Source organism: Asanoa iriomotensis (assembly GCF_016862515.1).
Classification (GTDB): Bacteria; Actinomycetota; Actinomycetes; order Mycobacteriales; family Micromonosporaceae; genus Asanoa; species Asanoa iriomotensis.
The window spans coordinates 1-40,841 of the sequence record NZ_BONC01000070.1; the positions used below are offsets into that span (position 1 = coordinate 1).

Consider the following 40,841-nt stretch of genomic DNA (forward strand, 5'->3'; position numbering starts at 1 on the left):
GGGCGGGCGCCGAAGCGCCCGCCCGCCACTACCTCACCACTGTGCCGGTGGTGGGGGCACGACGACCGGCGGGCGGTCGTCGCAGGTGATGGTGTTCGGCAGCTCCCACGCAGCCATCCACGGGCCGGTCGTACCGCCGCCGTCGTTGCCGCCGAGGTCCGTGACCGTGAACTCGGAGCCGGTGGGCGGGAAGTTGAACGAACCGCAGTTGTTGATGCCCACGGCGCCCACGTTGCGGGCGTCGACGTTCTCGAACGACGCGCCGCCCTTGACCCGGGCGCTGAGCACCGAGGTGCCGGTGCCGTCGACGCGTACGTCCTTGAAGTGCACGTTGGTGATGGAGTAGAGGTCCTTCACCGTCCACTCGCTGACCAGCATGATCGCGTTGTACGTGCTGTCCAGGTAGTGGTCGCCGGTGACCCGGATGTCCGCGTCGATGTTCTTCTCGAGCGCGTAGATCCAGATCGCGCCGAGCCCGATGTTCCAGTTGAGCTCGTACGTGCCGGCCCGCGCGACGGTGTTGTCGGTGATCGACAGCTTGCCGGCGAACGGTTCCGCGCCGAACCGGGAACCCACCTGGATGCCGCTGCCTTCGCGGATCGGGTCGGCGATCAGGTTGCGGGACACGGTGTTGTCGGTGCCGCCGTAGATGGCGATGCCGTTGGCCAGCGTCGGCGTCTGCACCGTGTTGCGGTCGAACGTGTTGCCGGCGTTGGCCTGCTTCTCCGACCACATCGCGAGCCCGTCGTCACCGGTGTTGCGGATGAAGTTGTTCCGCACGACCGAGTTGGTCACTCCGATGTGGAAGTTGAGCGCGTCGGCGATCTGGTCGACGACGATGTTGTCGGTGACCCGCATGTTGGTCATCGGGCCGTCGAACCAGAGCCCGACCTTGGTGTGCCGGATGTGCAACCCGGAGATGCTGGAGTCGCTCATCGCGCCACCGATGCCGTTGACCTGGTCGGTGTCGATCCGCTCGCGCACGTCGCCCTCGATGGCGAAGCCGGACAGGTGCACGTTGCGGCTGCCGCCGTCGGCCGCGTCCTTGCCGTAGAAACCGACTCCGGTGTGGACGGACCCGTCCGGCGCCGGCGGGTCGAGCGCGACCTCCTTACCCTTGATCTTCGTGTACCAGTTGCCCGCGCCCTCGATCGTCACGTTGTCGACGATGACGTGGCGGTTGACCTGGTAGGTGCCCGGCGGGACGTACACCTTGATCCGGGCGAGCCGAGCCAGCGCGATCGCCTTGTCGAAGGCGGCGGCCGAGTCCCGGCGCCCGGTCGGGTCGGCACCGAACAGCAGCACGTTGCTGGCGAGCAGGTTGACCTTCGGCGGGCCGACCAACTCGGAGTCGAGCAGGTCGATCACGGTCCACGCGGCGGCCGTGCCCTTCGGCGCGGTCATTCGGACCTTGGCGCCCGCCTGGTAGGTGCGGCCGAGCAGCAGCCGCTCCTCGTCGTAGAAGTGCATGGGCCGGAACGGCTTGCTGATCACCGGGGTGGGCGTCGTCGCCGCCGGCACGCAGGCGCACTCGGTGATCCACCAGTCCGGGTGCAGCAGGTCGGCCTGGGGGTCGTTGGTGAACGGATACTGGTTGTAGAGCCACGCGTACTCGGATGTCAGTTCCATCGTCTTCTTGCCGCCGCCGTTGACGGTGACCTGCAGCGGCGCCCGGATCCCACCGCCGTTCGGCGCGTCCGGGATGCTGTAGCGCACGGTGATGGCGTTGGCCGCCGCCGGCAGCGTGAACTCGACGTGCTGTCCAGGTTGGAGCTTCACGGCCCGCCGGCCCGACGCTTCGGCCGGCAAGGTGTAGGCGGTCCGGTCCGGGCCGATCACGGTGCCGTTGGTGGCAGCGTTCTCGGCCTCCTGCTCGAGGAAGTTGACGGTGGCGCCCCGGCCGGCGACCAGCGCCGGGTCGAGCGCCGCGCGGGTGACGACCGGCGCGTTGCCGGCCTGGGCGGAACCCGCCGTGCCGGCCTGGGCCGGGCCCGCGATGCCGACGACGCCGAGGCCAAGGGCGGCAACGGTGGCGACGGCCAGCAAACGAGGTGGTGTCCGTGACATCAAGGACTCGTCTCTGTAGCGAGGGTAGAGATGGGGACCCTGACCTTAGAACCATAGATATTGATGACACAAGCACCTGTCTATGATTTGCATAAACTTGTTGTTTGCTTGCAAGCCCCGATCAGATTCTTGCGGTCGGATCGGCCCGCGGGCTTACATCCGCGGGCCGACGCGGTCCCACCTGCGCATACCTACCATCGACCGCATGAGTGCCACAGTCGCGCACCGCCTGCCGTCACCGGCCCTGTCGTGGGTCGCCCTCGCCGCGTACCCGTTCGCGCTCGCCCTCGCGATCGTCAGCCTCAACGACCCGGGGACCGGGCCGGCCTCCGTGCTGCCGATCCTGGCCCTCGCGCTCCCGGCGCTGCTGCTGTCGCGCTGGCCGCTGGTCGGGTTCACGGCGATGGTGTTCGGCGTCGTCGGGCTGGCCCCGATGCACGTCACCGGGCTGGTCGGTGGGCTGCAGGCGGTGGTCCTCGACGTGGCGGTGGCCTACCTGGCCGCCACCCGCTCGCGGCTCGCCGCTGCCGCCGCCGCGGTGACGGCGCTCCTCGCGCAGGTGGCCGCGGCGACGATCTACCTCGGCGGCAGCCGCTCGTACGTCAACGCGCTGATTGCCCTGTTGCTGGGCGTCGTCGTCGCCTGGCTCGCGGGGACGGCGGTCCGCCAGCGCCGCGAGTACAGCGCCGCACTGCTTCACCGGGCAGCGGCCGAGGCGGTCACCAAGGAGCGGCTGGCGATCGCCCGCGACCTGCACGACCAGGTCGCGCACAGCATCGGCGTCATCGCGATCCAGGCCGGCGTCGGCCGCCGGGTGATCGACACGCAACCGGACGAGGCGCGCAAAGCGCTCGACACCATCGAGACCGCGAGCCGCGAGACGCTCGCCGGCCTGCGCCGCACGCTGGTCGCCCTGCGCCGCAGCGACGCCGAACCCGCCGCCACCGCGACCGCCGGCCTCGCCGAGCTCGACCGGCTGGTGACGGCGACCGACGCCGCCGGAGTTCGGGCCATGGTCCGGACCGAGGGCGAGCCGCGGGTCCTGCCGCCGGACGTCGACCTCGCCGCCTACCGGATCATCCAGGAGGCGCTGACCAACGTCGTGCGGCACGCACACGTCGAAACCTGCGAGATCCTCATCGGGTACGCCCCGGAGGCGCTCCGCATCGAGGTGACCGACGCCGGCCGTGGCGGCGCCGACACCGGCACGGGCTACGGCCTGCGCGGGATGCGCGAGCGCGTCGCCCTGTTCGGCGGCGAGCTCGTCGCCGGCCCGCTTACCGAGGGCGGCTTCCAGGTCAGCGCGACCCTGCCGCTGCCTTCATGAGCGTTCGCGTGCTGCTGGCCGACGACCAACCGTTGGTCCGGGCCGGGCTGCGGGTGCTGATCGCCGACAACCCCGACCTCGAGGTGGTCGGCGAGGCCGGCACCGGCGTCGAGGCAGTGGATCTCACCAGGCGGCTGGCACCGGACGTCGTGGTGATGGACATCCGGATGCCCGTGATGGACGGCATCGCGGCCACCCGGATGATCGTCGAGGGCGGCTCGGCGGCCAAGGTGATCATGCTGACCACGTTCGACGACGACGACAACGTGTACGGCGCGCTCCGCGCCGGTGCCAGCGGCTTCCTGGTCAAGGACATGGCGCTGGACGACATCCTCGGCGCGGTCCGCGTCGTGGCGGCCGGCGACGGCCTGATCGCGCCGAGCGTCACGCGCCGGCTGATCGCGGAGTTCGCCGGGCGCCCGACCGCCGCACCGTCGGCGCGCCCGGCCGCCCTCGCGACCGTCACGGACCGGGAGCGGGAGGTGTTGACGCTGGTCGGGCAGGGGTTGTCCAACACCGAGATCGCCGAGCGGCTGGTGATCAGCGTCGCCACGGCGAAGACCCACGTCGCCCGGCTGTTCACGAAGCTCGACGCGCGGGACCGCGTACACCTGGTGATCATGGCTTATGAACTGGGGCTCGTGACGCCGTCGCGTTGACGCGTTATGGTGGTTGGGCCGGTCGAGAGGCGCTGCGACGGACGACGATGTCCGCCACGCTCGACCCGGTCCGATGATTTCCAAGGGCGCCTCCTGTCACGGGAGGTGCCCTTGATGCATTCCCAGACCGTCAACGGTGTCGAGTTCGCGGTGCGTGATCTCGACCTCGCCACGTTCGGCCGGCACCAGATCCGCCTGGCCGAGCACGAGATGCCCGGGCTGATGGCGCTCCGCCGGGAGTTCGCCGACCAGCAGCCCCTGCGCGGCGCCCGGATCGCCGGCTCGCTGCACATGACCGTGCAGACCGCGGTGCTGATCGAGACGCTCGTCGCGCTCGGCGCGCAGGTGCGCTGGGTCTCCTGCAACATCTTCTCCACACAGGACGAGGCGGCGGCCGCGGTCGTCGTCGGTCCTGAGGGGACGGTCGACGCGCCGGCCGGCACGCCGGTGTTCGCCTGGAAGGGCGAGACCCTGGCCGAGTACTGGTGGTGCACGATGCGGCTGTTCGACTTCGGCGACGGGCTGGGCCCGAACCTGATCGTCGACGACGGCGGCGACGCCACGCTGCTGGTGCACAAGGGTGTCGAGTTCGAGGCGGCCGGCACCGTGCCGGCGGCGACCGAGGACGACCACGAGGAATTCCGGCTGATCCTGGAGACGCTGCGGGCCAGCGTGGCCGAGGACGGGCAGCGGTTCACCCGGATCGCGGCCGGCATGCGCGGCGTGTCCGAGGAGACCACCACCGGCGTCACCCGGCTCTACGAGCTGGCCAAGGCCGGCACGCTGCTGTTCCCGGCGATCAACGTCAACGACTCGGTCACGAAGTCCAAGTTCGACAACAAGTACGGCATCCGGCACTCGCTGACCGACGGCCTCAACCGGGCCACCGACGTGATGCTCGGCGGCAAGCTGGCCGTGGTCTGCGGCTACGGCGACGTGGGCAAGGGTTCGGCCGAGGCGCTGCGCGGCCAGGGCGCCCGCGTGGTGGTCACCGAGGTCGACCCGATCTGCGCGCTGCAGGCGGCGATGGACGGGCTGCAGGTCGTCCGCCTCGACGACGTGGTCGAGACGGCCGACATCTTCATCACCACGACCGGCGGCGTCGACATCATCACGGCCGACCAGATGGCTCGGATGAAGCACAACGCGATCGTCGGCAACGTCGGGCACTTCGACAACGAGATCGACATGGCCGGCCTCGCCCGCGTGCCGGGCATCGAGAAGACCGAGGTCAAGCCGCAGGTGCACGAGTGGCGGTTCCCGGACGGGCACGCGATCCTGGTGCTCTCCGAGGGCCGGCTGATGAACCTGGGCAACGCGACCGGGCACCCGAGCTTCGTGATGTCGAGCTCGTTCGCCAACCAGGTGATCGCGCAGATCGAGCTGTGGCAGAACGACTACAAGACCGGCGTCTTCGTGCTGCCGAAGCACCTCGACGAGAAGGTGGCCCGGCTGCACCTCGACGCCCTCGGCGTCCGGCTGACCGAGCTGACCAAGAAGCAGGCGGAGTACCTCGGCGTGCACGTCGAGGGTCCGTACAAGCCGGAGCACTACCGCTACTGAGCCCGAAGGAACGGACCGTTATCAACGCTATGTGTTAATAACGGTCCGTTCCTTTCGCCCTAGGGCGACTTCGCGGGGTTGACCAGGCGGAGCCAGGCGGCCGCCTCGTCGGGCGGGAGCGCGGCGTCGAGCCGGACCTCGGGCCGCATCAACGGGTAGACCCGGCCGACGTTCCAGGAGCGCACGTACGGGGCCGGGTCGAGCACCACGATCCGGTGGCCGGCGACCGGCTCGACGTCGACGGGTCGGCCCTCGTTCCAGATCCACTTCCCGCCGGCGTCGACCAGGTTGAACTGTCCCTGGATCGGCGCCGGCGGCTGCAGCGGACCGTCGGTCGACGCGGCGACCCAGCCGAGTTCCGGCGCCTTGCCCGGCAGGTGGCCGCCGCCGATCAGCGTGTGCGCCAGCAGCGTGTGCAGTTGGAAGTTGTCGCCCACGCCGCTGATCGTGACCGTGAACACCGCGCCCGACGCGCGATGCACCACCACCAGTCGCTCGTCGTCGAGCACCAGCAGCAGGCCGAGCAGCCAATGGGCCGCGTCGATCTCCTCGGGTGCCACCGATGCCGCCTCGACCAACCGCTGCCGTTGCGGCAACGCCGCGCGCCCGGCCTTCTGTTGCAACGGAAGCAGCAGCGCCGGAATCCACTCGTTGACGGTGAACCACGCCTGGGTCACCAGCGACGCCTCGTCGACGTCGAGCCCGCCGGCCTCGGCGACCCGCTCCACGACCGCTCGCGCGGACTCCGGGTCGTTGGGTTGGGCCACGTCGGTGCCGGCCAGCGCCGGGAACCGGGCCGCCTGCTCCAAGCCGGTCGCGACCCGCTCGGCCAGCACGTCGAGCGCGGCGACCGGATCGCCGCCTGCCTCGACCAGGCCGGCGGCCAGCGCGGCCAGCGGTGCGCCGTTGCCAAGTGGCACTTCCGCGAGCACCGGCCGCAGCGCGACCAACGCCTCGGTGAGCTGTGCCGGACCGGCCCGCCCGACCGCTTTGACGATCTCCTTGAAGGCCTTCTGGGCCCCGTCCTCGTCGTGCCGGTCGACTGCCTCGGCAAGCGCCGTGCACAGCTCCGCCACGGATCTCTTCGGGTTCCACCGCATCGGGAGATGGTACGGGTCCGCCTTAGCCGGCTTCGGAGAAGATCTCGCCCAGGACCCGCCGAGCGTTCGCGAAATCGTCCGCGTCCTCGGGATCTTCGAAGGTGTAGCGGCACGTGGCGAGCGTTTTCCAGAGGGCCCAGCCGCGTCCGCGCGCCCACGTCGCATCGTCCACGGACAGCCGCTCGCGGAATGCCCGCCGGCCGTGGGCGGTCAGCAGCGTCCAGGCGATCGCCAGATCGCAGGCCGGGTCGCCGACGCCGCAGGTCCCGAAGTCGATCACCGCCGCCAACTGCCCGTCCGCGAGCAGCAGGTTCCCCTGAGCGATGTCGCCGTGGAACCAGCGGTCGACGCCGTCCCAGCGGGCGGCCAGTGCGCTCGCCCAGATCTCGCGAACCAGTTCGGCGTCGACGTGGCCGCCCAGCTCTGCGAGCGCGGCGTCGACCTGCTCCTGGTAAGTGCGCAGCGTGGCGCCCCGGAACCAGTTGTGGATGCCTGGCTGGGGACCGTCGGCGGCGTCGACGCTTTGCAAGGCCGCCAGGAACTCGGCCAGGTCGAGTGCGAATCGCACCGGGTCGGTGATGCGGTCCACGCTGGCCGGCTCGCCGTCGAGCCAGCGGTAGATCGACCACGGATAGGGGTAGCCGGCACCTGCCTCGCCTTTCGCCACTGGAGCCGGGATCGGCAGCGGCAGTGCGTCGGCGAGGGCCGGGAGCCATCGATGTTCCTTGTCGACGGCCAAGGCGTACTCCGCCGCGCTGGGCAGACGCACCAGGTGCTCGGATCCTAGGTGGAAGGTCCAGTTGTCACAGCCGCCGTTGGCCACCGGCTCGACGGGGAGGCCGGCCCACTGCGGGAACTGGCCGGCGACGAGCGCGCGAACCTGTTCCGTGTCGACGGCGATGCGCTGCGGCAGAGGACCGAGATCCGGAATATCGCTCACGGGCGCTCGGTCCGCACCGGGTTGCCGCGGACCAACTCGTCGTGGATGCGCCAGCGCGCGGTGTCGACGGCCCGGTCCGCGGCCTCGTCGGCGTGCGCGAGGCGCTGGCGCAGCAGATCCAGGGCGATGCGGCGGTTTTGGCTGAACTGGCGCTCGGTGTCGACCACGACGACGGCGCCGGACGGCCGGTGGGTCGCGCGTACCGCCGTGCTGGCCTTGTTTCGGTGTTGCCCGCCGGGCCCACCGGTGCGGCAGGCCACGATGTCGACGTCGGCCTCGGCGAAGGTCGTGTGCGCGGCGTCGACCTCGCACGGGCTGGCGATGACGTACCAGTTCTTGCGGCTGGTGCCGGTGCGGTATGGGCTGGGTGCCTGCCAGCAGAGGGTGCCCGTCCACGAATCCGCGAACCCGGCGTCGCTGATCCTTACGACGACGGACCGGTAGGTGCCCGGCCGCTCGCCCGGCACGGTCCCGATGCGCTCGACGGCCAGGCCGCGCCGGGCCGCGTCCGCCTCCAGCCTCTTCAGCAGTTGGGCGACGGCCCAGGCGCATTCCTGCGGGCCGCGGCCGGCGGAGATCAGCAGGTGGCTCACGACCGCCCCCGGTTGACGGTCTTGTAGGTGACCAGCGGGACGGTCTCGGCGATCGGCGTGGCCAGCTTGTGCTCGGTGAGGTCGGCGACCACCTGCTCGATCCGCTTGTACGCGGTCGGCGCCTCCTCGAACAGCAGCTTGCGGTCGTCGCACACGACAACGGAGCCGACCGGCGTGCGGCGCAGCTCTTCGACGGTGTGCTTCGCCTTGCCGCGGCGCAACGCGTCGGCCCGCGACATCTTGCGGCCCGCGCCGTGCGCCACCGACCAGTTGGCCTCGGGCCCGGCGTGCGCGGCGACCAGATAGGACGGTGTGCCGCGGGTGCCGGCGATCAGCACGTCCCGGTCGTCGCCCGGCGCGGCACCCTTGCGGTGCAGATAGCGCCCGTCCCGGATCTCGACGAGGTTGTGGCTGAGGTCGACGACGGGTTCGGCGTAGCGCGCACCCAGGGCACGCATCGTGCGCGCGGCGATCAGCCGCCGGTTGAGCGACCCCCACCGCACGGCCGCGTCGTGCCGGGCCAGGTAGCCGGCCGGATCGGCGGCGGGCCCGGCACCGTGGTGCTCGGTGTGTGAGCGCAGGATGCCCTCGCCGAGGCCGCGCGAGCCACTGTGGACGATGAGCACGAGGTCCTTGCCTGCGAGCCCGATCCGCTCGGCGTGCTCCGCGTCGAAGACCTTCTGGATCCGGGCGAGCTCGACGAAGTGGTTGCCCCGGCCGACGGTCCCGATGCTGTCCAGGTGGCCTTCGGGCACGTCGCGCCCGACGAGATCCCACGCGGGGTCGTCGTCGTCCGGAACCCGGTCGAGATCGGGGAACCGCCGGGCGAGCTGCTCGGGCACGGCCCGTTTGAGCGCGACCGGGAAGACGGCGATCCCACACCCGATGTCGGACCCGACGAGGTGGGGATAGAGCACCGACGACAGCATGGCGGCCCCGATCGGGGCGCCCTTGCCGGGGTGCAGATCAGGCATGCCCGCGACATGAACCATGCCGTCGAACGCGGCGACGTGCCGACACTGCTCGACAGCATCGGACTCGATCCAGCTGCGGGGTGACGCGAAAACAGTGACGGAAGACAACGACGCTCTCTCTTCGGCGAAGAAGCATGAACGGGCAGGAGGGCGCGCATCGGCGCCGCTGGATGAGGGTGCTGCCCGTCAGAACGTCATGAGCCAAGCTTCGGCGAACCACTTCACCTCGGCAACCCATTTCCCGGGCGGTCATCGCCGGCGGCGTACCGCCCGGGTCAGGGTTTGCGCGTCTCAGCAGGAGGCGGTCAACGCCGCCCAGTTGGCGCGGTCGTTGTAGCCGCCGTCGCCGGCGTCACCGACCACCAGGTCGAGGACCCGGACACCGGTCAGGTCGACGTCCAGTTGACGCGTGTCGTCGCGGGTCAGGACGCCGCTGTCGAACAGGACCCGGTCGTCGCCGACCACCTGGAAGGTCGCGGTGGCGCCCTCGGGGCCGACGTTGCGGACCGCGTCGTCGAGGCCGACGACCGCGGCCAGCCGGGTGCAGGCGGCGCCGAGGTAGTAGCGGACCGTCGACGGCGACGCGACGCCGATGCCGGTCGGGTAGACCTGGCCGAGCATGCTGATCGGCGACCAGCCGCCGACGCTGGCGTCGACGGTCGGGCTCATCCAGCCGCTGGTGGCGCTGATCCAGGTGTGGTGCGACAGGACGACCTCGCCGTCCGGAGGTGCGGGTGCGACCACCACGTCGGCCGTCGTCGGCTGGCTGATGCGGCCGTGGCCGACGACGTCGTACGCCGTGGTGGCGGTGAGTTTGCTCGTGCCCGGTTGCGCGTCGGCCGGCAGGGTGACCGCGAAGGCGAACGTGGTGTTGCTTCCCGGTGCCAGCAGCTTCGGCGCCCGGCTCCGGTCCTGGACCGTCCAGCCCTGCGGCCCGGTCAGCCGCACCGCCGGGGCGAGCACGGCCAGGGTGCCGTCGTTGCGCACCGCGACCTCGACGTCGACCGTTTCGCCGCCTGCGACGACCTTTTCCTCGAGCGTGGGGATGCTGGCGGTCACGTGCGGGATGCCGGGAACGCCGTGGGCCTTGCTGATGCGGAACAGCGCCGCGCCGTGGGCGGGGACGGCCGCGCTGATGGTGCCGGCGGTCTCGGTGACCCGATCGGTCCAGGCGTTCTCGAGGGTGAACCGTCCGCCGGTGAGCCCGATCCGCGACGCCGTGGTGGTCAGGGTCTGCGGGGTGTCGCCGCGGTTCAGCAGCACGACCGCGCGGTCGCCGTCGGCCAGTCGCTTGACCCAGGTTTCCGTGGTGCCGGCAGGCCCGACTCGCACGGCCTGGACGCCGGCGGGGTCCTGGTTGATCGCCAGCACATCGTGGTCTTTGAGGATGTCGAGCGAGGTCTGGCTGAGGGTACGGAGGTCGCTGCCGATCACCAGCGGCGCGGCGGCCACGGACCAGAGCGTCATCTGCGTACGGAACTCCTCGTCGGTCATGCCGAGCTGCGGCCCGAGGTAGTCGGGGTCGTTGAAATGCCCGGGCCCGGCCACCTCGGGATGCCGCGCGTTGGCGTCGTAGTTGCGCAACACGTCCTTGAACTTGATGTCACCGAGGAACCCGACGTCGGTGTAGGTCCGCCAGGACTCGGCGATCGCGGGTGCGTAGGACCACGAGTAAGTGGACTGCTGCGTCTCGGGGTAGTTGCCCCAGTCGGGCGAGGTCACGGGGTTGCAGAGGTTGAAGAGCATGGGCCGGCCGCTGGCGTTGTCGCGCAGGGCCTGCGCGAACTCGGTGTAGACGGTCTTGGGATCGAGGTCGGCGGCGATCCCGCAGAGAAAGTCGACCTTGACGGCATCGAACTTCCAGGCGGCGAACTGGTCGGCGTCGCGCTGGTAGTAGCCGCCGCCGCTGCCGAGCCCGCATTTGCCGGGGATGTATGGGCCGGCGTCGGTGTAGATGCCAGCCTTCAGCCCCTTGCCGTGGATGTAGTCGACAAGCTCCGCCATGCCGTTCGGGAACTGTGCGGGGTTGGCGGTGAGGTCACCGGCCGCGCTGCGCGGGGTGGGCGCGGCCCAGTTGCCGTCGATCCAGACGTAGCGGTAGCCGGCGTCCCGCAGCCCACTGGTCACGAGAAAGTCGGCGGCGGCCTTGACCTCGGCCTCGGTCGGATCGCCACCGAGCCCGTAGTAGGTGTTCCAGCCCATGTAGGGGGTGGGCGCCAACGGCGCGGCGGCGGCTTGAGCGGCCGCGGGCACGGTCAGTTGACCGGCCGCGAGGGCCAGCAGGGCAGTGAGCACGACTCGATTCACATCGGATTCCTTCGCTGCCGGGGACGGGTCAGGTGTCGACGATCGTGCATCTCATCACAGCCGGATGTCAACATTAATTAGTAATTTATGAGTTGAACACGTCCCGGAAGCAACGCGGCTCGCGCGCCTACCCACCTGACCCAACCGCCGTGCCGGTACACTGATCCACCGCGCCCTCGTAGCTCAGGGGATAGAGCATCGGTTTCCTAAACCGTGTGTCGCAGGTTCGAATCCTGCCGGGGGCACAATTTCCTCCTCGCGAGCGAGCAGGCTGATTCTTCCCTGGGGCCCGAGCCCCAGACCCCACGCCGTTGGGTCCTCCGCCCACGCGCACTCGCGCGCAGTGAAGGTCGAGGCGTCGCACGCCGTCACCGTCTCCCAGCCAGGCCACCCCAGGCGCAAGACCAGGAACCAACGCAACGGACATGTCCTTTGTGGTCGACCTGCGCACATTGGCGACGGACCTGGACATTGGCAATGGTCCAACATCGTCATTCCCCGTCGCCCTGAAGACGCGCCGGAGCATGCGAGCCGCTGAGAAGCACGCCAGCAACGCCACGAAGCTTCCCAAATCGACGAAGAGCAGGCCGCGAAGCTCGTGTTGGGAGAAATATGGGAGACGATCCCGACAGGCACCCGCTCCCTGAACAGCCAAGATAGCAAGCGACCGACGCCGGAAGAGTGACCTGACCTTGTTCACACCGACGAAGCCACCGGCTAGATCGCAGTAGTGCTCAGGCCGTGAGGTTCGCTGCTGCCCCGCCCAGCCGGTGGGTTGTCGAGTTGCACTCCGGCGAAATCATCGAGCTGGCGGCCGATGGTTACAGCCGAACCGACGGCGACCTCCTCTTCTCGATCCTGGTTGACGCCACGGTCGCCGAGCAGGCTGACGTGCGAGTGATCGGACGGACGCCTACGGACCCGGAACGGGTGATCATCCTCGTGGCTCGAATCCCGGAACGGGCGGTTGCTGAGATCCACGGCGGGGAGCCTTGGCCGGCTGTACAGCAGCCAAGTGCAGCAGCCGACCTCGCCGAACCGGACCGTAGGCGTCTGGGCTATAGCGTCTGAACTCGTACAGGGCTCCATCGAGCCGATCCGCCGGAACTTGACAGAGAAGCGGTCGTCCCGGGACAACGACGAAGCCCTTAAGGCCTCGGGACAGCTCTCCCGGCCCCGGTGCGAGGTCAGCCGCGCGGGTCGAGTCTCGGTGCGGCGCTCGCGGCCTGCCCCGCGACGGCTGGTGGCTGGGGCATCCGGCGGAAGAACGGCCGAGCGGTGGGCTGGGCCAACAGGATCGAGGCCGCGGCCAGGACGATGAGCTGCACCGCGCCGACCGTGACTAGGAAGATCGGGTACCAGTCCGGGCGGGTGGCGTAGCTGTCGGGCCGGAGGACTGTCACCGTGACGGCGACGAGATTGAGCATCGCTCCGGCGGTCATCAGCCAGACGACGACGCGTGCGGCGTTCCTGCCCGCCGCGCAGAAATAGCCGAGTGCCGCGACCAGCACGCCGGTGACGAGCGCACCCGGCAGCAGGGTATCCGCGCCGCCGCCGGCGGCCGTCGGATCAGCACGCAACAACAGTTGCAAGAGCGCGGACAGGGCCGGCAGGGCAGCGAGCACGTACAGCAGCAGGCTGGCAGCGGCCACCGGCCGCGGTCGATCGCTCAGTGATGTGTTCGTGGCCGACATGGGCACTCCTGCGGATCGCGTCCTGCGTGCTGAACGTGCTGATCGTAGTGAATGGCATGGCGACCCAATGGCCGGCAAGCTTGGATGAGGCAGCGAGAAGGCACCAAACCCTGCAGCAACGGGCGCCACCACGTGCCGCCGGGAGGTCGAGCGTGGGAGGACCACTCGGTCGAGACCTGGTTGCTGGGGCTCATGCGGTCATTGCGGCAAGTCAGATGTTCTTGACCCACCACCAGCCGTCACCCAGGGCAGCCTTTGCCGTGAAATCGGTATCGGAAATGACGACCTGGCCGCGACGAGCGGACGGTGCGAAAGCATAACCGTATCCAATCCCGCTCGCGTACGACATCCACAGCACCACAGTTCGGCCACCATCAGGGGCCGGGAAGACAGTTACCCAGGTTGGCGTAAGACCTCCGTAACCTGCAGGGACCCACGCCTCACCGTTGGTCGAAATGCTGTCACTAAAGTGAGCGACGTCGGCGAAATCGGCACGATGCACGTTAAAGTACGCGTATGGATAGCCGAGCCCGAGATCCGCGCGGATGATCCATGTGAAGCCGAGGACCACGATCACTGCCGGAATCGCGGCTTGACGCCAACCGCCGCTCAGCAAAACACCGGCCAGCGTTGCCCAAGCCGCTGCCAACCACACGCCGACCCGGAGCACCAGCGCGAAAAGGAACAAGTCGCGGTCTAGCGGATACGTGAAGAATTCGACGGCGATGACAAGGAGCAGCCCCGAACAGACGAGCGCGTACGGCAATCGACGTGAATGCCCGGCCTTACTGGGACTGGTCAAGTTCTTCTGCCGGTTTGCGAGCCTCGTGTCTCTGCGTCACGTCGCTAATGTAGCGATCTTGTGTGGCTCGCGATACCTATGTAGACAGACCCGGGCGCCCGCTCCAGTGGTTAACCACGGTTGCCCGTACGTCGCCGACCTGCGGCGCCGCGACCTCGGTGGAACTGCGGAGACTCGACTCGACCGCCCGATAACCCAACGAGCGGCTGTAGTTCAAGATCCGGAAGATACCCGGAACGATCAAGGGCGCCGCCGCAACCGGCGGGGAAGTTTCTGCTGGTGCCGAGATGGCTTGGAGGCTGAGCGCCCCTAAACCGTGTGTCGCAGGTTCGAATCCTGCCCTCGACCAGCACCGGCGCGACTCCATTGTTGAACGTCCGCTGACCTGCGAGTTCGTAACGAGTTACGTGGCGGCTGGGGTGCGTTTGCTTCGCCCACACGGCGGATCGAACCTGCGCGCGTTCGGAACGCCCGATCCAGAGCTCAGGGGCGAGACGACGCATCGACCGCGGGGGCTGGTGTACGCGCACGGGCGACGCCTACGGCCGCGATCGGGCAGGCGCCGTTGCCCGGTCGTTTGGAGTGGAGGACTCTCGATCTTTCGACGGTCGGGTTCGAGGCTTTCTGCCTCGCCGCAATGGATTGCGGCGGTGTGGCATCCTGCGTAGCCGTGCAAGGGGAACCGGCGTTGACGGCAAGGGACGAAGCTGAAGCGAGCCTGAGCTGGCGCCGCTTCCCGGCGGGTCGGGCGCGCATCGTCGCGAACCGGTGGCTTGACCGCCGTCGCGCTCTTCTGTTTGTCGCCTGGTTCTGCCTTGTGCTGCTGCCGGCGTTGGCCGTGATCTCGTGGGCAGCACGGGTTGGCGGCGTCGCGGGGTTCCTTCTTCTTGCCGTCACCGTGGTGCTCGCGTTCTACGGCCCCGTGCTTCCGCTGGCGAACCTCGGCGGATGGCGCACAGCCATCAACTGGGCGAGCGCGGTCGACGGGCACACCCTGTTCACGAAGTACGGGCAGCGGAAGGCGATCGGTCAGGACCTGCACGCGGGCGTCATCGACGTCCTCGATCCGGGCTGGCGCCGCGGCCGAGCCCACGTCCTCGGGGTGCGTGCTGACCTGGCGGCGGGTGGCCCGCCGCTCGATCTCGTCGGCCTTGTCCTGCTGCCCCTGCTTCCCGTCGTGAAGGCGCGCCGGCGAGCGGCGCCCTGGCTGCTGCTGAGCAACCCTGCCACTGGTGAGCTCCGGGACGCGCGCGACCTGCGGGAACTGGCCGACGTGCTGTGCGCGTCGCCGATGGAGCGCGACCGGGTGGCCGGCCGGACGGTGCTGTCGTTGAGCTCGCAGGCCGCTTTGGCGGCCGCCGACACCACGGCGGCACAGCCGGAGCCTGAAGAGCTGCCGCGAGGCGTCTGGCCCGCGCTCAAGTCGGTCGGACGGACGCTGCCGTTGCTGCTCGCAATCTTGGTCACGATCCTGGTCGGCGGTTCGATCGAGGCATGGCGGGAGACGGGAGCAGGCGACGCGGTGGCGAACGTGGCCGTCCACATACTCCTGCTCTCGGGCGTGACACTCGGGGCCGGGTGGCTGGTGTACTTCCTCTACCGGCTGGGCGGCCTGCTCGCGGAGACGGTTCGCGCCGCCGCACGGCGGCTGAGGCGCTGAGAGCGCGAGACCATCTGCGAGCAGAGTCGGCTTCGGCGTAGGCGCACCGACGACGCGCCGAGTGGAGATCTTGGTCGTGCAGGCCCGCGCGGCGTACGTGATCTCCGAGATGTTGACCGTCCTCGCTTGCTGGACGCCGCTGGCGTCTGGGTCGGGGGTGAGGACGTGTGCCCGGGTGCGGGCACAACTGTCGCGGTGAACTGTTACGCGGTCACAGGACAGGCGTGGTTTGTTCGGTTGCGCGACGCAGAGCGTCTCGAAGAAGATCGACGGTGGGCAGAGCCAGCCGGCACGCGGCCGCACCATCGTCGTCCCCCATGACGTCGACCCCGTTGATCAACACCGAGGGTGACGCGTAGTCGCCAACCCGCTCGATCACTGTCGGCGGCAGGCCGAGGTCAGCCATGGCGGTACGGAGTGATGTGCGAACCCGATCGAGGTTCGGGCAGTCCGGCACAGAACGCAGTTCGACGAGCACCGAACAATTGTGCCGCTGGCGATCAGGCAGGCGGCGCCGACGGCGACAAGGATCGGTGCGTATCCCCCTGTGATGGCGAGCAGCGCGGCAGCGCCAAGCGGTGCGGTGGCCTTCGCGACGGTGACTAGGGCGCCGAGGGTTCCGGAGATCGTGGCGTAAGCCGTGATGCCGTAGCGGTCCGCGAGCAGGGCGGGTGCGGCGAGGCTGGCGACACCGAAGCCGATGCCAAGGCGGTCACGCCGGCTGCGGCCCCCCGCGGGTGCCGGCCATTAGCGGCAGGGTGATCGCTGCGATTGCCTGGATGGTGAAGATGGCCGCGACCAGGGCTGTGAGGGAGATCCGGCGTTGGGCGCCCGTGCGGATCAGCCGGCCGGTGACGGACAGGACTCCGAGCAGGCCGGCGATGGTGGCCGCGAAGGTGGCGGGGTGGCCGGCGTCGGTGAGGAAGCTGGCCACGCCATGCGCCGGGGGGCGCGGATGCCCGTCGTCCACCTGTAGCGGCCACTCGGAGCGGTCATTCCCCAATGCAGATGTCGCTGACTAGGGGCAACAGACCTGACCTTGCACAGTTATGGCGTATCCCCCCGAGGCACATCCTCCAACTGCGCTAGGTCGCGCTTGGCTAGCCGCTCGGGTTAGCGCCGACTAACGTGCGGTTAGCTAGGCAAAGGCCACGACGCCGTCACGACCACAAGGTCAGCATTGATCGAATCCCGTTCCCATGCTTGGCGTGACCCGCCGGGGGCACAAGAATCCGCTCGCGAGCGGATCCTTGTGCCTGGTCCTGCCTGGGGCCCGAGCCCCAGACCCCACGCCGTTGGCTCCTGCTGCTTCCAAGCGCGGGAGATTGCGGGCTCGCGTCCGGCGGCGCCCGTGGTCCACACTGGTCCGAACAGATGCAGGGCTGGCAGCTCACTCTCTGGAGAACCACATGCGCAGCACCAATGTTGGCGCGTGCCCGCTCCGCGCCCATGTCGATCCGCGCCTCTTGCGATTCAGCGCCGGGGCCACCGCGGGCGTGCTCGCTCTCGTGCTGCTCATCGTCGACCTTGTTCGGCCGTTGGGTCTCTTCCTGCTCGCCTCCCAGGTCGCCGTGTTCGGGTTCACCGCGTTCGTGAGTTTTCATTGGTCGTTGTGGGCGCAGATCTTCGCCCGGGTCATCTGGCCGCGGATCGGAGCGCCAGCCGAGTTGGAGGATGCTCGGCCGCCGAGATTCGCCCAATTCGTCGGCTTTGTGCTCACCGCTCTGGCGTTCATCGCCTTTGCATTCGGCGTCGACGTGGCCGGCTACGTCCTCACCGCTCTCGCCTTCGGCATGGCCGCCCTCAACGCAGCCACCGGGGTGTGTCTGGGCTGCACGGCCTACCGGCTGATCCGCCGACCGAAGGCGGCCTGAGTCAGGACGTCGCCTTGGCGGCGTCCTCGATCAGGTCCGCGACGGTGCGCGGGTGGCTGATCATGACGACGTGGGACGCGGTTGGCACTTCGACGACCTTGCGGGCCTTCGCGCGGCCGTACATGAAGCGTTCGCATGCCGGTGGGATTGCCTTGTCCCGGCCCGCGACCAGGCCCCACGACGGGATCGTCCGCCACGCGGCGGCCTGGGTCGGGTAGCCGAACGAGTCCGCGTCGAACGGTCGCTGCGTTGCCTGCAGCAGGCGGAACGCCGCCGTCGGAATGTCGGCCGCGAAGGCCGCCTGGCCGTCCTTGCTCAGGTACAGGTCGGTTCCGGTGGTGCCGTCGGGCTTCGCGTAGGGGACCGGGACGCTCACCGGCAGCACCTCGCTGCCGGGGAACTTGTTGATGAGATCCCCCTGCGTCTCGCCCACATCCGGCACGAACGCGGCGATGTAGACCAGCGCCTTGACGTTCTGCTTCCCGGCCGCGGCGTTGGTGATGACCGTTCCACCCATCGAATGGGCCACCAGCACGACCGGCCCGCTGATGGAGTCCAACAGACTCCCGATGTACGGGGCGTCGGTGGGGATGCCCCGCAGCGGGTTCGACGCCGCGATCGTGGTGTAACCGGCGCGCTGCAGCTTCGGGATGACCCCGTTCCAGCACGACGAGTCCGCGTAGCCACCGTGCACCAGCACGATGGTCGGCTTGATCTTCTCCGCGGCGTGTGCCGCCAAAGGACTGGCCATCAGTGCCGCCGATCCGGCCAAAACCGTTCCGGTCGCCAACACCTGGCGGCGTGGGACATGCGATGCCATGGTGATCTCCTCAGCGGCCGGTCGCGGCCTGGCGGATGAGGTCGGCGACCGCGTCCGGCTGCGAGACGTAGACGGCGTGGCTGCCGATGGCCTCCGCGGTGACCGCGCCGGCGCGGGTGGCCATCGCCCGCTGGGCCGGCGGCGGGATCATCCGGTCGGCGGTGGCGACCAGGTACCAACTGGGCTTGTGGCGCCAGGCCGGTTCGGTGACCGTGCCGGCGAGCGCGCCGACGCCCCACGGCACCTGCGCGTCGGCCAGGAACGCGGCCTCGTCCGCGGGCAGGTCGGCGGCGAACGAGGCGTGGAACTTGTCCCGGTCGAGGTACAGGAACCCGTCGCGGGGCGGCAGGATCGGCGGGACGGGCGCGCCGGGCGGCGGGTCGGCGATCAGGGTGTTGACGGACTCGCCCTTGTCCGGTGCGAACGCCGCGACGTAGACCAGCGCCGCCACCGCGTCATGGGTACCGGCCTCGCTGATCACCGCCCCGCCGTACGAGTGGCCGACCAGCACCGCCGGCCCGTCGAGCCCGTCGAGGACGAAGCGCGTCGCGGCGACGTCGCCTTCCAGCGACAGCGTCGGGTTCTGCACGATCTTGACGGTGAACCCGTCGGCGGTCAGCAGCCGGTGTGTGCCCAGCCAGCCCGATCCGTCGACGAACCCACCGTGCACCAGCACGACGTTGCGAATCATGGAGTGCTCCTCGGGTCCGGCGGCGAGCGAGACGCCCGCCGCTTCACACCCCATGCAAATCCCGCCCGCCGCGCCGGCCCAGGCGGAACAGGATGCGGAACTAGTTCCCGCCGACCTCCGCGATGGCCTCGGCCCTGGCCCGGCAGTACGCGGCGCGATCGTGCTGGCCGACCGTCTCGTACAGGTCGCCCGCTCGCACCAGGCTCTCCCGCGCCTCGGCCGCGTGGTCGTCGCCGTAAAGCTCCTCGCCGAGGATCCGCAGCCACGCCGCCTGACCCATCACGACCCGCAGGCCTGCGAAGAGGTCCACCGCGCGCAGCATCATGGGGATCGCCTCGTCGCGGCGGCCCAGGCGGCCCAGCGCCTGCGCGGCGTGGCCGAGGATGTGCGGGAGGACCGCTTCGACGGCGTACGCGGTCAGGCCGTTGCTCGGGTCCTCGGTGATGGCCAGCGCCCGCTGGTAGGCGGCCAGCGCCTCCGCCGCGTCGCCGAGGTCGAAGGCGATGACACCGCTGCCCAGCAACGTCTGCACGCGAGCGTCGACGTCACCGACCCGTTCGAAGAGATCCGCGGCCTCCCGGATGGCGCTCAGCGCCGCCTCGAGGTCGCGCCGGGGCGGGCCGCGGTGCGCGGCGGCGGTGTACAGCAGGGCGAACGCCTCCTGCCGGAGGTCGCCGGCCCGCCGGGCCAGCGCGAGCGCCCGGCGCGCACAGTCCAGCGCCGCCGGCCCGTCCACGCGCCACGGCAACGTGTGGGTGTATGCGAGGTGGTTCAGGAACTCGGCCTGCGCCGCGGCGTCGCCGAGCTGGACCGCCGCGTCCAGCGCGAGCGTGAACACGTCACTCCAAAGAGGCCAGTGCACCCAGCGCTCGTGGTACGCGTACACGGCGCCGGCGGCGCGAACCACGGCACCGTGGTCCCCGGCGACAGCGGCAGCACCGAGAGCCTGGAACCAGTGCTCGGCCTCGGCACGGATCCACGCCTCGGCGTCCTCGGCACAGCCGAACGGCGCGCTGTCGGCCCCGCCCGGCTGGAACCAGCGGCCCGCCGCCGTCAGCGTGGCCAGGAGCCAGCCGACCATCCGCCGCCGGGCATCGGCCACGACCTCGACGGGGTCCTCGGCGGTCAGGCGCTGGCTCGCGTAGAGGCGGACCAGGTCGTGGAATCGGTACCGGCCGCCCTCCGCGGTCTCCATCAGCCCCAGGTCGACCAGATCGTCGAGCTGGTCCTCGGCGGCGGACACCGCGACCTCGCCGATCACCGACGCCAGCGCCGCGCTGAAGTCCGCGCCGGGCACCAGCGACGCCCGCCGGAACAACGACCGCACCGGGTCGGGCAGCTGCTCGTACGACACGTCGAAGGCCGCCGCCACCTTCAGATCGCCGGCGCTGAGTTGATCGAGGCGCCGCTCCGCGGCCGACAACCGCGCCACCAGATCGGCCGCACTCCAGCCCGGCCGCGAGATCAGCCGGTTGCCTACGATCCGCACCGCCAGCGGCAGCCCGCCCAGCAGATCGACCAGATCCCGCAGGTCGTTCTCGCGTGGCGCGTCGAACCGCTCGGCCAAGATTCGGCCGAGCAGGTCCTGCGCGTCGGCCGCCGGCATCGGACCCAGATGCAGCCGTTGTGCGCCCTCCAGCCCGGCCAGCAGCCGGCGGCTGGTGACGATCAGCTGGCTGGGGCCGCCACCGGGCACCAGCGGGCGCACCTGGGACTCCGACGCCGCGTCGTCGACGATCACGAGCACCCGCCGTTGCCGCAACAGCTGCCGGTAGCGCCCGGCGCGCTCGGCCGGTTCCTGCGGCATCTGCTGGTCGCGCACACCCATCGCCCGCAGCACCCGCCGGAGGATCTCGGCGCTGGCGACCGGCCGCCGGCTCAGCCCCAGGGCGTCGACGAAGCACACGCCGTCGGGGAACCGGTCGCGCAGCCGGTGTGCGGCGCGGACCACGAGGGTCGTCTTGCCCACGCCCGCACCGCCGGAGATCACCGCCGCGCCCAGCCGGTCGGCCTCGTCGGGCGGCGCGCCGAGCACCCGGGAGATCCACGCCAGCTCGGCGGTTCGGCCGGTGTAGTCACCGATGGACCCCGGCAGCTCGCACAGCCCCGGAGCGGCCGCCAGATAGCCGGAACGGCTGCGCCCGGTCTTCGCCAGCGCGACGAACTCGTCCCGGCGTGCCCCGTCGAGCTTGAGCGCGTCGGCGATCAGCTCGACCGTCCTCCGCTGCGGCCCCAGCGCCCGGCCGCGCGCCATGTCGCTGAGCGCGCGCACGCTGACGCCGGACGACTCCGACAGCTCCTCCAGGGTCAGCCCGCACTCGTGGCGCGCGGTGCGCAGCACCAGCGCGAACGTGCTCATCGTCAGCTCCAGTTCCTCGTCCGGTGAAGGACCTGAAGATGGACGTTATGGCCGGCTGGTCGCCGGCCGCCTCTGTCAAATGACCGGTCCGCGCGGGGCACGTCGAAGTCGATTGCCGGCGCGGCGGACGACGACCGCGAGCGCGACCGCCAGGGCGACGATGACGACGACGGTGCCGAGCAGGCGTGTGCCGAGTCCCCGCGGTGGCTGGCCCGTTCTTGCCTGGCCGCCGGCGATCACGTTGTCGGCGACGTCGACGGAGAGCATCTCCTGCTCCGGAGCCGACAGCAGAGTCCGCGAAGCACCGCCGGGACCGACGGCGAGCACCTTCGTCTCGCGTACCCACTGATAGTCGGTGAACCGCAGGTGTGCGACGGACAGCGTCTCCGCGGCGGTGTCGAACCCGACGACGGAGATGTCCGGCTCCGGATAAAGAGCCGCGACCACCGCCTCGCCCGCCGGTGACCAGCCGAGCAGGCGCACCGCGACCAGGCCGGGCAGCTCAGGAATCGCCGGCGCCGACCGCGCCTGACCGTTGGCCGGATCGACCACGCTCAACTGCCAGCGGGCGGGATAGGAGTCGCCGTCGCAGCATCGGCGCTGCGACACCAGCGTCAGACCCATACCGTCCGGCGTCCATGCCCCTTTCCCCGCGAGATGGCCGCTGGTGGTGAACTGGCTGACGGTCTCCCCGGCCACGGTGGCGACGGTGATCGTCTGCGCTGACTGATAGGCCAACTTCGTGCCGTCCGGCGCGAAGGCCACTGTGTATCCATCATGGACGCCCCGCGGATCGAGATCGGCCACCCGCTCATAGGTGTGCGATGCGAGGTCGGCCAGATGCAGCGTGGCCTGCACCGGCGTGGGCACTTCCGAGCCGTCAGGTTGACGCGCATACGGGGCGTCATAAGCGACTACCGCCAACGTCCGACCGTCCGGTGACCATGCCTGCGGCACGCCATCGGGTACGGGCAGCGCCACGGAGGTCCCCTTGTTCAGGTCGGTCACCAGACCCACGGTCGCCAGACGGCTGCCGTCGGGCGACAGGATCGCCTGCTCGCCGGCGTAGAGGAGGTCGCCGAGTTCGTCCGTGAGCCGATAGCTGTCATCACTTGCCCCGACCACGGCCAGGACGCCCTTGCTGCCGGTCAGCCACCAACTCGGTGCGCCGAACACCACACTGGCCGCACCGGCCGGCGACGAGTCCACAGATGCGGTGCCCCAATGCGGCGCGCCGACCCGGTCCGGCAATGACGATGGTGCGGTCGGCACGGCCTTACCGCGCGACAACCCCCACGGCACGGCCAGGCCCAGCAGCACGGCCACCACCGCCGCGGCCGACATCCAAACCCCGAGCCGGCGCCGGCGAGCGCGGGCGATCGCCATACCCATACTAGAGGCGGCCGATCCAGCGGTAGCGGTGTTCCGGGCGGCCGCTGCCGCCGTACCGCCGACGCACTTCCGCCTTTCCTGTCTGTGCCAGGTATTCGAGGTAGCGGCGCGTGCTGACCCGGGACAGGCCGGCTCGTTCCGCGCACTCCGCCGCCGACAGGTCCGTCGGGCTCTCGCGCAGCACCGAGACCACCAGGTCCGCCGTCGTGGAGTTGAGGCCCTTCGGCAAGGTCGGGTCCGCCTGGCGCAGCGCCCCGAACAGCTTGTCGACGTCGCTCTGTGCCGCCGCCTGGGCGTCCGCCGACGCGAACTGGTGCAGTGCCGCCGCGTACCGCTCCAGGCTTGATCGCAGCGTGTCGAACGAGAACGGCTTCACCACGTAGTGCACGACCCCACCGCGCAGCGCGCCGCGGACCGTCTGCGCGTCGCGGGACGCCGTCACCACCAGCACGTCGACCGGGCTCTCCCGTTCACGCAGGCGGCGCAGCACCTCGAGACCCGAGATGTCCGGCAGGTAGATGTCGAGGAGCACCAGGTCCGGTGCGAGCTCGTCGACCGCGGCCAGAGCGTCCTCGCCCGTGTGCGTCACACCGACCACCGTGAAACCGGGCACCCGTTCCACTAGCCCGGTGTGCACGCGGGCCACCATGAAGTCGTCGTCGACGACCAGGACCCGGATCATGAGACGGCCCGCAGCGGCAGCCGCGCCGTGAACGTCGGTCCGGTCACCGAGACCGAGCCCCGGCGAGCCGCGCAGACCGTGCTCACCAGCGCCAGCCCCAGGCCTCGGTGACCGTCACCGGCCTTGGTGGTGTAGCCGCTGCGGAACACCTTCTCGGCCAGCTCGCTGGACACGCCCGGCCCCGAGTCGTGCACGGTGACCACCACGTCCGCGGCGTCTCGGCGCACGCTCACCTCGACGCGGCCACCAGGGGACACGGCGTCGATGGCGTTGTCGACCAGGTTGCCGGTGACGGTGACCAGGTCGGCCGCCAGCCGGTCGTCGAGCGGGCCGGGAATGCCGCTGTCCGCCCGTACGACCAACAAGACCTGCTGTTCCGCCGCCACGCTGGCCTTGGCGATGATCAGCGCGGCCAGGGCCGGGTCGGCGATCCGCGACTGCACGTCGTTGCTCAACGCCTCCTGTGCCTCGCCGGCGCTGATGATGAAGTTGACCGCCTCCTCGTACTGGCCGAGCTGCAACAGTCCCGAGATCGTGTGCAGGCGGTTCGTGAACTCGTGTGCCTGTGCCCGCAGGGTGTCGGTGGCCGTTCGGCTGAGGGCCAGCTCGTGTTCGAGCGACGACAGCTCCGTCTGGTCCCGCAGTGTCGTGACGGAGCCGACCGCGGTGCCGCGCACCACCACCGGCATGCGGTTGAGCACCAGGACCCGGGCGTCCTGCACGACGACCGCGTCCGGCTCGTCCACGGCGCCGGTCAGGAGCTCGGCCAGCGGCTCACTGACGATCTCGCGCAGCGGCCGGCCGGTGGTGTCCGGCGGCAGCCCGAGCAGCCGGACCGCCTCGTCGTTGGCCAGCGTCACGCGACCGGCGGTGTCCAGGCCCACCAGGCCTTCCTTGATGCCGTGCAGCATGGCCTCGCGGTGCTCGACGAGCCCCGCGATCTCGCGCGGCTCGAGGCCCAGCGTCTGTCGCTTGACCCTGCGGGCCAGCAACAGCGAACCGCTCACCCCCAGGACCGATCCGAGCAAGAGGTAGGTCAGCAGGTCCGGCGTCGCGGCGGCGATCAGTTCGGGCCATGACGGGTACGTCTTCCCGGCGATCACCAGGCCCAGCACGTGCGCGTCGGCCGGGTCCAGGATCGGCTCGTGCGCGACCAGGGACCGTGACCCGTCGCCGACCACGCCGAGCCAGCCCTTGCCGGCGAGCCCGTCGCTGTCGCCCAGGGGAGCCGGGCGGCCGCGGTCGGGGCCGGTGACCAGGATCCCGCCGGCATCGGTGAGCACGACGAACGAGGAGCCGGAGACGCTGCGCGCGGTCTCGGCGACGCCGGCCAGCGGCTCCTGCCAGACCGGGTCACCGACGCCGCGGCGCACCGTGTCGTTGGCCGCGAGGTTCGCGGCGATGGACCGGAGCCGGGCGCCCTCCTCCCGGCGGAACGCGGCGGCGGACCCGGCCAGGGACACGGCGGCCACCGCGGCCACGACCAGCAGGACGATGCCGAGCTGGAACAGCAGCAGCTGCCGGGCGAGTGTGAGCTGCCAGCGCATACCCCTGCTCCTCGTGGCCGGATTCACATGCGCCGAAGGGTACCCGTAGCGGCGGCGGGCACAACCGGCCGACCAAAACGACCAAAAGTTCCTGTGCGTACACAAGCGTGACCCCGGTCACGACGTCGGGCATGGTGCGTAACACGCCCGCCATCCCTTCGCTGCAGGAGCGTGACCCCCGATGCTCAAAAAGGTCCTCAGCCTTGCTGTGGCCGCCATCGCCCTGGGCACCGCCGGCTGCGCTGAGCAGTCGGTCGGCGAGTCCAACGAACCGGCCGCCGTCACCTATCCGAGCAAAACCTTGCAGATCATGGCCCCGGCGGCCGCCGGCGGCGGATGGGACACCACCGCACGGTCGATGCAGAAGGCGTTCCAGGACGCCAACCTCCTCAATGGACAGTCGGCCGAGGTGCGCAATGTCACCGGTGCGGCCGGCACGATCGGGCTGGCGGAGCTGGTGAGCAGCCACGCCGGCAACGCACACCAACTCATGATCACCGGCCTGGTGATGGTCGGTGGCGTGGTCACCAACAAGTCGCAGGTCAACCTCACCCAGACCACGCCGATCGCGACGCTGACCTCCGAGTCCGAGGTCGTCGTGGTGCGCAAGGACTCCCCGTACCAGACCCTCAAGGATCTGCTCGACGCGGCCAAGGCCGACCCGACGGCGGTCAAGTGGGGCGGCGGCTCGGCCGGCGGCACCGACCACATCCTGGTCGGGCTGCTCGCCAAGGCGGCCGGCGCCGACGCCAAGACGGTGGCGAAGCAGTACGTGGCCTACTCGGGCGGCGGCGAGGCCAAGGCCGCTCTCCTCTCCGGCGACATCTCGGTCGGCGTGTCCGGTGCCAGCGAGTTCACCGACCTGGTCAAGGCCGGCGAGCTCCGTGCCCTGGCGGTCTCCGGCGGGTCGCCGGAAGACGTCGGAGCCGGTTCGCCGACCGCGACGATCAAGGACGCCGGGTACGACGTGGAACTGCTCAACTGGCGCGGCGTCGTGGCACCGCCCGGGATCAGCGACGCCGACCGCACCGCGGTGATCGGTCTTGTCGACAAGCTGCACGCCTCCGAGCAGTGGAAGCAGGCGCTCACCGACAAGAAGTGGACTGACTTCTACAAGTCCGGCGACGAGGCCAAGGCGTACTTCGAGGCCGAAAGCACCCGGATCACGTCGGTCCTCGCCGAGATCGGTCTGGGCCAGTGACCCAGCCGGCGCCACCCGAGGCAGCATCCGCAACACCGGAGACGTCGGACGCGACGGAGCCGAGCCCGCTTGCCGGGCTCGTCGCCGGAGCGGTTCTCGTCGCGGCCGGGCTGGGGTTGTTCACGCGCGCGTTGACCGTCGGCGCTGACCGCGGCATCACGCTGGGCGGGCCGACCTTCGCTCCGATCGTCGTCACCGGCCTGTGGGTGCTGGTAGCGATCGCCTACCTCGGCACGCAGGCCGCGCGGTGGCGCCGGCGCACCACCCAGCCAAACGCCGCCCGGCCCACCTGGCGGGTGCCGATCATGCTGTTGGCATTGCTCATCGCGTACGCCGTCGTCCTCAAGTACACGACCGTGGGGTACGTGCTGGCCACCGTCGCGTTCTACGTCGGCGCGGCACAGCTCCTCTCGACCCGCCCGCGCAGAGAGGTCATCGTGCGGGACGCGATCGTGGGCGTCGTACTCTCCCTGACGATCTATCTGTCCTTCACGAAGTTGCTCGGAATCGCGCTGCCGGCGGGGGTGCTCCCGCTGTGAACGCGTTCGGCGACCTCATCAACGGCTTCGGCACCGTGCTGACACCGCAGAACCTGCTGTACGCGGCGATCGGCGTCACCGTCGGAACCTTCGTCGGCATCCTGCCCGGCATCGGACCCGCCCTGACCATCGCGCTGCTGCTGCCGGTGGCGCTCGAGCTCGACAACCCCACCGGCACGCTCATCATGTTCGCCGGCATCTACTACGGCGCCATGTACGGCGGCTCCACCACATCGATCCTGCTCAACACGCCCGGCGAGTCGGCCTCGGTGGCCACCTCGATCGAGGGCTACCAGATGGCCAAACGTGGCCGGGCCAGAGCCGCGCTCGCCACGGCGGCGATCGGCTCGTTCGTCGCCGCGATCATCACGACCGTCCTGCTGACGTTCGTGACCGAGCCGATGGCCCGGCTGGCCGTCTCGTTCCGCGCGTCCGACTATTTCGCGCTGGCCCTCCTCGCGATGGTCACTGTCACCGCGGTGGTCGGGGCGTCCATCATCCGCGGCCTCATGTCGCTGACGTTCGGGCTGTTCCTGGGCGTCGTCGGCATCGACGCGCTGACCGGCCAGGCCCGCTTCACGTTCGGCGTCACGTCGATGCTCGACGGCATCGACGTCGTGGTGGTGATCGTCGGCCTCTTCGCGATCGGCGAGACGCTCTTCATCGCGTCCCGGCTGCGCGACCTCCCGGAGCAGGCGGCCCCGCTGGAACCGGCCTCCGGCTTCGCCTGGCTCTCCCGCGCCGACTGGAGCCGCTCGTGGCGGCCGTGGTTGCGCGGCACCGCGTTGGGCTTCCCGTTCGGCGCGCTGCCGTCCGGTGGCGCCGAACTCCCGACATTCCTGTCGTACATGTACGAGAAACGGCGGGCCAAGAACAAGGACGAGTTCGGCCGTGGCGCGATCGAGGGTGTCGCGGGGCCCGAAGCGGCCAACAACGCGTCGTTCTCCGGCGTGCTCGTGCCGCTGTTGACGCTCGGCATCCCGACCTCGGCGACGGCCGCGGTCATGCTGGCCGCGTTCAGCTACTTCAACATCTCGCCCGGCCCGCAGTTGCTGCAGAACCAGGGCCCGCTCGTGTGGGCGTTGATCGCGTCCCTGTTCATCGGGAACGTGCTGCTGCTGGCCCTCAACCTGCCGCTGATCCGGCTGTGGGTGAAGGTCCTCCAGATCCCACGGCCCCTGCTCTACGCCGGGATCCTCGTCTTCGCCACGCTCGGCGTGTACGCCGTGTCCGGCAACATCGTCGACGTGCTGCTCGCGTACGGCATCGGCCTCATCGCGATGATCATGCGCCACCTGGACTTCCCGATCGCGCCGGCCATCCTCGGGCTGATCCTCGGCCCGTTGATGGAGACCCAGTTCCGGCGGGCGTTGCTGCTTGCCGACGGCGACCTTTCGATCTTCGTCACGCGGCCGCTCACCCTCACCCTGCTCCTGCTCGCCGTGGCCGCACTCGCCCTGCCCCACCTGCCCAAACTCTTCCGCGGCCGGCGCCCGGTGCTCAGCGGAGAGGACTAGCGGCGGACTACATTGAGCGCGTGCAGCGCCGAACGCTCCTCGCCGCGTCGGTAGCCATGCTGCTCCCGGCGGCCGGATGCGGCCGGGACAACCCGGAACGCCTGAGGCTGATGGTGCCCAACGCTCCGGGCAGTGGCTACGACGTGACGGCGCGTGCGGTCGGCACGGCACTCGACGAGAGCGGCGTGGCCCGCGGGGTGGAGATCTTCCATCTGCCCGGCGCGGGTGGCGCGGTCGGTCTGCAACGCCTCGTGTACGAGCGGGGCAACGGCACCATGCTCATGCTGATGGGACTCGGGCTGGTCGGTGCCCAGCATTCCGTGCCCAGGTCGGCGACGCTGGCCGACGTCACGCCGGTCGCCCGGCTCGTCGAGGAACCGGAAGCGTTCGTGGTGACCCGCGACTCGCCGCTGCGGACGATGGCCGACCTGGTGGCCGCCTGGCGCGCGGCACCGGCGGCCCTGGCCGTCGGCGGCGGCTCCACCACGGGCGGCCCCGACCATCTCGCCCCGATGCTGGTCGCCAAGGCGGTCGGCGTGCCACCGCCGGCGGTCAACTACGTCCGGTACGACGGCGGCGGCACCCTGCTGGCCGCCGCGCTCGCCGGCCGGGTCGCGGTCGCCGTCTCCAGCCTCGGCGAATACACGCAGCAGATCATCTCCGGCCGGCTCCGGGTCCTCGCGGTGACCGGCGCGGCCCGCACGCCGGGGGTCGACGCCCCCACGTTGCGGGAGGCCGGCATCGACGTCGCCTTCCTCAACTGGCGGGGGCTCGTGGCACCGCCCGGCCTGAGCCCGGCCGACGAGCGGAGGCTGCTGGACATCGCCGAGCGGCTCCGCGCTTCGCCGGCCTGGCAGGACACGGTGGCGCGGAACCCGTGGGCGGACGCCTACCTGCCGGGCGCGGAGTTCGGCACGTTTCTGCGGGAGGCGGACACGCTCCGCTCGCGCACCCTGACGGCGCTGGGACTGACGGAGGCCGTCGCCGATCGCTAGTCGTCCACCGCGCGGAGATGGGCGAGGACGGCCAGCACGCGGCGGTGGTTGTCGCTGGTTTCGGGGATGTCCAGCTTCAGCAGCACGTGGCGGATGTGGGCTTCGACCGTGCGTTCGCTGAGCGTGAGCCGATGGGCGATGCCGGTGTTGGTCAGACCCTCGGCCATCAACTCCAGGATCCGCCGTTCCCGCTCCGTCAGGCGGGACAGCGGACCACCCGCCACGGGCGCCACGAGCCGGGCGACCACCTTCGGGTCCAGGGCCGAGCCGCCGTCGGCGATCCGCTGTGCGGTGGCCAGGAACTCGCCGACCTCGAGGACGCGGTCCTTGAGCAGGTACCCGAACCCGGCCCGCGAGACCAGATCGACGGCGTGGGTGGTCTCGATGTGCTGGGACAGCACGAGCACGCCGATGTCGGGGTGCCGGCGCTTGGTGTCCAGGGCGGCCCGCGCCCCCTCGTCGGTGTAGGTGGGCGGCATCCGCACGTCGATGACCACCAGGTCGGGCCTGGTCTCGGCGACGATCTCGGCCAGGCTCCGCGCGTCACCGGGCGTCGCCACCACCGTGTGCCCGCCGTCGGCGAAGAGGCGCGCCAGACCCTCGCGGAGCAGCACCTGGTCTTCGGCGATCACGACGCGCATGGGAACTCCGCGGTCAGGACGGTGCCGAGCCCGGTCGTCGTGTCGATGCGCAGGCGCCCGCCGCGGGCGGCGACGCGGTCGGACAGCCCGGTCAGGCCGGAACCGTTGTGTGGCCGCGCTCCGCCGACCCCGTTGTCGGTGACGCTGACGACGCATCGGCCGTCCTCACGGGCGACCCGCAGCACGACGTGTTGCGCCCGCGCGTGCTTGACGGCGTTGGTCAAACCCTCACAGGCGACGAAGTACGCGGCAGCCTCCACTTCGGACGGAAAGCGCTCGGGAGTGGCGACGACGTTGACCGGCAACGGTGCGCGGGTGGCGAGCTCGTGCAGGGCCGGACGCAGACCCGCGTCGAGCGCGGGGTGCAGCCCCTGTGCCAGGTCGCGCAGCTCGTCGATGGCGTGGGTGATCTGTGCGATCGCGTCGTCGAGGGTACGGCTCGCGGCGGCCGAGGGTCCGACCTGGTGCTGGGCATGCCGCAGCGCCAGGCCGATGGAGACCAGCCGCTGCTGGGCGCCGTCGTGCAGGTTCCGCTCGATCCGGCGACGCTCCTCGTCGGCGACCGCGACGATCCGGGCCCGGGACGCCTCGACCTCGTCCAGGCGTTGGCGAAGCTCGACCCGGAGCCGGGCCATCTCGATCGCCAGCCCGGCGGCCGCGACGACGGCCGGCAACAGCCTGCGCTGTTCCTCCGTCCGCGGGTGCCAGCGGATCTCGGCCAGGGTGATGCCGCCGCGCCGCACCGCGTGCGTCTCGTGGGTGTCGTCCGGCTCCGCGGCCAGCGGCCCGGTGCCCGGCGGCAGCACGAACGACAACTCCAGGGCGGGATCGTCGAGCGCGGTGCGCAGCGCGTCGACGATCTGCTCGGGCTCGACCTGGTCGGCCCGCAGCGCTTCGATGAACTCCCCGATCGCGGCGAGCGCCGCGTGGTGCGCCGGCCGGAACCGGCTGTCGACGCGCCGGCGTACCCGCTGGTAAAGGAACTTGAACGCGGTTGCGGCCAGCAGCGTCGAGACGGCGGTCGCCCACGGCGAGCCGCGTCCGGCGAGGGCGCCGATCACGAGCGTCGAGCCGACGTACACCAGGGCGAGGACGACGGTCAGCACGGCGCCGGTGAACGCGCGGCTGATCACGAGGTCCACGTCGTAGAGGCGGTGGCGCAGGATCGCCACGCCGATCGCGACAGGCCAGGCGGTCAGGGCGATCAACGGCAACGGGTGTACGAGCGGCGTGAGGCTCCACAATGCAGTCGCCGACGGCAGCACCACGGCCACGAATCCGGTGGCGAGAGTGAACCACTTCAGCTGTTGGCGTTCGACTCCGGCCGATCGCCGCAGCCGGGTCACCACGTCGACGAGCGCCATCGTCATGGCGACCGCGAGGGCGACGAGGCCGACCGCGAACAGGGCGTCGGTGGGCAGGCCGGGTGCGGCGTAGGGGTTGCGACCGTCGACGAGGTAGCGGCCGAGGTCGGGGTCGAGCGCCCATCCGGCCGCGAGGGCGGCGGTCGCGGCTGTCGTCGGCCAGACCACCCAGCGCTTTGATTGTCCACTAGGGAACGAGAGGAACAGCAACACCAGCACGGGCCCTTGCAACACGAAGGTCCACAACCCGAGCCACTGCGCGGTCGCGGCTCCGGGCCAGCTCTCGGCGGCGGCCCGTAGGCCCCAACCCTGCGGCAGCTCAGCGGTCAGCCCGTTGGCGAGACCGAGTGCGCACAGGAGCCAGCCGATCGTGTGTGCCGGATGACGCGTGAGGATCAGGGCGCCGACCGCCACGGTCAAGGTGCTGAACAGCGCGTTGAACAGCGTGTCATAGGCGGGTTCGAGACCCCACGAGAGCCCGACCCCCGCGACCACGCCCAGCGTCGTGACCGCCAGCAGGGTGGCGGGCAGTGGTCGAAGCGTCGGGAGCGCCACGACGGAATTCTCCGCCCGCCCCGCCGACCAGGGCAATCATGCCCGCACCGAGCTGTCCGGCAGTGCTGGCACGTACGGCGGTTGCGTGTTTGTGCCGATGCGGGGCTCGGTGCCGTTTTTCTAGCGTCGCTGGCCAGGAGATGACCCGCAGTTTCGAAGGAGAACACCGATGGTCGCGCAACAGATCGACCTCCGAGCCCAGCAACGGACGCTCGCCCGCGTCGCCGGAGCCGGCGGAGCCGTCACCCTCGTCGTGGTCCTCGGCAGCTCGCTGGCCAACGGCTTCCAGGACGCCCCGTTCACCAGCAACGCCGAGCAGGCCGTGGCGTTCTTCCGCTCGGTAGACGACGCGTTCGGCTGGGCCAGCTCGTACCTCACAATCGTCGGGTTGATCGCGATGTTGTGGTTCATGCTCGGCCTGGCGCTGCTGCTGCGCCGCTACGAGCGCGGCGTTCCGTGGCGGTCGGCGTTCCTCGCCGGCGCCGGGGTGGTCAGCGTCGTGTCCGGGCAGATCGCGTCGTGGGACGCGGCCGTCTACCGATCGGAGGACATCGACCCGCAGGTGGCCCGGTACGCGTTCGACCTGGGCAACCTGTCGTTCGCGAACGGCTGGGTCGCCACCGGCGCCGCCGCGATCTGCGCCGGAACGATCTTCCTGCGGTCCGCGCGGCTGCCGAACTGGCTCGGCTGGTGGGCGATCATCGCCGGCGTCGGCCAGGTGCTGGCCCGCGCGGTCTGGACCACCGACCTCGCCTTCGTGCCGTTCACCGCGTTCTGGCTGTGGGCCGCTGTCGTGTCCGTGATGCTGCTCTCGGGGCGGCTGGCCGTCGCGGACCCGGACTGACGCACGTGGTCCGCCCTACCCAGCGCGGCGGACCACGACCCGGGGCGGCTCGGCCAGGCTCTGCCCGACGACGCAGTAGCGCTCCGTGAGCTGGCCGAGCTTCGCGAGGGTGGCGTCGTCGGCTTGGGTGTCGAGGTCGGCGGTGATGACGAGCCCCTGGATGCCGACCTTGGTGTCCCGCGCGACGCCGAGCGTGCCGCGAGCGTCGAACGTCGCGTCCGCTTTGAGGGTGGCGTCGCGGATCTCGATGCCCATCGCGGTGGCGACGCTGCGCATCGTGACACCCGCGCAGGCGAGCACGGCCTGGAGCAGCATGTCGCCCGAGCAGGAGTCGGCGCCGTCGCCGCCGGTCGCGGGATGGAGCCCGGCCCGCACCGGCCCGGCCCAGCCCGAGACGACGGCGGTGATGCCGTCGGTTTCGAAGCTGCCGCTGGCCTGCAGCGGTGTCACCGCCGTCTCTGGGTCCGAGCGGTACTTCTCCTTCAAGGGCGCCTGCAGGGCGCGCAGTTCGGCGGCATCCATCGGGTCAGTCTTGCGTGGCCGGCGCCGGCTGCCTAGTCGGGGTGCGTGTCGCCAGGGCCAGGCCCGCGGCGAGGAGCACCACGAGTATGCCGTCCCAGATCGCGGCCTCGCCGGATCCGTAGGCCACCGCTGCGATGGTCAGTGCGAGCTTGTTGGCGAGCACGATCGCCCAGACGCCCACTGCTGCCGGGCGGGCGGCAAGGTAGGCGAAGAGGGCAGCGAAGGTGGCGAACCCGATGGTGCGCCACATCTCGACCATCGTGGTCCCGTCTTTGACGTCGAGCCCGGAAATGAACGCTCCCAGCGCGAGCACTGCGGCAACGCCGGCGAGCACGCGGGCGGTCTTCATCATGGTGTACGCCCCTTGGTTGTGGTGGCCGTGAAGGCCGCGATGCCGACCCGCCAGGCGGCGTCGACGTCCGCGCCCGGCGGAAACCGCCCGGCGAGTTCGAGTGAGATCAGCCCGTGGGCGAGGCCCCAGAGGGCGCGGGCTTGAGCAACGCTTCCGGTCACGGCGAGCAGCGGTGCGGCTGCCGCGTCCTCGACCCCCGGCGGCAGCAGGTCGCGGGGAAGCGGTCCGTCGGTCATCAGGCGGTAGAGATGCGGGTGTTCGCGCGCCCAGCCCCGGTAGGCCCGGGCCAGCGCTGTCAGCGTCTTTGCCCGCGCGAACACCTGTGCTTGGGCGGTGAGACCGCGGGCGATCAACCCGGCCTCGAGGCTCTGCTTGTCGGGCACGTGTTTGTAGAGCGAGGGCGCCCGCATGCCGACCGCCTCCCCGATCGCCCGCATGGTGAGCGCCTGGACCCCGTCGCGCTCAAGCAACTCGAGCGCCACATCAAGAATCTGCTCGCGCCGCGACATCTCCACCTCCCTTGGCTAACGGCGTTAGCCGAACCCTAAGCTAACACCGTTAGCCAACCGCTGCCACCCCTGGTGGTATGACGGTGGTGTGTTCGGAGTTTGGGCCCGGATCAGACGCGCGGCCTACCGGCGAGGTCGTGCCCGCAATGCCGCCAAGTTCCCGAAAGTGCATATCGGCTGGCAGTACATCCGCTACCAGGAGCCGTTTCGACACCTGGAGCTCGGGGTCGACCCGACGACGGATGGCCCGGACCTGCTGTACTTGCCGACCGCGGATCGGTGGGACAGGGAAATGCCGGCCTGGTCGCAGGGACGCCGAGACGAGATCGTGGCGATCATCCTCGACCGAGTCTCGGGCCGCCGCGATCTCGAGATCGAAGAGTACTGACTACGCAGGCCCGGTCAGGGACGGGAACGGATAGTCGAACTCGAACGGTTCGTTGGTCTTCGAGTCGCGGTAGACCCACTCCGAGGGACCTGTTTTCTCCGCCGTCGAGCCCCGCGTATAGCCCCTGACGTCGCCATACGTGACGGTCACGCCCCCGAAGTTCGGACCGAACCACAGTTCGATCTGATCTTCTTTCTGCCTGATGTTCTGGATCACGAAGGCGCCCGGGCCCTTGGCCTGGAAGGTTTCCCCATGGCCTTGGTATGGGGCGTAGTCGCCCGGCAGGCGTCGGAACTCGGCGTCCGCGAAGACGAACGCGGCGAACTCCCGGACGCTGCCAGGCGATTTGTAGGGGTACTCGGTGATCAGGAGGAACTCCCGCCGCCCGGCGTCGTAGCGGTAGGTGAAGAGGAGCGCCTCCATGATGTTGTTGAGCGCCTCCCGCGGGTCGCGCATCGGCTCCACCGGGGTCCTCCTCATGGCCACGGTCCCTCGTACATGATGTGGGTCGAGGTGGCGAAATCCGGGTCGGTGCGGCCCACGATGTTGCCGTCCATGTCGAGGAAGAGCTTACCTTCGTCGGAATCGCCGGGCGTCGACTGCGATGACTGCCAGCGGAGGTAGCCGTTGGCCTGTCGCGACCACCTGCTGTTGGTCGGGTTCTCGCCCGTGGGGCGCATGAAGCGCAGGCGTTCCACGCCGTTCTCGTCCAGCCAGATGAAGCCTTCGTTGTCCCGCGTCGGCACTTCACGCCAGTTGGCCGGGCGTTGTCGCCGCAACGAACGGATCGACTGGCCTCGCAGTGAGCGCACGGGGAACGGCGTCGCACCGGGATGCCGCAGCCGGTTGCCCGGCAGGCCGAGGTTGGTCAGGTTGTGGCCCGGCCGCAGCAGGTCGCCGATCGGGCCGAAGACGCCGCGGGCGAAGCCGCCGCGGCCGGAGCGCTTCAGCCTGCGCAGCTTTCCCTTAACCATTGAGCAGGGCTTCTGTGGCCAAGCCGAACAGCTGGTCCAGGACCATCGACGTGATCATCTTGAAGATGGGTATCTGGGCCAGAGACGCCCCGAACGTCACCGCCGCCGTGGCGATCGCCTGTGCGATCTGGATCGCCAGGATGACCAGCTGGATGATCACGTTGATCTTCAGTGCCAGGACGATCCCGGCCGCGACCATCAGGCCCAGGCCGACTCCCTGCGCGGCGGTCGCGCCGTCGGTGAGGTTGTTGACGGGTGCCTCGGGCGCCGACCAGCGCGACTGGAACGCCGTGATCGCCTCGCCCGTGTTGGTGGCCAGCACCGCTGCGCCCTGGCCGTGGGCCTCCGCGCTGATCGTGCGTACCTCGCCGCTCAGCTCCAGCCAGTGCTGGGCCATCTCGAACAGCTTCTCCTCGTCGGCCTGCGGCCACGTGTAGCCGAGCAGGCCGAGCAGCGAGACGAGTTCGCCGGGAAGCTGGAGGCCCACCGGTCAACCACCGCCGAGCAGGTTCTGCAGCTGGGCCATCCGGTCGGCGATCTCGGTCTCGGCGGCTTCGAAGCTGTCCGCCATCGTGTGCAGGCCGTGCGCGAACTCGCCGAGCAGCTCGCCGTTGCTTTCGAAGCAGCTCATCGCCAGGTCGTGGATGCCGAGGTACAGCTCGCCGATGATCGAGCCCAGGTCGTCCGAGCCCCACGGCTGGCCGAAGGCGGTGATCGTCTGCTCGAACCGCTCCAGCGTTTCGGCGAACCGGTCAACCACGTCGTCCAGGCCCTCCGCGCTCGTGCGCAGCGAACCCGGCTCGACCTGGAAACCCGACACCCTCAACCTCGCTGTTTGAGCGCCGCCATGACCTCGCTGATCGACTGCGTGTAGCGCGCCATCTGGCGAGCGCTCTGGTTCTGCAGCTCTTCGAGCTGTCGGGAAAGCGCGGCCGGGTCGGGCAGCGCCGCCGCTTCGGGCGTCGCCGTCGGGTCGGCCTCGGCCAGCGCGATGTTGACCGCTTCACGTAGCTGTTCGGCGAACTCCGCCGGCGGCAGCCGCATCGCGCGGGGATCGACGGCCACATCGGACAGCCGCCCGCCCTCGGCGGTGACCCGGATCAGCCCGTCGGCTGCGACACCGGTGCCCGCCGCGGCCGCGATGGCGGGTGCGACGTCACCCAGCGCCTGTCTGGCCGCGCTGAGCGCCTGGTCGAAGTCCTCGGACGCCATCGTCACCCCCGTCGATGTCCGATGCTATCGACGGTGCACTGACCAAACAAGACACTCGGGCAGGGGTACGCGTACCCCTGCCCGAGTGTCTTAGTTCGCCTCAGACGAGGCCGCCCATCGCCGGGTCGGTGAAGCTGTCCTCGCCGTTCTCCAGGTGGCCCGCGATGCGCTGCACGAGCGCGCCGTCCACTGAAACGGTCAAGTCGTACCAGCCGTGGTTGTGCTTGAGCGCCCACTCACGCCGCTCCTTCTCGCCCGCACGCAGCGAGAGCGACACCGGCTTGCCCCGGTAGCCGTCGCGGACCGTGACCGAGACGCGGTCCCGGCCGTGATTGACGACGGTGAGCTCGAGTTCCAGCCGGTGCGCGTCGTACGAGGTCGCCACCGACACGCCCGCCTCGCCGGCGAAGCGGCGGAAGAATCCGTTCGGACCGTGCACCGACACGTCCGCGCCGGATGCCCAGCTGTCGGTGAGGTACTTACCCGGTTCAACGGTGTACGACCGCGGCGCCGCCGTGCTGCCGGCCTCGCGGACCTGGAAGACCGCCGTCGCCGCGCCTGAGTTGCGGAACTCGAGCCGAAGGCCGGACTGCTGGCGGTCCGCTTCGACATCCAACGTGTACGGCAGCGCGCGCGCCGGCTTGACGCCCTTCTCCTGTCGCGGCATCGCCTGGTCGACGGGCGGCACCGGCACCTGGTCGGGGAACCGGATCAGGTTGTCGGGCTTGAAGTCGTCCGTCTCGGGCAGCTTGACGGACCTTGACCGGTTCGGCGTCTTGAAGTCGAACGCCGACGTCAGGTCGCCGACCACGGCCCGGCGCCACGGAGTGATGTTGGATTCGACCAGGTCACGGTTGCGCCGGGCGAAGCGCGTCTCCATGAACCGGATAAGCGACGTGTGGTCGAACAGCTCCGAGTTGACCCAGCCGCCGCGCGTCCAGGGCGACACGATGACCATCGGGACCCGCATGCCGAGGCCGTACGGGCCGGGGCGGTTGCCGGAGTCGCCGGGGAAGATCTCGTTGACGGTCGACACCGTCGAGAGGCCCTGCGCGCGGGTCTGCGGCGGGGTCGGCGGCGGCATGTGGTCGAAGAAGCCACCCTCCTCGTCGTACGTGATGAAGAGGGCCATCTTGCTCCACACCTCGGGGTTCGCGGCGAGGATGTCGATGACCTGGGAGACGTACCAGGCGCCGAAGCCGGGCTCCCAGTTCGGGTGCTCGGTGTAGGCCTCCGGTGCGACGATCCAGGACACCTGCGGCAGCCGGCCGTTCTCCACATCGGACCGGAAGTCCGCGAGCAGCCGCAACGGGTCGCGGCCGAGCTTGTTCACCTCGGTGCCCTGCTTCGCCTTGTCCGCCAGCGGCGTGCCGGGCTGCGCGTTCTGGTACTGGTGGAAGTAGAGCAGCGAGTTGTCGCCGTAGTTGCCGATGTAGGGGTCGTTGGTCCAACCCCAGAAGCCCGCGGCGGTCAGGCCCAGCCCGATGTCCTGGTAGATCCGCCAGGAGATGCCGTTGCGCTCCAACCGTTCCGGGTACGTCGACCAGTCGTACCCGGCCTCGGCGTTGGTGATGACCGGCCCACCGGCCTTGCCGTCGTTGCCGACCCAGCCGGACCACATGTGGTAGCGGTTGGGGTCCGTCGGGCCGAGCAGCGAGCAGTGGTAGTTGTCGCAGATCGTGAACGCGTCGGCGAGCGCGAACTGGTACGGCAGGTCTCCGCGGTTGTGGTAGGTCATCGCACTGACGCCCTTGTTGGGCACCCACTTGTCGTGGCGGCCCTCGTTCCAGGCGGCGTGCCCGTCGTTCCAGCCGTGTGGCGGGTCGGGCAGGAAGGTCTGGCCGAGGTCGGGCACGTCGGGCCGGAACGGCAGCAACTCGCCGGCGCCGTTGGGCTGGTGGAACACGCTCTTGCCGGACGGCAGCGTGACCGGGTGCGGGTCGGCGAAGCCGCGTACGCCGCGCAGCGTGCCGAAGTAGTGGTCGAACGACCGGTTCTCCTGCATCAGGAAGATGACGTGCTCGACGTCGGCGATCGAACCGGTGCGGTTGTTGGCCGGGATCGCGACGGCCCTGTCGAGACCGGCCGGGAGTGCCGCGCCTACCGCCGGTGCTCCCACCATCTTGAGGAATGAACGGCGATCGAGTGCGCCCATGGCTCTGCCCTCCCCATTGGGGTTTCGTGCTGGGTTATGGCGAGGGGGAAGTTATGCCCGCAAAGTGGACGCTAGGTGACCGGCGCACGGCGCTTCCGGTGCCAGGCGACAACGTTCACGGCTGACGAACGCGTGTACGAGGTATGCCCGACGAGCACGAGCGACGGCGACCCGACGGCACGGTGCAGGGGACGTGGCACTTCCTCAACCGCAGGTGCGGCCTGCCCAGCTACGTCGTGCGGTGCCTTGAGGACGGTCGGTCGTTCAGCGCGCCGATGGTGGAGGAGACCGGGCGCATCATCCTCGGGCGGTCGGGTGGTTACCTGCGCCGGGTCAACGGGCGGGAGGTGTTCGCCGACCGCACATCGGCGCTGGTCATCCGGCCGGGCGACGAGCTGCGGGTGGCGCATCCGCTCGGCTGCGGCGACACGTACACCGTCGTCGAGTTGTCGCCCGCCGACCTTAACCGGTTGACCTCCGACGAGCGGTGGCTGAGCGGCCCGTCCTGGGATGGCGTCGTCGACGACCGGGTCGACCTGGCGCACCGCGGGCTGGACGCGGCGAGCCGGCACGGCATGGACGCGTTCGAGGCCGCCGAGCGGACGGTCCGGCTGGTCGACAGCGTGCTTACGGCGTCGTGGCAGGGCCCCGACGACCTCCAGCGGGCGGTCGGGCGGCGACCCGCGACCGAGGCGGCGCACCGGAAGCTGGTCTACCGGGCGCGTGAGGTGCTGGTCGAGGAGGGTTTCACGCTCGGGCTGACCGAGGTCGCGGCGAAGGTCAACTGCTCGCCGCACCACCTGAGCCGGGTCTTCCACCGGGTGACCGGGCAGAGCCTGACCGCGCACCGGCACCGGTTGCGGATCCAGGCCGTGCTGGACGCGATCGCGGAGGGCGAGCGGGACCTGCGCACGATCGCCGCGACGCACGGCTTCGCCGATCAGGCGCATCTGACCCGGGTGGTGCGTGAGCGGCTCGGCCGGTCGCCGTCGGCGGTGCGGGATCTTCTGTCGGGCGGCTCGGGTGGCCTTGCCGAATCGAGCACGGATGTTCAACGCGGGCCGCGGGTGGCGCGGCGAGCATGACCTCCAGATGACACTCATTCGCGAGTGAGGAGGAAACATGAGGGTACGACCGCCGCTCGCCGCGGCGCTCGTCCTGTTGACCGCGCTGGTCGCCGGCACGCCGGCTGCGGCCGGTGTGCGGAGCGAACCCCGGTTGACCAACTCGGGGCCCTGTGTGGGCATCACCGACTTCACCTGCTCCGACCTGATCGTTCCGCTTGACCGGTCAAGGCGGGTCCGCGGTGACCTGACTTTGAAGGTCGCGGTGGCCGGCAACACCACGGCGCCGCGGGGCACGCTGCTGTTCCTGACCGGCGGCCCGGGCCAGCCGGGGGTCAGCCTGGTGCCGCGGATCCAGCAGCGGCTGGCGCCGGTGCTCGCCGACTACCGGCTCGTGATGATCGACCAGCGGGGCACGGGCGACAACGGCATCGACTGCCCGAAGCTGCAGGCCGAGGTCGGCTCGTCGGACGTGACCCCACCGTCGCCGGGCGCGGTGCAGGAGTGCGCTGACCTGCTAGGACGGACCCGCGACTTCTACACGACGGCGGACACGGTCGCCGACCTGGAGGATCTCCGCTCGGCGCTGCGAGTGCCGCGGTGGACGATCGACGGGGTCTCGTACGGGTCGTTCGTGGCGATCCAGTACGGCCTGACGCACCCGCTGCGGGTGGACCGGATGGTGCTGGACTCGGTGGTGCCGCAACGCGGCGTACCGGCCCTGTACCGGGAGTCGTTGGCCCGCACGGCGTACGTCCTGCGAACGGCATGCGCGGAACAGAACTGCGGCTTCGACCCAGCCGCCGACCTGGCCACGGTGGTGAACCGCTACGGCAACGGAGTTGACGTGTTCAACTTCCTGGTCATCGCATCCATCGTGGACCCGAAGTTGACCGGTTCAGCGTTCTTCCCGGTGCTGCCGTTCCTACACATGGCGGCACAGGGCGAAACGGGCCCG

The 40,841-nt window shown here is 70.2% G+C and carries 41 protein-coding genes, 1 tRNA gene and 1 riboswitch; of the genes, 15 read left to right on the forward strand and 27 right to left on the reverse strand.

The window, feature by feature from the left end:
- Nucleotides 1–33: 33 nt before the first annotated feature.
- Nucleotides 34–2,067: a glycosyl hydrolase family 28-related protein gene (locus Air01nite_RS33320; protein ID WP_203707345.1), complete on the reverse strand. Its 2,034-nt coding sequence runs from the start codon at nt 2,065–2,067 to the stop codon at nt 34–36.
- 205 nt (nt 2,068–2,272) lie between these two features.
- Between Air01nite_RS33320 and Air01nite_RS33325 the strand changes: the two genes are divergently transcribed.
- From Air01nite_RS33325 to ahcY, 3 genes are all read left to right on the forward strand, one after another.
- Entirely contained in the window at nt 2,273–3,394 is a 1,122-nt protein-coding gene (locus Air01nite_RS33325) for a sensor histidine kinase (protein ID WP_203707346.1), read from the forward strand.
- On the forward strand, nt 3,391–4,053 hold the full coding sequence (locus tag Air01nite_RS33330; protein ID WP_203707347.1) for a response regulator: 663 nt from the start codon (nt 3,391–3,393) through the stop codon (nt 4,051–4,053). Before Air01nite_RS33325 ends, Air01nite_RS33330 begins: the two co-directional genes overlap by 4 nt.
- An 18-nt stretch (nt 4,054–4,071) precedes the next feature.
- A riboswitch (S-adenosyl-L-homocysteine riboswitch) is annotated at nt 4,072–4,152 on the forward strand.
- Between the two features lie 15 nt (nt 4,153–4,167).
- Complete coding sequence (gene ahcY / locus Air01nite_RS33335; protein ID WP_203707348.1) at nt 4,168–5,616, forward strand: adenosylhomocysteinase; 1,449 nt, start codon at nt 4,168–4,170, stop codon at nt 5,614–5,616.
- 59 nt (nt 5,617–5,675) lie between these two features.
- On the opposite strand, the gene Air01nite_RS33340 is transcribed toward ahcY, so the two are convergent.
- From Air01nite_RS33340 to Air01nite_RS33360, 5 genes are all read right to left on the reverse strand, one after another.
- Nucleotides 5,676–6,716, reverse strand: a complete 1,041-nt coding sequence (locus Air01nite_RS33340; RefSeq protein WP_203707349.1) for a hypothetical protein — start codon at nt 6,714–6,716, stop codon at nt 5,676–5,678.
- 22 nt (nt 6,717–6,738) lie between these two features.
- A complete protein-coding gene (locus Air01nite_RS33345) occupies nt 6,739–7,656 on the reverse strand; it encodes an aminoglycoside phosphotransferase family protein (protein ID WP_203707350.1) in 918 nt (305 codons plus the stop codon).
- On the reverse strand, nt 7,653–8,249 hold the full coding sequence (gene prfH / locus Air01nite_RS33350; RefSeq protein ID WP_203707351.1) for a peptide chain release factor H: 597 nt from the start codon (nt 8,247–8,249) through the stop codon (nt 7,653–7,655). Before prfH ends, Air01nite_RS33345 begins: the two co-directional genes overlap by 4 nt.
- Complete coding sequence (locus Air01nite_RS33355) at nt 8,246–9,331, reverse strand: RNA ligase RtcB family protein (RefSeq protein ID WP_203707352.1); 1,086 nt, start codon at nt 9,329–9,331, stop codon at nt 8,246–8,248. The genes prfH and Air01nite_RS33355 overlap by 4 nt, the downstream gene beginning before the upstream one ends.
- Nucleotides 9,332–9,514: 183 nt before the next feature.
- Entirely contained in the window at nt 9,515–11,530 is a 2,016-nt protein-coding gene (locus Air01nite_RS33360; protein WP_203707353.1) for an NPCBM/NEW2 domain-containing protein, read from the reverse strand.
- A 172-nt stretch (nt 11,531–11,702) separates the two neighbouring features.
- Here Air01nite_RS33360 and Air01nite_RS33365 point away from each other — a divergent pair.
- Together Air01nite_RS33365 and Air01nite_RS33370 are read left to right on the forward strand one after the other, a co-directional pair.
- A tRNA-Arg gene (locus Air01nite_RS33365) sits at nt 11,703–11,775 on the forward strand.
- Between the two features lie 496 nt (nt 11,776–12,271).
- Nucleotides 12,272–12,601: a hypothetical protein gene (locus Air01nite_RS33370; protein WP_203707354.1), complete on the forward strand. Its 330-nt coding sequence runs from the start codon at nt 12,272–12,274 to the stop codon at nt 12,599–12,601.
- Nucleotides 12,602–12,717: 116 nt separating this feature from the next.
- Here the strand turns inward: Air01nite_RS33370 and Air01nite_RS33375 are convergent, their stop codons facing one another.
- Nucleotides 12,718–13,224 carry a hypothetical protein gene (locus tag Air01nite_RS33375; protein ID WP_203707355.1) on the reverse strand — a complete coding sequence of 169 codons (507 nt, stop codon included), beginning with the start codon at nt 13,222–13,224 and terminating at the stop codon, nt 12,718–12,720.
- A 211-nt stretch (nt 13,225–13,435) separates the two neighbouring features.
- On the reverse strand, nt 13,436–13,990 hold the full coding sequence (locus Air01nite_RS33380; protein WP_203707356.1) for a hypothetical protein: 555 nt from the start codon (nt 13,988–13,990) through the stop codon (nt 13,436–13,438).
- A gap of 706 nt (nt 13,991–14,696) precedes the next feature.
- Between Air01nite_RS33380 and Air01nite_RS33385 the strand changes: the two genes are divergently transcribed.
- Nucleotides 14,697–15,686: a hypothetical protein gene (locus Air01nite_RS33385; RefSeq protein ID WP_203707357.1), complete on the forward strand. Its 990-nt coding sequence runs from the start codon at nt 14,697–14,699 to the stop codon at nt 15,684–15,686.
- Nucleotides 15,687–15,897: 211 nt separating this feature from the next.
- Here the strand turns inward: Air01nite_RS33385 and Air01nite_RS33390 are convergent, their stop codons facing one another.
- Complete coding sequence (locus Air01nite_RS33390; RefSeq protein WP_203707358.1) at nt 15,898–16,164, reverse strand: alkylmercury lyase; 267 nt, start codon at nt 16,162–16,164, stop codon at nt 15,898–15,900.
- Nucleotides 16,165–16,398: 234 nt separating this feature from the next.
- Nucleotides 16,399–16,620 (reverse strand): hypothetical protein, encoded by a 222-nt coding sequence (locus Air01nite_RS33395; protein WP_203707359.1) that lies wholly within the window; start codon nt 16,618–16,620, stop codon nt 16,399–16,401.
- 475 nt (nt 16,621–17,095) lie between these two features.
- On the opposite strand from Air01nite_RS33395, the gene Air01nite_RS33400 reads away from it, so the two are divergent.
- On the forward strand, nt 17,096–17,560 hold the full coding sequence (locus tag Air01nite_RS33400; RefSeq protein ID WP_203707360.1) for a DUF4395 domain-containing protein: 465 nt from the start codon (nt 17,096–17,098) through the stop codon (nt 17,558–17,560).
- Nucleotide 17,561: 1 nt separating this feature from the next.
- Here Air01nite_RS33400 and Air01nite_RS33405 read toward each other — a convergent pair whose 3' ends face one another.
- The 6 genes from Air01nite_RS33405 to Air01nite_RS33430 all read right to left on the reverse strand — a co-directional run bounded on the left by Air01nite_RS33405 (nt 17,562) and on the right by Air01nite_RS33430 (nt 25,051).
- Nucleotides 17,562–18,380 (reverse strand): alpha/beta fold hydrolase, encoded by an 819-nt coding sequence (locus Air01nite_RS33405; RefSeq protein ID WP_203707361.1) that lies wholly within the window; start codon nt 18,378–18,380, stop codon nt 17,562–17,564.
- Between the two features lie 10 nt (nt 18,381–18,390).
- Nucleotides 18,391–19,071: an alpha/beta fold hydrolase gene (locus Air01nite_RS33410; RefSeq protein WP_239091146.1), complete on the reverse strand. Its 681-nt coding sequence runs from the start codon at nt 19,069–19,071 to the stop codon at nt 18,391–18,393.
- Nucleotides 19,072–19,171: 100 nt separating this feature from the next.
- Nucleotides 19,172–21,430, reverse strand: coding sequence for a helix-turn-helix domain-containing protein (locus Air01nite_RS33415; RefSeq protein WP_203707363.1), 2,259 nt, complete (start codon nt 21,428–21,430; stop codon nt 19,172–19,174).
- 75 nt (nt 21,431–21,505) lie between these two features.
- On the reverse strand, nt 21,506–22,816 hold the full coding sequence (locus Air01nite_RS33420; RefSeq protein WP_203707364.1) for a beta-propeller domain-containing protein: 1,311 nt from the start codon (nt 22,814–22,816) through the stop codon (nt 21,506–21,508).
- 7 nt (nt 22,817–22,823) lie between these two features.
- Complete coding sequence (locus Air01nite_RS33425) at nt 22,824–23,504, reverse strand: response regulator (protein WP_203707365.1); 681 nt, start codon at nt 23,502–23,504, stop codon at nt 22,824–22,826.
- Nucleotides 23,501–25,051, reverse strand: coding sequence for a sensor histidine kinase (locus Air01nite_RS33430; RefSeq protein ID WP_203707366.1), 1,551 nt, complete (start codon nt 25,049–25,051; stop codon nt 23,501–23,503). Before Air01nite_RS33430 ends, Air01nite_RS33425 begins: the two co-directional genes overlap by 4 nt.
- Nucleotides 25,052–25,232: 181 nt before the next feature.
- Here Air01nite_RS33430 and Air01nite_RS33435 point away from each other — a divergent pair, with 181 nt between their 5' ends.
- The 4 genes from Air01nite_RS33435 to Air01nite_RS33450 are packed head-to-tail and all read left to right on the forward strand — an operon-like array spanning nt 25,233 to nt 29,303.
- Complete coding sequence (locus Air01nite_RS33435; protein ID WP_203707367.1) at nt 25,233–26,252, forward strand: Bug family tripartite tricarboxylate transporter substrate binding protein; 1,020 nt, start codon at nt 25,233–25,235, stop codon at nt 26,250–26,252.
- Entirely contained in the window at nt 26,249–26,791 is a 543-nt protein-coding gene (locus tag Air01nite_RS33440) for a tripartite tricarboxylate transporter TctB family protein (protein ID WP_203707368.1), read from the forward strand. Before Air01nite_RS33435 ends, Air01nite_RS33440 begins: the two co-directional genes overlap by 4 nt.
- Nucleotides 26,788–28,308: a tripartite tricarboxylate transporter permease gene (locus Air01nite_RS33445; protein ID WP_203707369.1), complete on the forward strand. Its 1,521-nt coding sequence runs from the start codon at nt 26,788–26,790 to the stop codon at nt 28,306–28,308. The genes Air01nite_RS33440 and Air01nite_RS33445 overlap by 4 nt, the downstream gene beginning before the upstream one ends.
- A gap of 20 nt (nt 28,309–28,328) precedes the next feature.
- On the forward strand, nt 28,329–29,303 hold the full coding sequence (locus Air01nite_RS33450) for a Bug family tripartite tricarboxylate transporter substrate binding protein (RefSeq protein ID WP_239091147.1): 975 nt from the start codon (nt 28,329–28,331) through the stop codon (nt 29,301–29,303).
- Here Air01nite_RS33450 and Air01nite_RS33455 read toward each other — a convergent pair.
- Entirely contained in the window at nt 29,300–29,944 is a 645-nt protein-coding gene (locus tag Air01nite_RS33455) for a LuxR C-terminal-related transcriptional regulator (RefSeq protein WP_203707370.1), read from the reverse strand. The two genes, Air01nite_RS33450 and Air01nite_RS33455, sit on opposite strands and share 4 nt — an antisense overlap.
- Nucleotides 29,932–31,863 carry a sensor histidine kinase gene (locus Air01nite_RS33460; RefSeq protein WP_203707371.1) on the reverse strand — a complete coding sequence of 644 codons (1,932 nt, stop codon included), beginning with the start codon at nt 31,861–31,863 and terminating at the stop codon, nt 29,932–29,934. Before Air01nite_RS33460 ends, Air01nite_RS33455 begins: the two co-directional genes overlap by 13 nt.
- Before the next feature lie 169 nt (nt 31,864–32,032).
- On the opposite strand from Air01nite_RS33460, the gene Air01nite_RS33465 reads away from it, so the two are divergent.
- Nucleotides 32,033–32,707: a DUF4386 family protein gene (locus tag Air01nite_RS33465; RefSeq protein ID WP_203707372.1), complete on the forward strand. Its 675-nt coding sequence runs from the start codon at nt 32,033–32,035 to the stop codon at nt 32,705–32,707.
- Between the two features lie 15 nt (nt 32,708–32,722).
- Here Air01nite_RS33465 and Air01nite_RS33470 read toward each other — a convergent pair whose 3' ends face one another.
- The 3 genes from Air01nite_RS33470 to Air01nite_RS33480 are packed head-to-tail and all read right to left on the reverse strand — an operon-like array spanning nt 32,723 to nt 34,090.
- Complete coding sequence (locus Air01nite_RS33470; protein ID WP_203707373.1) at nt 32,723–33,229, reverse strand: OsmC family protein; 507 nt, start codon at nt 33,227–33,229, stop codon at nt 32,723–32,725.
- 4 nt (nt 33,230–33,233) lie between these two features.
- Nucleotides 33,234–33,581 carry a hypothetical protein gene (locus tag Air01nite_RS33475; protein ID WP_203707374.1) on the reverse strand — a complete coding sequence of 116 codons (348 nt, stop codon included), beginning with the start codon at nt 33,579–33,581 and terminating at the stop codon, nt 33,234–33,236.
- Complete coding sequence (locus tag Air01nite_RS33480; RefSeq protein ID WP_203707375.1) at nt 33,578–34,090, reverse strand: TetR/AcrR family transcriptional regulator; 513 nt, start codon at nt 34,088–34,090, stop codon at nt 33,578–33,580. Before Air01nite_RS33480 ends, Air01nite_RS33475 begins: the two co-directional genes overlap by 4 nt.
- Nucleotides 34,091–34,256: 166 nt before the next feature.
- Between Air01nite_RS33480 and Air01nite_RS33485 the strand changes: the two genes are divergently transcribed.
- Nucleotides 34,257–34,478, forward strand: coding sequence for a hypothetical protein (locus Air01nite_RS33485; protein ID WP_203707376.1), 222 nt, complete (start codon nt 34,257–34,259; stop codon nt 34,476–34,478).
- Here Air01nite_RS33485 and Air01nite_RS33490 read toward each other — a convergent pair whose 3' ends face one another.
- The 6 genes from Air01nite_RS33490 to Air01nite_RS33515 all read right to left on the reverse strand — a co-directional run bounded on the left by Air01nite_RS33490 (nt 34,479) and on the right by Air01nite_RS33515 (nt 38,819).
- Nucleotides 34,479–34,958, reverse strand: a complete 480-nt coding sequence (locus Air01nite_RS33490) for a hypothetical protein (protein WP_203707377.1) — start codon at nt 34,956–34,958, stop codon at nt 34,479–34,481.
- Nucleotides 34,955–35,452 (reverse strand): hypothetical protein, encoded by a 498-nt coding sequence (locus Air01nite_RS33495; RefSeq protein WP_203707378.1) that lies wholly within the window; start codon nt 35,450–35,452, stop codon nt 34,955–34,957. The genes Air01nite_RS33490 and Air01nite_RS33495 overlap by 4 nt, the downstream gene beginning before the upstream one ends.
- Entirely contained in the window at nt 35,445–35,939 is a 495-nt protein-coding gene (locus Air01nite_RS33500) for a WXG100-like domain-containing protein (RefSeq protein WP_203707379.1), read from the reverse strand. Before Air01nite_RS33500 ends, Air01nite_RS33495 begins: the two co-directional genes overlap by 8 nt.
- A 3-nt stretch (nt 35,940–35,942) precedes the next feature.
- A complete protein-coding gene (locus Air01nite_RS33505) occupies nt 35,943–36,272 on the reverse strand; it encodes a WXG100 family type VII secretion target (protein ID WP_203707380.1) in 330 nt (109 codons plus the stop codon).
- 2 nt (nt 36,273–36,274) lie between these two features.
- On the reverse strand, nt 36,275–36,664 hold the full coding sequence (locus tag Air01nite_RS33510; RefSeq protein ID WP_203707381.1) for a YbaB/EbfC family nucleoid-associated protein: 390 nt from the start codon (nt 36,662–36,664) through the stop codon (nt 36,275–36,277).
- 100 nt (nt 36,665–36,764) lie between these two features.
- On the reverse strand, nt 36,765–38,819 hold the full coding sequence (locus Air01nite_RS33515) for a phosphocholine-specific phospholipase C (RefSeq protein ID WP_203707382.1): 2,055 nt from the start codon (nt 38,817–38,819) through the stop codon (nt 36,765–36,767).
- 143 nt (nt 38,820–38,962) lie between these two features.
- On the opposite strand from Air01nite_RS33515, the gene Air01nite_RS33520 reads away from it, so the two are divergent.
- Entirely contained in the window at nt 38,963–39,904 is a 942-nt protein-coding gene (locus Air01nite_RS33520; protein ID WP_203707383.1) for a helix-turn-helix domain-containing protein, read from the forward strand.
- A 37-nt stretch (nt 39,905–39,941) separates the two neighbouring features.
- Nucleotides 39,942–40,841: alpha/beta fold hydrolase (locus Air01nite_RS33525; protein ID WP_203707384.1), on the forward strand; the 900-nt coding region annotated here is incomplete at its 3' end.

Excerpts from the sequence above, each read along its gene's own strand:
- Air01nite_RS33330 (WP_203707347.1), top strand. The coding sequence starts at position 3,391 with ATGAGCGTTCGCGTGCTGCTGGCCGACGACCAACCGTTGGTCCGGGCC.
- Air01nite_RS33490 (WP_203707377.1), bottom strand. The coding sequence starts at position 34,958 with ATGAGGAGGACCCCGGTGGAGCCGATGCGCGACCCGCGGGAGGCGCTC.
- Air01nite_RS33475 (WP_203707374.1), bottom strand. The coding sequence starts at position 33,581 with ATGATGAAGACCGCCCGCGTGCTCGCCGGCGTTGCCGCAGTGCTCGCG.
- Air01nite_RS33410 (WP_239091146.1), bottom strand. The coding sequence starts at position 19,071 with ATGATTCGCAACGTCGTGCTGGTGCACGGTGGGTTCGTCGACGGATCG.
- Air01nite_RS33375 (WP_203707355.1), bottom strand. The coding sequence starts at position 13,224 with ATGTCGGCCACGAACACATCACTGAGCGATCGACCGCGGCCGGTGGCC.
- Air01nite_RS33325 (WP_203707346.1), top strand. The coding sequence starts at position 2,273 with ATGAGTGCCACAGTCGCGCACCGCCTGCCGTCACCGGCCCTGTCGTGG.
- Air01nite_RS33520 (WP_203707383.1), top strand. The coding sequence starts at position 38,963 with ATGCCCGACGAGCACGAGCGACGGCGACCCGACGGCACGGTGCAGGGG.
- Air01nite_RS33515 (WP_203707382.1), bottom strand. The coding sequence starts at position 38,819 with ATGGGCGCACTCGATCGCCGTTCATTCCTCAAGATGGTGGGAGCACCG.
- Air01nite_RS33420 (WP_203707364.1), bottom strand. The coding sequence starts at position 22,816 with ATGGCGATCGCCCGCGCTCGCCGGCGCCGGCTCGGGGTTTGGATGTCG.
- Air01nite_RS33320 (WP_203707345.1), bottom strand. The coding sequence starts at position 2,067 with ATGTCACGGACACCACCTCGTTTGCTGGCCGTCGCCACCGTTGCCGCC.
- Air01nite_RS33455 (WP_203707370.1), bottom strand. The coding sequence starts at position 29,944 with ATGCGCGTCGTGATCGCCGAAGACCAGGTGCTGCTCCGCGAGGGTCTG.
- Air01nite_RS33340 (WP_203707349.1), bottom strand. The coding sequence starts at position 6,716 with ATGCGGTGGAACCCGAAGAGATCCGTGGCGGAGCTGTGCACGGCGCTT.
- Air01nite_RS33400 (WP_203707360.1), top strand. The coding sequence starts at position 17,096 with ATGCGCAGCACCAATGTTGGCGCGTGCCCGCTCCGCGCCCATGTCGAT.
- ahcY (WP_203707348.1), top strand. The coding sequence starts at position 4,168 with ATGCATTCCCAGACCGTCAACGGTGTCGAGTTCGCGGTGCGTGATCTC.
- Air01nite_RS33425 (WP_203707365.1), bottom strand. The coding sequence starts at position 23,504 with ATGATCCGGGTCCTGGTCGTCGACGACGACTTCATGGTGGCCCGCGTG.
- Air01nite_RS33415 (WP_203707363.1), bottom strand. The coding sequence starts at position 21,430 with ATGAGCACGTTCGCGCTGGTGCTGCGCACCGCGCGCCACGAGTGCGGG.
- Air01nite_RS33510 (WP_203707381.1), bottom strand. The coding sequence starts at position 36,664 with ATGGCGTCCGAGGACTTCGACCAGGCGCTCAGCGCGGCCAGACAGGCG.
- Air01nite_RS33430 (WP_203707366.1), bottom strand. The coding sequence starts at position 25,051 with ATGCGCTGGCAGCTCACACTCGCCCGGCAGCTGCTGCTGTTCCAGCTC.
- Air01nite_RS33495 (WP_203707378.1), bottom strand. The coding sequence starts at position 35,452 with ATGGTTAAGGGAAAGCTGCGCAGGCTGAAGCGCTCCGGCCGCGGCGGC.
- Air01nite_RS33470 (WP_203707373.1), bottom strand. The coding sequence starts at position 33,229 with ATGGATGCCGCCGAACTGCGCGCCCTGCAGGCGCCCTTGAAGGAGAAG.
- Air01nite_RS33480 (WP_203707375.1), bottom strand. The coding sequence starts at position 34,090 with ATGTCGCGGCGCGAGCAGATTCTTGATGTGGCGCTCGAGTTGCTTGAG.
- Air01nite_RS33405 (WP_203707361.1), bottom strand. The coding sequence starts at position 18,380 with ATGGCATCGCATGTCCCACGCCGCCAGGTGTTGGCGACCGGAACGGTT.
- Air01nite_RS33465 (WP_203707372.1), top strand. The coding sequence starts at position 32,033 with ATGGTCGCGCAACAGATCGACCTCCGAGCCCAGCAACGGACGCTCGCC.
- Air01nite_RS33435 (WP_203707367.1), top strand. The coding sequence starts at position 25,233 with ATGCTCAAAAAGGTCCTCAGCCTTGCTGTGGCCGCCATCGCCCTGGGC.